Genomic DNA, 55,251 nt, shown 5'->3' on the forward strand with positions numbered 1-55,251 from the left:
CGCACCTTCGCGCGCTTCGGATTGACGACCGGGTTATACGCGGACGGCGCCTTCGGCAGCCCGGCGAGCATCGCAGCTTCCGCGAGCGTGATGTCCTTCAGGTCCTTGCCGAAGTAGACCCGCGCGGCGCTCGCGAAGCCGTACGCGCGCTGGCCGAGATAGATCTGATTCATGTAGACCTCGAGAATCTGATCTTTCGTCAGCGCGCGCTCGATCCGGTACGCGAGCAGCATCTCGTAGATCTTGCGCGTGTAGGTCTTCTCGCTCGACAGGAAGAAGTTGCGCGCGACCTGCATCGTGATCGTGCTCGCGCCCTGGCGCGCGCCGCCGTGCATCAGGTCGGCCACGCCCGCGCGCAGGATGCCGAGGAAATCGACGCCGCCGTGTTCGTAGAAGCGGTAGTCCTCGATCGCGAGCACCGCCTTCTTCATCACGTCGGGAATGTCCTGGAAGCGCACGAGGCTGCGGCGTTCCTCGCCGAACTCGCCGATCAGCACGTGATCGGCGCTGAACACGCGCAACGGCACCTTCGGCTGGTAGTTGGTCAGCGCATCGAGCGACGGCAGTTGCGGCGCCATCACGACGAGTGCATAGCCGACGATCAACGCGCCGACGATCGCGAGCGTCGCGATGAGGCCGACGAACCACAGCGCGACGCGCGAGCCGAACGAGCGGCCGCCGCCGTCCCCGCCTCCCCTGCGCTGCGCGCGCGGGTCGTGGTCACGGTCGTCGTCATCGGGATAATAAGCGCCCGACGGCGAACGGCGCAGCGTGTAGTGGGGTTCGTTCCGGTCGGAAGAAGAAGGCGGTCGTTTGATGATTGGCATGTCGGAATGGCGGGCGTACGTGGCGCCCTCGGACGCATGCGGAAATGCAAGCGAATGAATCAGAGTGGGTGCATCGTGGCAACTGTCACGTCGACAGACCCCGCCGCGCGGCGATCCGTTCCCGCGACGTGACAGCGCATTTTAATGAAATCGACCGAGCGGCTTCGCGATTTTTTGTAAAAATTCCCGCGCCGCCGCGAATTCCGGAACGTATTGGCGTCATGCTCCGCCTATCATGAACACGCAGCCCGGCGCGTGCCGCAGCGTTTCTTTCAATCGCGAAAGGTTCGAATTCCGTACCCGCGCACCACTTGAACTCCGGCACTTAAGCCGTATTTAAGGGGCCGGCGGTGTAATATCCGCCGGCTCACGCGGGTCGGATCCGATTCGCGACGGGCACTGCCGCTGACGCGGCATCTTTCAACCACGGAGGATTTCATGTCGCTTTTCGACTCTGTTTCGCGCACGATCAAAGGCCTGCTGAACGATGCGGCCGACTCGGTACAGGATCCGTCGCGCGACGCACGGCAGATCGTGCGGGAGCTCGACGACAGCATCGGCCGTGCCGAGAATTCGCTGATCGAGATCGAGGCACAGGTCGCGACCCAGCGCAGCAAGCGCGATGCGGCCGACGACAAGGTAAGGAAGTACGAAGACGGCGCGAAGCGCGCGCTGCAGGGCGGCGACGAAGCGCTCGCACGCGAGGCGCTCGCCGCGCAGTCGAATGCGGAAGCCGAGCGCGACGCACTCGCGGCCGAGCTGACGACGCTCGAACCGTCGGTCGACAAGCTGAAGGGGCAAATTGCCGACATGCGTCAGCGCCGCAACGACCTGAACGCACGCTCGAACATCCTGCAGGCCAAGCAGGAAATCGCGCAGGCGAAGGACGTCGCGGCGAGCGCGCTGGGCGGCATCGGCGGCAAGAACCTGTCCGAGGACTTCCAGAAGCTCGAGGACAAGGTCGCGCTGCAGAACGCACGCTCCGACGCACGCCTGAATTCGGCCGACACGTCGAGCGGCAAGGCGCTCGACGACAAGCTCGCCGCATTGAACAAGGGCCCGTCGGTCGAGGACCGCCTCGCCGCGCTGAAGAAGCAGCTCGATACGCCCGCGCAGTAACGGCATCCGCGCCGCGGCCCGCCGGGCGCGCGGCGCGCACCGATTGTCAGGAGACGGGCGCTCGCGCCCGGTTCGACCATGAAGAAATCTCTCGCCGCGCTCGGCTTCTCGCTGATGCTGCTGTCGTCCGCCGCATTCGCCGTTCCGTCGCTGCAGCAAGTCGAGCAGTCGATCGCACAACGTGACTGGCAGCGCGCCGACACGCAGCTGTCGCAAGTCATCGACGCCCATCCGAACAACGCGCATGCGCACTACCTGTACGCACAGGTACTGGACCGCGAAGGCCGCGCGTCCGACGCGCTCGCGCAACTGCAGCAGGCGAAGTCGCTCGATCCGCAACTGCGCTTCACCGATGCGTCGCATTTCGCGCAGACCGAATCGCGCATTCGCGCCGATGCCGCGCGCGCGAGCGGCAACACACCGTCGGCCACGCAGGGCGGCTCGTTGCAGTCGTCGCTCGCACCCGCCGCGCCGGCCGCGAAGCACGGCCCGTCGATGGGCATGTGGATCGGCCTCGCGCTGATCGTCGCGATCGTCGCGCTGGTGCTGCGCTGGACGCTGCGACGCGCACGCTCGGCCGACGACAGCCGCGCCGACGACGAACGCCGCACGCAACTCAAGCGCGCGACCGACGTGCTGAACGACATCCGTCCGCTGAAGCTCGACGCGAAGCTGTCGACAGCGCCCGGCGCCGCCGCGCTCACGGGCGAACTCGAAGGCATCGAGACCGATGCGCGCGCGCTCGTGGAAGCGCTGTCGAACGGCAAGAATCCGGTGCCGCCCTATCGCATCGACGAACTCGAACAGCGTCATGCAAGCGTGAAGGCACGCGTCGAAGGCCGCCCCGACCCGGCCGCGCAACCCGCTGCGCCGACGAACGGCAGCGGCTCCGTCTATGCGCAGGAAGCCGATCGCATGACGGGCATGCAAGGCCAGCCGTATCAGCAGCAACCGTATCCGCAACAGCCCTATCCGCCGCAACAGCAGCCGCCCGTCGTGGTGCAGCAAGGCGGCGGCTTCGGCGGTGGAATGGGCGGATTGCTGACCGGCGTGCTGCTCGGCGAGGCGATGTCCGGCGGCCGCGAGCGCGTGGTCGAACGCGACGTGAACGTCGACGACCCGCGCCGGCGGCAGGAGAACAACGATCCGGGCTTCGACTTCGGCCGTGGCGACAACGCGAACTGGAGCGACGGCAACGGCGGCGGCGGTGTCGATCTCGGCAGCAACGACGACGGCTGGACCGACGACAACACCTGAGTCTCCCGCATGCGGGCGTCGATGCATCGCACGACGCCCGCCTCCCACCGCGCGCTTCCTTTCATTTCGATGCGCGCCGGCCTGCAGATTTGTCAATCATTTCAAGATGGGCTACCGGCAATGGGGCACGTTCGCTATCATGCGGCCATCGGCGTGCCTCCGATCCGATCCGACTCGTCAGACGCTTCGCTGCGCGTCGCGGCACGCCTCCCCTCGCCCAACCAGGAGAAAGCCGCTCATGAGCATAATCAAGGAATTCAAGGAGTTCGCCGTCAAAGGCAACGTGATGGATCTCGCCGTCGGCGTGATCATCGGTGGCGCATTCTCGAAGATCGTCGACTCGGTCGTGAAAGACCTCATCATGCCGGTGATCGGCGTGCTGACGGGCGGTCTGGATTTCTCGAACAAGTTCGTTCTGCTCGGCACCATCCCCCCGTCGTTCAAGGGTAATCCCGATTCGTTCAAGGATCTGCAGGCCGCGGGCGTCGCCGCGTTCGGCTACGGCTCGTTCATCACCGTGGCGATCAACTTCGTGATCCTCGCGTTCATCATTTTCCTGATGGTGAAATTCATCAACAAGCTGCGCAAGCCGGCAGAAGCCGCGCCGGCCGCGACGCCGGAAGACGTGCTGCTGCTGCGCGAGATCCGCGATTCGCTCAAGCAACGCTGAGCATCGCGCCACGCCGCAGCTGCCGGGCCCGCCACGTGCGGGCCTTTTTCATGGGCGCGCGCCGCCGTCCGCCGCGCGAGGCGCCTCTCACTTTTTTGTGACGCGCGAATGCACGCGCGGGAAAAGCAGGTCTATGATGGAGACTAAACGACAGTACGGGCGCCAAGACGCTGGCTGTGTCGATCATCGTGGCAAGCGGGTCGACGGGAGACATTGATCGTCGTACCGCACGAGTGCAGTATTTTCGTGTGCTATAAAGGATCGACATGCGGCGTACATAGCCGGGAGTGGGTCGCATGAAAGTGCCGCATTTCTTGCAATTGTTTTTGAGGCGAGTGTTTATGTCCTTCCCGAAAAAACGTCGACGTGCGCAACAGGATGGCCAGGAGTCGTTCCTCGCGGTATTGCGCCACTCGAAACCGTTCGCTCAGCTCGACACCAAGATTGCCCGTGCCCGTGCGCAGGACGAACCCGTCCTCTATGCGCATGTGCTGCCCGGCCTCGACGTGCTCCTGTGCAGCGTGCGCGGCGCACAGCCGCCCTATCCGGCCATCGCCGAACTGCGCAAGCGCTGCATCGAATCGATCGCCAACGCACTCGAACAGCCGCTCGACGGCCTCGAGAACGGCGGGTACTGGTACGAGGCGAACGGCTTCGGCTTCCTCGTGTTCGCCAGCCGCGCCCGCGCGCGCATCCTGCCCGAATTTGGTGCGGGCACGAAGGCGAGCCTGCGCGGCGGGCTCGGGCGCCAGAACGCCGGCGACACGACACCGCGCTCCCTCGGCTGAACCGACACCGCACGATGGGCCGCCTCCGGGCGGCCCATCGGCCATTCAGGCTTCCGGATTCATCGTCGCCGCGCGATCACTGCGCCGTGCCACGCCCGTTGCCGGGCCGGACGATGTCGATGAACGCGGCGAAATCGGCACCGGCGAGCCCCTGCGCGGCGCCCAGCCGCAGCACCTGCTGCACCGCGGCCGACACGGGCATCACCGCGCCGGTATCGCGCGCGGCGTCGGCGATCGCATCGACATCCTTCTGGAACGTACCGAGCGCGCCGATCGGCGGATGGCCGCCTGACGTCATGCGCGGCACGAAGGTCCGCAGCAGCACCGAATCGGCCCATCCGCCCGCCAGCGCGTCGGCCAGACGCGCGGCGTCGATGCCGCTCGCCTGCGCCAGGCCGACGGCCTCCGCGATCGCCGTCACCGTCGCGGTGACGATCGCCTGGTTGCACAGCTTCGCGGTCTGGCCCGCGCCTGCATCGCCCAGGTGCGTGATGCGCGACGCGTAGGTGTCGATCAGCGGCCGCACCGCGTCGAGGTCGGCCGCACCGCCGCCCGCCATCACCGCGAGCGTGCCGGCCTGCGCGCCGGGCACGCCGCCCGAGACGGGCGCGTCGATCCAGCCGACGCCGAGCGCGGCCGCGCGCGCCGCGTAGTTGCGCGTCGTGGCAGGCGGAATGCTCGAATGATCGACGATGCGCTTCAAGCGGCGGGCGTTCGCATCGCCGGCAAACAGTCCGTGCTCGCCGAACGCGACGTCGCCGACCGCACGGCCGTCGAGTACGCACACGAACACCGTGTCGACGCGCTCGGCCAGTTCGCGTGGCGTGTCGACCACCTGCGCGCCGTCCTTTTCAAGCGCCTCGGCCTTGCCGCGTGTCCGGTTCCATACGCTGACGCGGTGGCCCGCCGCCAGCAAATGCCGAATCATCGGCGCGCCCATCAATCCCGGTCCGCAAAATCCGACTTCCACGATGTTCCTCGTCTCCAATTGGGGTTGCACTTGCCGCCCATCATACCTATCACTCAAGAAGCCGGACACGCGCGGTGCCGCTTCGGGCCCACGGCTTGCACCGGCCGCCCACACCAACATCCCAGGGAGCGCATCATGAGCGACCACGTCTACAAGCTGATCGAACTGACCGGCTCGTCGCGGCAATCGTGCGACGACGCCATCCGCAACGCGATCTCGAAAGCCGGCAAGACACTGCACAACCTGCACTGGTTCCAGGTGACCGAAACGCGCGGTCACATCGAAGGCGACCAGGTCGTCCACTGGCAGGTCACGCTGAAAGTCGGCATGCGCATCGACGACTGACGCGTCACGCGCGGTGCCCGGATCACCGGATGCGTGCAATGCGCATCCGCGTGGCGCCGCGCCCACCCACCTTCCGCCCCGTTCGGACACCTTGTGAAGGCCCGGCCGGCGGGCGTCTGCGGGTATCCATCTCTTGACGCTGGCGTTGGTTCATATTAAAAACGATATACCCCACCGCCCCCTCGATCAGCCCGGACATATAAAACGGAGATATCATGAGTCAGCAACGCGAGGCGATCGACACGTACCTCTTGCGCGTCTTGCACACCTTGTTGATGGAGCGCAGCGTCACGCGCGCGGCCGTCAAACTGAACCAGTCGCAACCGGCGATCAGCGCCGCACTGCGGCGCCTGCGCGACATCACCGGCGACCCGCTGCTGGTGCGCGGCAAGTCCGGCATGGTCCCGACCGAATACGGGCTGCGCCTGCTCGAGCCGGTGCAGAACGCACTGCGCGAAATCGAGCGCATCAAGTTCCAGCAGCACAGCTTCGACCCGGCCACGTCGATCCGCTGCTACCGGATCGGCTGCCCCGACTACCTCAACGTGCTGTTCGTGCCGACCGTGGTCGAGCGCTTCCGCCAGGCCGCGCCGAATGCGACGCTCGAGTTCCACTCGCTCGGCCCCGCGTTCGACTACGAGCTCGCGCTGGAAGACGGCAAGCTCGACATCGTCGTCGGCAACTGGCCCGAGCCGCCCGAGCAACTGCACCTGTCGAACCTGTTCGTCGACGAAATCGTATGCCTGATGAGCAACACGCATCCGTTCGCGAAGCGCGGCGGGCTCACGCTCGACCAGTACCTGAACGCGCCGCATCTCGCGCCGACGCCGTACTCGGTCGGCCAGCGCGGCGCGATCGACGTGCATCTCGCACGCGAACGGCTCAAGCGCCACGTGGTCGTCACGCTGCCGTACTTCAACCTCGCACCGTACGTGCTGGTGAAGTCGGACCTGATCTTCACGACGACGCGCCTGTTCGCCGATCATTACGCGAAGTTCCTGCCGCTGTCGGTCGTGCCGGCGCCGCTCGACTTCCCGCCGATGCAGTACTACCAGCTGTGGCACGAACGCTGCCATTACTCCGACGAAGTGCGCTGGCTGCGCAGCCTCGTCGCCGAAGCGACCCGCACGCTGATCGAGCCGTAATCCCGCCCGGCGCGCACGCCGGGCCTGCCGTTGCAACGGGGCCCGGCGTGATGCGTGTGATGCGCGGCGTGTGGCGTGTGGTGTGTGGCGACCAGCGCCGGAGCCGTAGCCGTAGCCATAGCCGCGCACCCGGTCCGCAGCGCGCCGCGCGACCTTCGCTTCAATCGGCGCGTCAGCGCGACGCCTCCACGAGTGCCTGCGCCAGCGCGTTATGGCGCTCGATGACGGGCGGCAGATCGAGCGTCGCGAGCCGCCCTTCCCGCACCACCACCTTCCCGTTCACCACCGTGTACGCCGTCTGCGACGGCGCGCAGAACACGAGCGCCGCGACCGGATCGTGCAGCGCGCCCGCGAACAGCGGCTGGCGCAGGTCGAACGCGGCAAAGTCCGCGGCCATGCCGGGCTTCAGCGCACCGATGTCGTCACGGTTCAGCACCTTCGCGCCACCGAGCGTCGCGATCTCGAGCGCCTCGCGCGCGGTCATCGCATCGGGCCCGAAGCCGACCCGCTGCAGCAACAGCGCCTGCCGCACTTCCGCCACCATCTGTGCGCCGTCGTTCGACGCGGAACCGTCGACGCCGAGGCCAACCGGCACGCCTGCCAGACGCATCTTCTTCACCGGCGCGATGCCCGACGCGAGCCGCATGTTCGAACACGGACAGTGCGCGACGCCGGTGCCGGTGCGCGCGAACAGGCCGATGCCCGCCTCGTCGAGCTGCACGCAATGCGCATGCCACACGTCGTGGCCGACCCAGCCGAGATCTTCCGCGTATTCGGCGGGTGTCATCCCGAACTTCTCGCGGCTGTACGCGATGTCGTTGACGTTCTCGGCCAAATGCGTGTGCAACGACACACCGTAGTCGCGCGCCAGCACGGCCGCGTCACGCATCAGCTCGCGGCTCACCGAGAACGGCGAACACGGCGCGACCACCACCCGCAGCATCGCGTAGCGACCTTCGTCGTGATAGGTCTCGATCAGGCGCTGCGCGTCGCGCAGGATGTCGGGCTCGCGCTCGACCACCGAATCGGGCGGCAGCCCGCCGTCGCGCTGGCCGACGCTCATCGCGCCGCGGCTCGCGTGAAAGCGCATGCCGATCCGCTGCGCGGCACCGATGCTGTCGTCGAGCCGGCTGCCGTTCGGGTAGATGTACAGATGATCGCTCGACGTCGTGCAGCCCGACTGCAGCAGCTCGGCCATCGCGGTAAGCGTCGACACCTCGATCATCTCCGGTGTCAGGTGCGCCCAGATCCGGTACAGGTTCGTGAGCCAGCCGAACAACTCGGCGTTCTGCGCGGCCGGCACCGCGCGCGTGAGGCTCTGGTACATGTGGTGGTGCGTGTTCACGAGCCCGGGGATCACGAGGTGGCCACGCAGGTCGAGCACTTCGTCGGCGGTATCGGGCAGCTCGGCGCTCGGACCGACCGCGACGATCCGGTTGTCTTCGATATAGAGCCCCGCGTCGCGCAGTTCGCGGCGCGTGTCGTCCATGGTCACGAGCACGTCGGCGTGCTTGACCAGCAGGGTTGTCGGGCGGGATGAGGATGGGTGCGGCGCGCGTGCGCCGGCGTGCTGCTCGAGGTTCATGCGTTCTCCGCGTCGTTCTGCCCCCGGGAGCCGCTCCCGGAGACCATCACAAAGCCGTTCGAACGCTGGTTCGCGGCACGCCCCGGTGCCTGCGTCCGTTCGAACGCGCTGGCCCGGTTACCCGGCGTGAATGCCGTCTTCGGGGTACGCGCGGGCTCGACGCCCGACACGCACGGCGTGCAGCATCGCCCAAGCGCGCGCGGCGCACAATGCGCGATCCGGAATACCGCGCTTCACGGTTTCGATATGGTACGCCGCGCACGGGCCCGCCGAGCGCCGCAAACCCCGGCTGCGGGCCGCGCCCGGCGGGCCGTCGACAGCGGTTCATGCGCGGCGCATTATCTTTGATATCGCGCCCGTATTTGCGCGGAGAACCTTTTTAAAATGCCTGCACGGCGCTCGCTTCAATCTCGCCGACGGGTATGTAGCCACGTGACGTGGAGCCTCGATCCGCCGCACAGTCATGGATCGAGTCGCCGCCGAACCTCGCATTCACACAAGGACAACTGCGAATGGGAAAGCTCACTACCCACGTACTCGATACGGCACACGGCCGCCCCGGCGCCGCCATCAAGGTGGACCTCTACGCGCTGGACGGCGAATCGCGCCGCGCGATCAAGACCGTGCTGACCAATAGCGACGGCCGTTGCGACGAACCCCTGCTCGAAGGCGCGGCACTGGCCGCCGGCGAATACGAACTCGTGTTCCATGCCGGCGACTACTTCGCGTCGCTCGGCGTGAAGGTGCCCGAACCCCGCTTCGTCGACCGCGTCGTACTGCGCTTCGGCATCGCCGACACCGCATCGCACTATCACGTGCCGCTGCTCGTGTCGCCGTGGTCGTACAGCACCTATCGCGGCAGCTGACACACGTATCGGCGCCCGCATCAAAGACAACGATCTGAGTCTGGAGGAGTTTCATGGAAGGCTTCATCACCGACTGGCTGAACCTCGCGCTGCGATGGCTGCACGTCATCGTCGCCATTGCGTGGATCGGCGAGTCATTCTATTTCGTCGCACTCGACAACAGCCTGAAACCGCCCACCGACGCGAACCAGCGCAAGCGCGGCGTGTTCGGCGAACTGTGGCACGTCCACGGCGGCGGTTTCTACAACATGCAGAAGTACACGGTCGCGCCGCCGGAAATGCCGGATGACCTGCACTGGTCGAAGTGGCCGTCGTACACGACGTGGCTGTCGGGCTTCTCGCTGTTCTTCGTGCTGTACCTGCTCGCGCCGAACACCTACCTGATCGACAAGAGCGTGCTCGACATGGGCCCGGTGGTCGCCGTTGCATCCGCACTCGGCTTCCTCGCGGCCGGCTGGATCGTCTACGACTCGCTGTGCCGCCTCCTCGGCACCAACGACCGTGTGCTCGGCATCTGCGTCGGCATCTACGTCGTGGTCGCCGCGTATCTCGCGTGCCACATCTTCTCGGGCCGCGCGGCGTACCTGATCGTCGGCGCGATGCTCGCGACGATCATGTCGGCGAACGTGTTCTTCGTGATCATCCCGGGCCAGCGCAAGATGGTCGACAAGATGCTCAAGGGTGAAGAACCGAACCCGATCTACGGCAAGCGTGGCAAGCAGCGCTCGGTGCACAACACGTACTTCACGCTGCCGGTGGTGTTCGCGATGCTGTCGAACCACTATGCGATGACGTACACGAACAAGTTCAACTGGGTCGTGCTCGTGCTGATCATGCTGGCCGGCGCGCTGATCCGCCAGTTCTTCGTGATGCGTCACCGCGGCAAGCAGCTGTGGTACCTGCCGATCGGCGGCGTCGCGCTGCTGTCGGGCGCCCTGGTGTGGACGATGCCGAAGCCGGTCGCACCGGAAGCGCAAGCGGCGAACGCGCCGAAGATCGTGATCGCCGACATCATGCCGGTCCTGCAGCAGCGCTGCGTCGAGTGCCACTCGGCCAAGCCGACGCTGATGGGCAGCGCGCCCGCCGGCGTGATGTTCGACACGCCGGACGAAGTGTCGAAGAACGCGCAGCGTATCTATGAACAGGCCGTGCGCCTGAAGGCGATGCCGATCGGCAACGTCACGCACATGACCGACGACGAGCGCGTGAAGCTCGCCGCCTGGTTCGAGGGTGGCGCGAACAAGTAAGCCGCCGTGCGCCGGCCATTCGTTGCCGGCGCAATCCTCTCCGTTCGCGGGCCCGGAAACGGGCCCGTTTTTTTTGCCTGCGCGAAACGGGGCGCCCGCTAGCCGCGCAGCGCGTCGCGCTGCAGCGCGACGAGCGCATCGAGCGCGCGCGGGCCGTCGTCGAACGGCACGAAGATGTGATCGTGATACGCGGCGGCCATCACGTTGCAGCTGATGCCGGCGGCGCCGAGGGCGCGCGCGAACGCGGCCGTCAGGCCGACCGCGGCGAGGTCCGAATGCACGGTCAGCGTGATCCACGCCGCACGGAACAGCACGGGCCAGCCGCGACGCGCGGCCGTCTGCTCGTCGACCACGACCGTCATGCCCTCCGCTTCGCGGAACGTCGCGATCGTTTCGGATAACGATAAGTCTGCATCGGCCGGAAGCGCGACGAATGCGAAGGCACCGCGATGCAGTTCGGGCTGCATCGTACGCAGCAGGATCGTGAGGTCGTTTTCAGGTTGGCTCATCGTGGGTATGGGGCCGGAACCGGGCGTCGTGCGGTGGCGATGCGGGCACGATAGCACGCGGCCGCCGTGCGCGATGCATCCACGACGTCACGTCCGCGAGCCGGCTGCAAAACGCGGCGATGCGCGTGCGGCAAGCATAAAAAAACCCGCGCGATTCGCGCGGGTTTCTTCAACGAAGCGGCACGGCTGGAATCCGGCTCAGGTCGTCACTGCATCCAGCGCGTCCTCGGTGAGCCACAGCGATTCCTGCAGATCCTGCTCGTTCAGATTCAGGCCGTCACCGCCGCGATCGACGACGATGAAGTCGCTGACGCCGCCCAGCGCGATCAGCGGGTGATGCCACACGCCCTTCGCGTAGTTGACGCCCTGCCACCCGCTCGTCACGAACGCGCGGATCGCCGACGGATCGAGCTCGCCCGCCGGCGCGACGACGACGAGATACGGCTGGTCGTTCAGCGGCACGAACGCCTGGCTGCCGAGCGGATGGCGCTCGAGCATCTTCACCTCGAACGGCAGCGTGCGCGGCTGGCCGCGGAACAGGTTGACGAGCGTGCGGCCGTCTTCGTCGGTCACGTCGACTTTCGCGAGATCGTGAAAGCGGATCGTCGTGCCGAGGTTGATCGGAATCTGCTTCGCCCCTTCCGTTTCGATCACGTCGCCGAACGGCGCGAACGCTTCCTTGGTCAGCGGTTCGATTGCAAGCGTCTTCATTTGTCGAGCGTCCCCCACAGACGCAGGCGCGATACGCCGCCGTCCGGAATGATGTTCAGGCGCACGTGGGTCACCGGGCCCAGCGAGGCGATTTCCTGTTCGAAATAGTGCTGCTTGTCCATCTGCAGCTTCTGTTCGCCGAGCAGCACCGGCCAGAACATCGACTGCGTGATCAGCGAGCTGTCGGTGCCGCCCGACACATAGGCGGCCTGGATCGAGCAGCGGTCCGGGTAGTTGCCCTTGAAGAACGCGGTATCGACTTCGATCCTGCGGATCACGCCCGGCTGCGCGAGCGCGACGATCGCCCAGTCGTTGCCCGGTTCGCGGCGGCGGCGGGTTTCCCAGCCGTCGCCCATGTTCACGCCGCGGCCCGGCAGCAGCAGGTTCGACGCAACGCCGAAGTGCTGGTTGTTCGCGGCCACCACGTAGCCGCCGTTTTCCATCGCCGCGAGGTCGAACTGTTCGGTCGCGCTCGCACCGGCCCAGTCGAGCTGCGGCTGGCCATACACGCGCAGGCGCGCGATGCCGCCGTCCGGATAGATGTTCACGCGCAGGTGCGTGAACGCACGCGCGTCGCTCGCCGCGACGTAGTGATGGCTGTTGCCCTGCAGCGTCGTCGACGGCACGATCTCGACCCATTGCGTCGCATGCGTCGGCGCCCCGTCGGCCACGAACGCGGCCTCGATCGACGCGGCCGGCGGGAAGTTGCCGGTGAAGTGGCTCGTATCGAGGTCGAAGCCCTTGATCACGCCCGGCCGCGCGAGCTTGACGATGCACCAGTCATAGCCCGTCGTGCGCTTGCGGCGCGTCTCCCAGCCATCCATCCACTTGCCGTGGTCGTCGTACTTGCCGGGGATGAACACCGCCGGCTCGGGATTCAGCATCCGGTCCTTCGGCGCGAAGAAGTCGTCGCTGGCCTCGAGCGCCTGTGCACCGAGACGCGGGTCGGCGAGGTTCACGTAGCGCCGCGTGAAATCGGGAGCGTCGGGATCGAGAAGCGGAACAGCCATGATGTTTCCTTGGTTTCAGTGATGCGATCAGGCCGCTGCGACGCAGCAGGCCGTGTTGCGTTGTCAGGCGTCGATCAGGTCGTCGAGGCGGAAGCGCGCGATCCGGTAGATCTGGTCGAGGCTCGCACGCAGTTCCTCGGTACGCGAATGATTCACGCGCGACTCGAAGTTCGCGATGATGCCGTGCCGGTCATAGCCGCGCACCGCGAGGATGAACGGGAATCCGAACTTCTCGCGATACGTGCGGTTCAGCGTCAGCAGCTTGTCGAACTCTTCCTGCGTGCACTGGTCGAGACCCGCGCCGCTCTGCTCGCGCGTCGACTCGGCCGTCAGCTCGCCGCGCACGGCGGCCTTGCCGGCCAGCTCCGGGTGCGCGTTGATCAGCGCGAGCTGGCGCACTTCGCCGCCCGTTTCGACCGCACCCGACATCGTCTTGTGCAGCGCATCGATGCTCGCGAACGGCCGCTCGCCCGCGGCGACCTCGGCCACCCACGGCGAATGTTCGAAGATTCCCGACAGTGCCGCGACGAATGCGCTCGGCGCCATCGTGTTCAGTTGCTCCAACGTGTAACGCATCGCCTTCATGCTTTCCCTTCGTTTCGATGATTGGGCTGATACGGATGATGTTCACGCCAATGACGCGCGATATCGACACGACGCGTCACCCATACGCGATCGTGCGTCTCGATGTGATCGAGGAAACGCTGCAGCCCGCGGAAACGTCCCGGCCGGCCCAGCAGTCGGCAGTGCATGCCGATCGACAGCATCTTCGGCGCTTCGTCGCCCTCCGCGTACAGCACGTCGAACGCGTCGCGCAGGTAGTCGAAGAAGTGGTCGCCGGTGTTGAAGCCCTGCGGCGTCGCGAAGCGCATGTCGTTCGTGTCGAGCGTGTACGGGACGATCAGCTGCGGCGACGTGCCGCCGCCCGACACGCCGACCTCCATCCAGAACGGCAGGTCGTCGCCATAGTTGTCGGAGTCGTACAGGAAACCGCCGTATTCCGCGACAAGACGATGCGTGTTCGGGCTGTCGCGGCCGGTGTACCAGCCGAGCGGACGCTCACCCGTCACGCGCTCGATCGCTTCCATCCCGAGGCGCATGTGCTCGGCTTCGAGCTCGGGCGTCATGCTCTGATAGTGGATCCAGCGCCATCCGTGGCACGCGATCTCATGGCCGAGCTCGACGAAGGCGCGCGCGAGTTCCGGATGGCGCTCGATCGCCATGCCGACGCCGAACACCGTCAGCGGCAGCCCGCGCTTCTCGAATTCGCGCAGGATGCGCCACACGCCGGCCCGCGAACCGTATTCGTAGATCGACTCCATGCTCATGTGGCGGTCCGGATACGCGGCCGCGCCGACGATTTCGGACAGAAACTGCTCGGAGCCCGGATCGCCGTGCAGCACGCAGTTCTCGCCGCCCTCCTCGTAGTTCAGGACGAATTGCACGGCGACGCGGGCGCGCCCCGGCCAGTTCGCCTGCACGGGATGGCGGCCGTAGCCGATCAGGTCGCGAGGATAGTTGGGATCGAGTGACATGGGTTCGAAGTGCGGCGAAAGCTTGCTGAAATAATGGGTTCGCATCGGCCCGCGCGGGTGCCGGAGGCCGGCCGCGCAGGCCGATGCGATGACGGCCCAGTGTAGCGAAAACGTTCATACGCGCCCATACAGCGGCGCAGATAGTGCATGTCAGACGGCGTGTATGTGCGGTTGCGGCAAAGTCGGGACCGGTTCCGATGCGGCGTTCCCGCTGCGAGCCGGGGCGGCGGCCGGTGCGGCCGCGGGCGCGTGCTCCGGCGGGCTGAAGCGCGCGAATTCGCCGTCGTAGCGCTTCGGCAGCGGCCGCGCATAGTCGCCGCGCTTCGCCGTCGCCAGACGCAGCGACACGAGTGCCTCGGCCCACTTCACGGCTGCGGTGACGCCCTCGACCACCGGCGCGCCGATCTGCTGCTCGATCTCGTGCGCGAATTCGGCCATCCCCGCGCAGCCGAGCACGATCGCGTCGGCGCCGTCCTCGTCGAGCGCGCGCCGGCATTCGTCGACGATGATCCGCCGCGCGGCGGAACCTGGCCGGTCGAGCTCGAGCACCGCGACGTCGGTCGCGCGCACGTTGCGGCAGAACCGCTTCATCCCGTAGCGCTCGGCGAGATGCCACGCCATCCCGCAGGTGCGCGCGAGCGTCGTGACGACCGAGAAACCCGGCGCAAGCACGCTCGCCGCGTGCATCGCCGCCTCGGCGATGCCGATCACCGGCCCGCGCGCGACTTCGCGTGCCGCATACAGGCCCGGATCGCCGAAACAGGCGATCACGTACGCGTCGAAGCCGTCGCGCTCGCCCTGCGCGATCTCGGCGAGCAGCCCGGGCGTCGCGAGCGCCTCGTCGTAATAGCCTTCGATCGACGGCGGCCCCATCGGCGGACTCACCGCGACGATCTCGGTGCCCGCGGCCGCCACTTCACGCGCGCAGCGGCCCATCGCATCGGTCATCCGCTGTGTCGTGTTCGGATTGATCAGCTTGATCTTCATCGTGCCCCCCTCACGCCTTGGCGCTCACGAGCAGCCGGTAGAACACGAAGCCGAGCCCTGCGCCGATGAACCACGAGAAGTTCGCGGCGGCCTGCCAGCCCGGCACCATCACGCAGATGACGGCAATCACCGCGGCCGGCAGCAGCGCGGCGAGCGCGCGGCGGTTCACGCCGCCCGTGTACCAGTAGGTGCCGCTGTCGGACATCGTGTACAGGTCGTCGCGCACGAGCCGACCGCGCTTGACGAGGTAGAAATCGGCGATCAGCACGCCGTACAGCGGGCCGATGAACGCGCCGAGCACGTCGAGCGTGTAGTGGATCACGGCCGGGTTGTTGAACAGGTTCCACGGCGTGATGAAGATCGACGCGACGGCCGCGAGCATCCCGCCCGCGCGCCAGCTGATCAGCCGCGGCGCGACGTTCGAGAAATCGAATGCGGGCGACACGAAGTTCGCGACGATGTTGATGCCGATCGTCGCGATCGTGAAGGTCAGCGCGCCGAGGATCACCGCGGTCGGATGGTCGATGCGGCCGACCGTCTCGACGGGATCCGTGATGAGTTCGCCGAACACCGGCAGCGTCGCGGCCGTCGTGATCACCGTGACGAGCGAGAACGCGAGGAAGTTGACCGGCAGCCCCCAGAAGTTGCCGCGCTTCACTTCGTCGAACGAGCGGCAATAGCGCGAGAAGTCGCCGAAATTGAGCATCGGCCCGGAGAAGTACGACACGACGAGCGACACGGCCGTGATCATCACGGGAATCACTTCCGCGCCGTGATACTTGACGCCGCCGAGGTTGATGCCGATGTTGCGCCAGCCCGCGCGCCACACCATGTAGCCGGCCAGGATGAACATCACGATGTAGACGGCCGGGCCCGCGAAGTCGATGAACTTCTTGATCGTCTCCATCCCGTTCCAGAACACGAACGCCTGCAGCACCCACAGCAGCATGAAGCCGGCCCAGCCGACCGCCGACAGCCCGAGGAAGCCGTAGCGATGGACGTCCGCGTACGGCAGCCACTGCGGAAAGAACTTGAGCACGACGATCACGAGCGCGCTGGACGCGAGATAGGTCTGGATGCCGTACCACGCGATCGCGATCAGCCCACGGATCACGGCCGGCACGTTCGCGCCGAGCACGCCGAAGGTCGCGCGGCACGCGACCGGATACGGCACGCCGATCTGCTGGCTCGGCCGCGCGATCAGGTTGCACAGCCGGTTGACGATCGTGATGCCGACGATCAGCGCGATCAGTACCTGCCAGCTCGTCAGCCCGAGCGCGAACAGGCTGCCCGCGAACACGTAGCCGCCGACGCTGTGCACGTCCGACATCCAGAACGCGAAGATGTTGTACGATCCCCATGTCTGATTCTTAAGGGGTGCCAAATCTTCGTTGTACAAACGCAGACTGTAACCATCCGGCAACGCGGAACTGCCGCCCTCGCCGCCTTGTTCCGCCGGATAGGCGCTGTCGTGCACCACACTGAACTGAGCCATGACTTCTCCTTGACGCGGCCGGACAGCCGCTCCACCGTCATCGATATCGCTCCGGATCGTCGCCCGGAGTCGGACTGGCGGCCGGCGGCGCAAACCGCCGGCCTGCATTGCTCTCGTCGTGTGGCGCGCGGCCGGGTTCGCGTCGCCGCTCAGGCGCCGCCGAACACTTCGCGCAAATCGACCTGCCCTTGCGCGGGCCGGTCCAGCATCTTCAGTTCGACATGCTGCAGGTGGTGCGCCATCAGCGTCACGGCCTGCTTCGAATCCCCCGCCTCCAGCGCGGTCAGGATCTCGTCGTGGTCGTCGCACGAGCACGGGCTGCGCCCGTGCGATTCGTACAGCGCCGACATCAGCGTCGAGCGCGCGACGAGCCCGTCGAGGCACTCGCTGAGCGTCGCATTGCCCACCAGCGCCGCAAGCGCCGTATGGAACTCGCCCGACAGGCGGATCCACGCCGCGAAGTCATGCCGCTCGAACGCGCGGCGTTCCTTGTCGATCAGCGCCGCGACGCCCTTCAGCCGCTTCGCGCCCGGCCCCGTCGCGAGCCGCTCGACGACGGCCAGCTCGATGATCCGGCGCATCTCGAACACCTCGTGCACGTCCTGCAGCGTCGGACTCGCGACGAACGCGCCGCGGTTCGGCTCGAGGTCGACCAGCTTGTCGGCCGCCAGCTGCGCGAGCGCCTGCCGAATCGTCCCGCGCTTCACGCCGAACACGTCGCAAAGCTGCGCTTCCGTCAGCTTCGCGCCGGGCGCGAGCCGATGCTCGAGGATCGCGGTGCGAATCCGCTCGGCGATCGCTTCGGGACCGGCAGCGCCGGACGGATGGAAATCGGGCTCGTTCATGATCTGCATCGTGTGATGGTCCTCATCCTAGGACGGACATAAAGATTGTCAACAATTCTTTTCTTGAAATGCGCACAATCTGGGCTCATTGCGCTGTACCAGATCGGTGCGTGACGCACGAAATCCAGGCACGACAAGCCTCTTTCGCTTTCCCATGGCGGCTCACGGTGTATACCCTGCCGGCCATTTTGTTGACAAAAATGGTGCACACGGTGCGACAAGATCGATCGAAGCCGGCGAAAAATCGGGACCGTTAGTTGCGCGTTTACTTAAAGAAAAAGGCGGTGGAATCCCGCCTTTCGATGCTACCCGCCCGCCCGGCTCAGCCGAGATGCGGATAGTCGGACAACGTCAGCCGGAAGCCGTGCGCATTCGCGACGAGCTGCGCCTGCGCGCCGAACGGCAGCGTCAGCAGGTCGGGCACGTGGCCGAACTGCAGCCCCGTGACGACCGGGATGCCGACCATCGAACGCACCTGGTCGATCATCGCCTGCATGTCGTAGCCGTTGTCGTACTCGAACGGACGCGCGCCCGTGAACTGGCCGAGCACGAGCGCCTGCTGGCGCGCGAGCAGCCCCGACAGATGCAGCTGATAGATCATCCGTTCGATCCGGAACGGCTGTTCGTTGACGTCTTCGACGAACAGGATGCCGCCTTCGATGTCGGGCATGTACGGCGTGCCGACCAGCGACGTGAGGATCGCGAGATTGCCGCCCCACAGCGTGCCCGTCACATTCACGGTCTGCACCTGCGGTGCTTCGGTGATGAGCGTGGTGGTCGGCTGCGACAGCGTCTGCCAGAAGTGCTGCATCGTGAAGTCGCTCGGCGTTTCCGCGCCGAAGTCGGCCGACAGCATCGGGCCGCCGAACGTCTTGATGCGCGCCTTCGCGTACAGCGCGAGCTGGATCGCGGTGAAGTCGCTGTGGCCCACCAGCGCGATCGGCTGATCGCGCAGACGGCGCTCGAGCCCGCGATAGTCGAGCCCATGCAGGATGCGCGCGGCGCCGTAGCCGCCGCGCACCGCGAGCGCGATATCGGGCAGCGCGCGCTCCGGATCCGCCAGGCGGTTCAGATCGCCGGCCCGCTCGCCGTCGGTGCCGCCGAAACGCTGAAAGCGCCGCTGCGTCGCCTCGATGTTCTCGATGCGATGCTGCGCGCCGCTCAGGCGCTCGAGCGCGCGATTGATCGCGTCGGGATCGTGCGGATAACCGGACGGCGCGAGCAGGCGGATGGTATAGGGCGCGGCGGGCTGGAAGGACATGGCGAAAGGTGTCGGGATCGTCAAACCTGCTTAGAGGGTCCGAACCGTCTCCGGTTCACGGAACTGCGCAGCCCGCCCGCTTCGGGCGACGGGCGCGGCGGGCGCGCTATGACGGGCCGGCTTCGGCGTCGCGGGCAAGCCGCGCTTCACGCAGCGCACGACGGCGTTCCGCGAAGAACGACTTCAGCGCGGCGCCGCATTCGTCGGCGAGCACGCCGCCCGTCACTTCGGTATGGTGATTGAGCTGCGGATTCGCGAACGCATCGATCACGCTGCCGCATGCGCCCGTCTTCGGGTCGGCCGCGCCGTAGACGACCCGCGCGATGCGCGCGTGCATGATCGCGCCCGCGCACATCAGGCACGGCTCGAGCGTCACGTACAGCTCGCAGCCGGGCATCCGGTAGTTCTGCAGATGCCGCGCGGCCATGCGCAGCGCGGCCATTTCCGCGTGGGCCGACGGATCGTGCCCGCCGATCGGATGGTTGAAGCCGCGTGCGATCACTTCGTCGCCGCGCACGAGCACCGCGCCGACCGGCACCTCGCCGGCCGCGCGCGCCTCTTCGGCGGCGGCCTGCGCGAGACGCATGAAATGCAGGTCGCGCGCCGATGCGGGCGTGGCTTCGGGAACGGGGGAATCGGGCGCGGCGCCGGATCCGGCTGCTTCGTCGTGCAGCGCGTCGGCGCTCACATCGGCCCCGCTTCGGCGGGCACGTCGTCGAGCCCGCGCTCGCACAGACGTTCCGCGATGCGCCGGCAGTAGTCGCGCGGCATCACCATCGGGCCGCCGCGCAGCGACTCGAGCGCCATGTCGAGCGCGAGAATCCTGGCCTGCAGCCGGCAGCGCGCGGCACGATCGCTGACCGCCTGCAGTTCGTCCTGCAGATTGCGCAGCGCGCGCAGTTGCTCGACGGCCGGCGGCACGAAGCCCGCATTCTTCAGGATACGGTTGGCCACCCGCACCTCCTCGGGTACGAGCAGGTCGTCATCCAGCGCCTGGGGCGCGCCGGTACCCGGCAAATCGTCGAACTCGCCCCGCGCGGCGGCGGCGGCAATACGTTGTTCGACCAGTGCGTCAAGCAATCTCATTAGTCAATCGGAACAAATGCGGCAGCCGAATTCTAGCAGGGTGACGTGCGTATGACAGGCCCTTCGAAGGGTTGCTCGACATTGCGTTTTTTAGGGGCCGAATCGGCGCGCATGCGTGCCGATCGCCTCGACTTGCCGCTGTGCTGCGCCGCAGCAGGCTCCGCGCGGGTGCGGCCCCGTTCGGGCGGCCGATGTCCGGGGGCCGTTTTTTATTTTGATCCGCACGAACCGGGGGCCTCGACTGGCCGAAATCGCCGCAATCGCCGTTTCGCGGCTGTCCCGTCACGCGGCGAACGGCGACATCGTCATCGGCGCCATCCTCATGCCGGCCGACAGCAGCGACACCGCGAGGCTGCGGTGCGTGTCGAACCCGCCGGTCACGCACGCCATCATCGGTGCGAATATCGCGGCCGTCGCGCTGCCGACGGCCAGCCCGAACGTCAGCTGGAACGCGAGCAGCGACGGTGCGCGGCTCGCGAGCGCGAGGCTCGCTGACAACAGCACGGCACCCGTCACGACCACCGCGCGCGTGCCGATCCGGTCGGACAGACAGCCCCAGCCGATGCTCGCGAACGCCATCGCGATGAAGCCGAGCGTCATCGCGGTGGAAATGCCGGTCATCGACCAGCCGGTGTCGCGTGCAATGGCCCGCGGGAACACGGGCAGCGAAAACATCGCGCCGATCGCGATACAGCCCGTGAGGCCGCCCGCGGCGGCGCTCGCCCAGCGGTAGCGGGAATCACGCATCTGGCATCTCCTTTCTCCCGGTCGGACGCCCGCCGGCCGCCGCCCCGCTTTTCCGGAATCGGAAAGTCGAAAGCAGAAATAGTTGGTTTGGGCGCGCGAGCCGGCTCACTACACTCGAGTCCTCTTGTTATATCAAGTTGACCGATGACCCCACCCAACGTCGTGCCGCTGTCGGCGGCGCCGCTCTACGTGCAGATCAAGGACACGCTGCGCGCGCGCATCCTCGACGGCACCTATGCGCCGCACAACCGGATGCCGTCCGAGCACGAACTCTGCGCGATGTTCGACGTGAGCCGCATCACGGTGCGCCAGGCGCTCGGCGATCTGCAGAAGGAAGGCCTGCTGTTCAAGCTGCACGGCAAGGGCACGTTCGTGTCGAAGCCGAAGGCGTTCCAGAACGTGACGTCGCTGCAGGGCTTCGCCGAGGCGATGTCGTCGATGGGCTACGAGATCGTCAACCAGTTGCGCACGTTCCGGACCGTGAAGGCCGACCGCCATCTCGCGACGAAGCTGAACGTCCCGGAAGGCGCGCCGCTCGTCGAGATCCATCGCGTGCGGCTGCTGAACCGGGAGCCCGTGTCGCTCGAACAGACGTGGGTGCCCGAAGCGCTCGGCAAGCGGCTCGCGGGCGCCGATCTCGCGACCCGCGACATCTTCCTGATCCTCGAGAACGACTGCGGCGTGTCGCTCGGCCACGCCGACGTGTCGATCGACGCGATTCTCGCCGACGACGAAATCGTCGATGCGCTGCGCGTCGAGGACAGCAGCCCCGTGCTGCGGATCGAGCGGCTCACCCATGACGCATTGGGCGCGCCGATCGACTACGAATACCTGTACTTCCGCGGCGACGCCTTCCAGTACCGGCTGCGCATCGACCGGCAGAAGACGCCCCAACCTGCAAGGAACCCGCAATGAATACCCATGTACACGAATACGACGTCGTCGTGGTCGGCGGCGGCACGGCCGGCCCGATGGCGGCGATCAAGGCGAAGGAGCGCGACCCGTCGCTGCGCGTGCTGCTGCTGGAGAAGGCTCACGTGAAGCGCAGCGGCGCGATCTCGATGGGGATGGACGGCCTGAACAACGCGGTGATCCCCGGCCATGCGACGCCCGAGCAGTACACGCGCGAGATCACGATCGCCAACGACGGGATCGTCGACCAGGAGGCCGTGTACGCATATGCGACGCACAGCTTCGCGACGATCGAGCAGCTCGACCGCTGGGGCGTGAAGTTCGAAAAGGACGGCACCGGCGACTACGCGGTGAAGAAGGTCCACCACATGGGTTCGTACGTGCTGCCGATGCCGGAAGGCCACGACATCAAGAAGGTGCTGTACCGGCAGCTGAAGCGCGCACGCATCGCGATCACGAACCGGATCGTCGCGACGCGCGTGCTCACCGACGCGCACGGCCGTGCGAGCGGCGTGCTCGGCTTCGACTGCCGCACGGCCGACTTTCACGTGATCCGCGCGAAGGCCGTGATCCTGTGCTGCGGCGCGGCCGGCCGTCTCGGGCTGCCGGCGTCCGGCTACCTGATGGGCACGTACGAGAACCCGACCAATGCCGGCGACGGCTACGCGATGGCGTATCACGCCGGTGCCGCGCTCGCGAACCTCGAGTGCTTCCAGATCAATCCGCTGATCAAGGACTACAACGGCCCGGCGTGCGCGTACGTGACGGGTCCGCTCGGCGGTTTCACCGCGAACGGCAAGGGCGAGCGCTTCATCGAGTGCGATTACTGGAGCGGCCAGATGATGTGGGAGTTCTACCAGGAACTGCAAAGCGGCAACGGCCCGGTGTTCCTGAAGCTCGACCATCTCGCCGAGGAAACGATCCAGACCATCGAGCAGATCCTGCACACGAACGAGCGGCCGAGCCGCGGCCGCTTCCACGCGGGACGCGGCACCGACTACCGGCAACAGATGGTCGAGATGCATATCTCGGAGATCGGCTTCTGCAGCGGCCACAGTGCGTCCGGCGTGTACGTGAACGCGCGTGCGGAGACGACCGTGCCGGGGCTCTATGCGGCCGGCGACATGGCGGCCGTCCCGCACAACTACATGCTCGGCGCGTTCACGTACGGCTGGTTCGCCGGGCAGAACGCAGCCGACTACGTGGCCGGCCGCGAGCATGCGCCGGTGGACGACGAGCAGGTTGCGACCGAACGTGCGCGGGTGCTCGCGCCGCTCGCGCGCGAGCGCGGCCTCGCGCCTGCCCAGGTCGAATACAAGCTGCGCCGCATGGTGAACGACTATCTGCAACCGCCGAAGGTGACGCGCAAGATGGAAATCGGTCTTCGACGTTTTGACGGAATTATTGAGGATATCGAAGAAATCAAGGCCAGCCATCCACATGAACTGATGCGTGCGGCCGAAGTGCGTGCGATCCGCGACTGCGCCGAAATGGCCGCGCGCGCGTCGCTGTTCCGCACCGAGAGCCGCTGGGGGCTGTACCACCATCGCGTCGACTTCCCGCAGCGCAACGACGCCGACTGGTTCTGCCACACGTGGCTGCGCAAGGGCGCCGACGGTGCGATGCACAGCGAGAAGCGGCCGGTCGAACCGTACGTCGTGCCGCTCGCCGACGACGAACGCACCGCCTACGCGCATCTCCGCATCCGCGAACCGGCCGCGCTCGCGGCCGCACTTTGACTTCGAGGAGCCCTACCGTGCCCCATACCCCGCACGACATCTTCCTGCGCAGCAGCGCACCCGTGACGATCGACGAGGACCGCTGCATCGCCGACAAGGGCTGCACCGTGTGCGTCGACGTGTGCCCGCTCGACCTGCTTGCGATCGACGTGACCAAGGGCAAGGCCTACATGCAGTTCGACGAATGCTGGTACTGCATGCCATGCGAACGCGATTGCCCGACCGGCGCGGTCAAGGTCGACATTCCGTACCTGCTGCGCTGATCCCGCGCGCCGCCGGCGCGGCGCCTTTCCACTACCGGACTCACGACACATGAAACCAACGCTACGGATGCTCCACCTGTTCGCCATCTCGCTCGCGCTGTCGGCCACCGGCCTCGCGCGCGCCGAAACGATCCGCGTCGCGATCGGCACGCAGGATACGACGATCAACTGCGCGACCGGCGGCCTGCTGATCCGCGAACTGCACCTGCTCGACAAATACCTGCCGCACACCGGCAAGTACCAGAACGTGACGTACGACGTGCGGTGGAAGGACTTCACGTCGGGCGCGCCGCTGACCAACGAGATGGTCGCCGGCAAGCTGGACTTCGGCGCGATGGCGGACTTCCCCGGCGCGCTGAACGGCGCGGCGTTCCGCAAGGCAGGCCGCAAGAGCGTGTTCATCACCGTGCTCGACGGCAGCATCGAAGGCAGCGGCAACGGCATCGTCGTGCCGACGAACTCGCCGGTGCGCTCGCTCGCCGATCTCAAGGGCAAGACGATCTCGGTGCCGTTCGCGTCGACCTCGCACGGGATGCTGCTGCGCGCGATCAAGGCCCAGGGCTGGAATCCCGACACCGACGTGAACATCGTCACGCAGGCGCCGGAAGTGGCCGGCAGCGCGCTGAAGGCCGGCAAGATCGACGCGCATGCGGACTTCGTGCCGTTCGCCGACCTGTTCCCGTATCGCGGGATCGCGCGCAAGATCTACGACGGCGCGCAAACCCATGCGCCGACCTTCCACGGCGCGCTCGTCGACGCCGACTACGCGCAACGCTATCCGGAGGTGGTCGTCGCATACCTGCGCGCCGCGCTCGAAGCGAACCGGCTGATCGCGCAAGACCCCGAGAAATACAGCCTGCTGATCGAGAAGGTCACCGGTATCGAGGCGCCGGTCGACTACCTGTATCACGGCCCGCTCGGCATCCAGACCCGCGACCTCACGTGGAAACCCGAATACCGGCAGGCCCTCGCCACCGCGATCGATACGCTGAAGCTGCTGAAGAAGACCGACACCGCGCCCGATCCTGCAACCTTCATCGACGACCGCTATATCCGTGCGGCGTTCAAGGCATCGGGGCTCGACTACGACGCCGCGCTGAAGCACTACGGCAAGCAGCCGCTCGTCGCGAACGACGCGGCGACCGGCAAGCCGATCCGTGACTTCAACGACGTCGCGCAGGTGTGGCTCGCCGGCGACCAACCCGTGCGCCACTATGCGAGCCCTGCGGCCGCCTTCGCCGCGCTCGGCAAGCTCGGCCCGGATGCGAAAGTACGCGCCGTGTTCGTGCACGACCATGCGAGCGGACTGAAGCTGTTCGCCGATCAGGCGTGGTACGTGAAGGACGCGCACGGCGTGCTGAGCGCGTTCCTGCTGAAAACGAGCGCCGCTGCGTACGCGAAGCAGGTATCGGGTGCCGTGGTCGATTACGCGGCCGCGAAGACCGGCACCACGCAGGCACTCGCGTCACGCTGAACGCCCCCCCTTTCCCCTCACAGCTACCGGATACTCGCATGGCCGCCACCTTCGAGCTTGCCAAACGCCGTCTCTCCGCGTCGCCGCGCGCCGGCGACACCCGCACCGCACACGCCGCCGCGCGCGGCCGGCCCGCATCGCTGCGCCGCCGCGCATTGCGGATCGCATCGCTCGCCGCGTGCATCGCGCTGTGGCAGGCAGCCGTCCAGTGGCGACTGTCGCTCGGCATCGTCACGTTCGCGAACGTGCCGGCGCCCGCCGACGTCGGCCCCGCGTTGTGGTCGCTGCTGCATTCGCCGAAACTGCCGATGCACCTGTTCGCGAGCATCACGCGCGTGCTCGCCGGGTTCGTTGCCGCGGCATTCGCCGGCGTCGGCCTCGGGCTCGCGATCGGCCGCTATCGCGCGCTCGAGGACACGCTGCTGCCGCCGCTCGAAGTGTTGCGGCCGATTCCGGCCGTCGCGTGGATTCCCCTCGCCATCCTGATGTTTCCGTCGTCCGAACTAAGCATGATGTTCATCACGTTCATCGGCGCGCTGTTCCCGATCCTGCTGAACACCGTGCACGGTGCCGAGGCCGTCGATCCGCGGCTCGTCGCGACCGCGCGCAGCCTCGGCACGCGCGGCGTCGCGCTCTATGCGGAAGTGATCCTGCCGGGCGCCGCGCCCGCGATCTTCACCGGCCTGTCGATCGGGATGGGCACCGCATGGTTCTGCCTCGTCACCGCCGAGATGATCGCGGGCCAGTACGGCATCGGTTATTTCACGTGGGAATCCTACACGTTGCAGAACTACCCGGACATCGTCGTTGGGATGGCGATGATCGGCCTGCTGGGCATGGGCAGCAGCCTGCTCGTCAAGCGGATCGGCACGGCGCTCACGCCGTGGTATGCGCCGCGCGGAGGCCGGCAATGAGCGCGGCCGGTGTCGTCACGGCCGCCGCGCCGGGCCGCGTCGGCGTGCGCGCGCTGACGATCGAGCTCGGCCCGCCGCATGCGCGTTTCGCGGCGCTCGATGCGCTCGACGTCGACATCGCGCCCGGCGAATTCGTCTGCGTGCTCGGGCCGTCCGGATGCGGAAAATCGACGCTGCTCGGCGCGCTGGCCGGACACGTCGCCGCGACGCGCGGCGAGATCGTCGTCGACGGCGAACCGGTCGATCGCCCGCATCCCGATCGCGGGCTCGTGTTCCAGCAGCACACGCTGTTTCCGTGGAAACGCGTGATCGACAACGTCGCGTTCGGCCTCAAGATGAAGGGCGTGCCGGCGCACGAACGCCGTCTTGAAGCGGCCGCGCTCCTCGAACTCGTCGGGCTCGGCGGATATGGCGCGCACTACCCCGCGCAGCTGTCCGGCGGCATGCAGCAGCGCGTCGAGATCGCGCGCGTGCTGATCAACCGGCCGCGCATCCTGCTGATGGACGAACCGTTCGGCGCGCTCGACGCGCAGACGCGCCGCATGATGCAGACGCTGCTGCTCGACATCTGGTCGCGCATCGGTACCACCGTGCTGTTCGTCACGCACGACATCGAGGAAGCGCTGTTTCTCGGCGACCGCATCCTGATGCTGTCGCCGCGGCCCGCGCGCATCGTCGCCGACATTCGCGTGCCGCTCGCGCGGCCGCGCACCGACGACAGCACCACCGATCCCGCATTCGTCGACATCAAGCGGCGCTGCCTCGCGCTGTTGCGTGACGCCGCGTGACGACGTGCCCTTCTACTGCCCGACTTTTCGCTCATGACCGCTTCCTCCACTGCTTTTCCGTTGCCCGGCTCGCACGATAGCGATCCCGATCTCGCCGCGCTCGTCGCGCGCGTTGCCGCACCCGACGCATCGGTGCGGCGCATCGCGCTGCTCGAACTCGCCGATCTCGAGGATCCCGATCTCGTGCCGACCTTCGTTGCCGCACTGCGCGACGATCCGTGCGCCGACGTGCGCGGCGAAGCCGCGCGGGTGCTGGCCGCGTGGGAACAGCCCGACGTCGTCGACGCGCTGTGCCACGCGTTGCTCGATGCCGACGGCGACGTGCGCGCGACCGCCGCGCAAAGCCTGTCCGAACTGAAGGATGTCGCGTCCGGCGCCGTGCTGTGCAGTTGGGCCGAACGCGCCGAGCCGTTCGTGCTCGGCGCCGTGCTGCGCGGCTTGCGCGAACTGCGCGACCCCGCCGCGTTCGCACCGGCATTGCGCGCGCTCGACGCGCCGGCGCCGGCCGTGCGCGCCGAGGCCGTCGCCGTGCTCGGCTGGCTGAAAGACCATCGCGCGCTGGCGCCGCTCGCTCGCACCGCCACGGCCGACGCGCATGCGGACGTGCGGCGCATCGCCGTCGGTGCGGTCGGGTTTGCCACATCGAGCGACCCGGCGGTCGTGACCGCATTGCTGACAGCACTGCGCGACGCCGAATGGCAGGTCCGCGAGGAAGCGGCCGCGACGCTCGGCAAGCTGCGCGTCGCGATCGCATGTGCTCCGCTCGTCACCGCGCTCGACGATGACTACTGGCAAGTGCGTTTGCGCGCGGTGCGCGCGCTCGGCCAGTTGCGCGATGCCGCCGCGGCACCGGCCGTCGTCCCGTTGCTCGCGCATACGATCAGCAATCTGCGCAAGGAGGCCGCGCTGTCGCTCGGCGAACTGCGCGACCCTGCGACGCTATCCGCGCTGCATGACGCGCTGGACGATCGCGATCCCGAGGTGCGCAAGGCCGTGCGGATCGCGATCGCGCAGATCGAAGGCGACGCGCGATGAAGGTACCGACCGAGATCCTGCTCGACCATGCGGCGCATGCGTTGATGCTGCGCTGGCCGGACGGCGGCATGCAGCGCATCGGCTACGCGCGGTTGCGCAGCGATTGCCCGTGCGCGACATGTCGGAAAATCCGGCTCGATGGCGGGCGGATCGATGCGGAGGCGGACCTGACGCTGGATGGCGTCGAAGCGGCCGGTTACGGCATTCGTTTGCTGTTTGGCGATGGACATGCGCGCGGCATCTATCCGTGGCCGTACCTGGCGGGGCTCGGCAGAACGTGAACCGCTACCGGCATTGCATATGCCTTGCACGAACTCGTCCCACGTTCGTGCGAGCTGAGTTTCGCTGATCCGCTTCGATCGTCACACAACGCGCACGGCGTAAAAAAACGCCCGGCAGGTTCCCCTGCCGGGCGCTCACATCATCCGATGCGGTGATCCGCTACCGACGCACGCCTCGGCGCTGCATCATTCCCACTCGATCGTCGCCGGCGGCTTGCCCGAGATGTCGTACACCACCCGGTTGATCCCGCGCACCTCGTTGATGATCCGGTTCGACGCACGGCCGAGCAGCGCGTACGGCAGATGCGCCCAGTGTGCGGTCATGAAGTCGGTGGTCTGCACCGCGCGCAGCGACGTCACGTAGTCGTACGTACGGCCATCGCCCATCACGCCGACCGATTTCACCGGCAGGAACACCGCGAACGCCTGACTCGTCAGGTCGTACCAGGTCTTGCCGACGTCGGCCTCGCCGCACAGGCCCGCTGCCGCATCCTGCGCAGTGGCGGTCGTGCCACGCAGTTCCTCGATGAAAATCGCATCCGCGCGACGCAGCAGATCCGCGTATTCGCGCTTCACTTCGCCGAGAATCCGCACGCCGAGGCCCGGGCCCGGGAACGGATGGCGATACACCATCTCCGGCGGCAGGCCGAGCGCGACACCCAGTTCGCGCACTTCGTCCTTGAACAGGTCGCGCAGCGGCTCGAGCAGCTTCAGGCCGAGCGTTTCCGGCAGGCCGCCGACGTTGTGGTGACTCTTGATCGTCGTCGCCTTCTTCGTCTTCGTGCCGCCCGATTCGACGACGTCCGGATAGATCGTCCCCTGGGCGAGCCACTTCGCCTTCGACAGCTTCTGCGCTTCGGCCTGGAACACCTCGACGAACTCGCGGCCGATGATCTTGCGCTTCGCTTCCGGATCGGTCACGCCGGACAGGTGGCCGAGGAACTGCTCGGATGCGTCGACGTGCACGACCTTCGCATGCAGACGGCCTTCGAACATGTCGAGCACCATCTTGCCCTCGTTCAGGCGCAGCAGGCCGTGGTCGACGAACACGCAGGTCAGCTGGTCGCCGATCGCGCGATGGATCAGCGCAGCGGCAACGCTCGAATCGACACCGCCGGACAGCCCGAGAATCACTTCCTCGTCACCGACCTGCTCGCGGATCTTCGCGACGGCTTCCTCGATGTGGTCGCGCATGACCCAGTCCGGCTTCGCGCCGGCGATCTGCAGCACGAAACGCTCGATGATCTGGCGGCCCTTCACCGTGTGCGTGACTTCCGGGTGGAACTGCACGGCGTAGTAGCCGCGCGCCTCGTCGGCCATGCCGGCGATCGGGCAGCTCGGCGTCGACGCCATCAGCGCGAAGCCCGGCGGCAGCTCGGCAACCTTGTCGCCATGGCTCATCCACACCTTCAGCATGCCGTGGCCTTCGGCCGTCTTGAAATCCTCGATGCCGTCGAGCAGGCGCGTATGGCCGTGCGCGCGCATTTCCGCGTAGCCGAATTCGCGGTGGTCGCTCCACTCGACCTTGCCGCCGAGCTGCACGGCCATCGTCTGCATGCCGTAGCAGATGCCGAGCACCGGCACGCCGAGATCCCACACGGCTTGCGGCGCGCGCAGCTGGTGGTCTTCGTACGTGCTCGCGTGGCTGCCCGACAGGATCACCGCCTTCGGCGCGAATTCGCGGACGAAGTCGTCGGACACGTCGTTCGGATGAATTTCGCAGTAGACGTGCGCTTCGCGCACGCGCCGCGCGATCAATTGGGTGACTTGCGAACCGAAGTCGAGAATCAGGATTTTGTCGTGCATGGCTGCGGACGGGATGAAGAGAATAAGAAAAGCAGCGCATCAAGCGCTGCGTCAAAAGCGTGGACGGCGGCGTCGGGCAGCAGGCGGCTCGCGCGACGCATCGCCGGTCAATCCTGCAACGGCGGGCGGGCGTCGAATGCGACGCTGCCTGACGCGCGGTCGGGTGCGGCCGGCGGGGTGGCCGCGGCCGGCGCCGAAGGCGCCGCCGGACGGCCGACGACCGGTTCGACACGCTGCCGCGCGGCGGCCGGCGCCGGTTCGGCCGGGCGCTTCGCGTCCCGGGCGTCGAGCGCCTGCGCCCTGTCCGCCCTTTCCAGCTTTTCGCGCCGCCGCACGGTCGATGCCAGCCGCACGCCACCGAGGCCCAGCAGGATCAGCGCGACACCGGCCACCGCCGACAGCACGCGGCCGGCGGCCGCAAGCGCGGGACCGCTGCCGGTGCCGATCGACCATACGACCGTCAGCACGCCGATCAGCCAGTTCACATGGCCGACCGCACGTGCGACGGGCGCCGTGAGGTCACCGTTGAGCGCTGCATGAAACGCGAGCCACGCGAGCCCGAGCAGCGCGATGCCGAACGCCTGGCCGAGCATCGCCGGCTGGATATTGGCCAGCTGCAGCGCGTTGAACAGCGCCTGCCAGGGCGTCAGCACGAACAGCACGCCGAACGCCAGCAGCAGCACGGCATCGACGATCAACACGGCTCGCAGCAGCGGTTTCATCGGCGATCAGTCCACGTGGTAGTTGGGCGCTTCCTTCGTGATCTGCACGTCGTGCACGTGCGACTCGCGCATGCCCGCCGCGGTGATCTGGACGAATTCGGCCTTGTCGTGCAGCTCGTCGATCGTCTTGCAGCCGCAGTAGCCCATGCTGGCACGCACGCCGCCGACCAGCTGGAACAGGATCGCGTTGACCGAGCCCTTGTATGCGACGCGGCCTTCGATGCCTTCCGGCACGAGCTTGTCGATGTTCGCGGAGTTGTCCTGGAAGTAGCGGTCTGCCGCGCCGTCCTTCATCGCACCGACCGAACCCATGCCGCGATACGACTTGTACTGGCGGCCCTGGTACAGGAACACGTCGCCCGGCGCCTCTTCGGTGCCCGCGAACATGCTGCCCATCATCACCGCGTTCGCGCCGGCCGCGAGCGCCTTCGACACGTCCCCCGAGAAACGCACGCCGCCATCGGCGATGCACGGCACGCCGGTGCCCTTCAGCGCTTCCGCGACGTTCGCGATCGCGCTGATCTGCGGCACGCCGACGCCCGCGACGATCCGCGTCGTGCAGATCGAGCCCGGGCCGATACCGACCTTGACCGCATCCGCGCCGTATTCGACGAGTGCCTTCGCGGCGGCTGCCGTCGCGATGTTGCCGCCGATCACCTCGACGTGCGGGAAGTTCTGCTTGACCCAGCGCACGCGCTCGAGCACGCCCTTGCTGTGACCGTGCGCGGTATCGACGACGATCACGTCGACGCCGGCCTGCACCAGCAGTTCGACGCGCTCTTCGTTGTCGGGGCCGACGCCGACCGCCGCGCCTGCGCGCAGCTTGCCGTGCTCGTCCTTGCACGCATCCGGGTGTTCGGTCTGCTTCGTGATGTCCTTGACGGTCATCAGGCCGCGCAGTTCGAACGCGTCGTTGACGACCAGCACGCGCTCGAGGCGGTGGCTGTGCATCAGCGCCTTCGCTTCGGCGAGCGGCGTGCCTTCCCTGACCGTGACGAGACGGTCGCGCGGCGTCATGATCGACTTGACCGGTTCGTCGAGGCGCGATTCGAAACGCAGGTCGCGGTTCGTGACGATGCCGACGAGCTGCGGGCCTTCGACGACCGGGAAGCCCGAAATGCCATGCTGGCGCGACAGCGCGATCACGTCGCGCACCTTCATCTGCGGCGGCACCGTGATCGGGTCACGGACGACGCCCGATTCGAAACGCTTGACCTTCGCGACCTCGCGAGCCTGCTCGGCCGGCGTGAGGTTCTTGTGGACGATACCCACACCACCCTGCTGCGCCATCGCGATCGCCAGGCGACCTTCGGTAACGGTGTCCATCGCGGCGGACACGAGCGGCATGTTCAGGGAGATGTTGCGGGTCAGCTTGGTCTTCAGGCTGGTGTCGCGCGGGAGAACGTCGGAAAAGGCGGGAACGAGGAGCACGTCATCGAAAGTGAGTGCTTTTTGGATCAGACGCATGGCAAATCCTATGGGCGCAAAAGCGAATTATACGCGAAGCGCTGCGAATTTTCACAACACGAACAACGGGTTAGCCGCCTCCAGGCGTTCGGGGGCGGAATCGTTCGGATCGCCGTTCGGTTCGTTTTCGATCGCCTTTCGTTTCACCCCGGCATCGCCCCATTCGCGCAAGCGGCCGGAATCGGGCCGATCGCGTGTCGTTGCAGGACAACGCCGGCCCCGACGACGGCACCTCCGGCAGCCCCGTTCGACGCACCGAAACGGGCTCGAAGCGGCACTAGGCCAGCCCGCCCGCGGCGCACGCGATCATCGCCGCGCCGGCGCCGATCGCAACGCCCCCGACGATCCGGGCGACGCGTCCACCGGCCGGCGCCAGCCGCTCGGCGGCGATCGCCACCGTCACGACGGCCATCACGCGCAGATCCATCACGCCGGCCGCCAGTGCAATGGCCATCAGGTTCCCGCAACACGCGCCGCAGCGTAGCGCAGCGCGCACGCCGTGCCGCCATGCAGCGCCCGTTTCAGCCGCCACCGGCCGCGCGCCTGCGCCAGCCGCCGCGTGCCGGCAACAGGCAAGCTGACGCAGCTTCCAGCCGGAAAACTGCAGCACGCCCGCACCGATCACGAGCGCACCGGCCGCAAACGGCATCGCACCGGCGAGCGCAGGCAGCCGCGCGGCTTCCACCGCCAACGCGCGACCGACAGGAAACGCCACCGCACCCAGCGCCATCCATACGGAGAAATAGCCGGCGCCGGCGACCGCGACCGCGACGAACGCCGCCGCGCGCGCCGCGCCCACCATGCCAAGCGCCTGCCGATAGCGCCAGAGCACCGGTGCCAGCACCGGCAGCATCATCGTCACCGTCATCGCGCCCCACATGCCGGCAAACGCGGCGAACGCGCGCCCCGCGCCCCATCCGCACGGCCCGAGCCAGCCGGCCGACAACGTCCAGCCGCCCGCCATCGGCATCCCGCCCGTCGCGTCCATCGATGCGTGCTGCGCGAGCGTCGCCCACACGGCGGCGACGAACACCGCGACGAGCGCGGCACCGAACGCCCTCCCGCCGCCGCCCGCAGCGCCGGGCGCGGCCCGTTCCGTCGTCGTGCTCATCGCCCGCTCCCGCTGCTCGCCGGCCCGCACTCAACCGCGCGCGTACTCGTCATGACGGCGCCACCACACGCCCGTCTCGTTGCGGCCGAGCGGCGCGCGATCGAGCCACTGGTACATTCCCCACAACCCGTCCAGCCCGCGCGCGTAGGTCGAATACGTGTGATAAACGACACCGTCCTCGCGCACGAACGCGCTCATCCCCGGCCGGTCGAGCGAATACGTGGCGGCGTCGGTGCCGCACGTCGCCGCGAACTGCGCGACCGCCGCCGGCGGCGGATCCATGTCCATCGCGTGGCCGGCCCGCGCATAGTTGTATTCGACGTCCCCGGTGCGCTGCTGCGCTTCGGTGAACGACACGTTGAAGTCGAAGTTGAAGTCGCCGCCCGCCGACGACGCCCACGGGAAGTGCCAGCCCATCCGCTGCCGGTACGCGAGCAGCTTCGCGAGCGGCGCACGGGACACCGCTGCGAGCGTCACGTCGTGATTCGCGAGATGAATCGCAAAACCGTCGAAGCCGTCGGCCAGCGCCGAGCATGACGGGCAGCCGGCCGTGTAGTCGGGACCGAACATGAAGTGATAGACGAGCAGTTGCGAGCGGCCGCCGAACAGATCGCCGAGCGTCGCCGGCCCGGCCTCGGTATCGAACCGGTAGGCGTGGTCGACGCGCACCCACGGCAGCGCCTGGCGCCGCCGCGCGAGTTCGTCGCTGTGCCGCGTCAGCGTCTTTTCTGCGTCGAGCAGCGCGCGGCGCGCCGCCAGCCATTCGTCGCGCGTTCCGGTGAGATGGTTCGTCATTGCGGGTTCCTCCTTTCGACAGGGATCCGGGCACGGCGCATCTGCCGTGTGCGTGGTGCTAGATTAGGGCCGGGCATCGGACCGCAGGGAGTGACAACTGTGTCGGGATTCGGATGGATTCACTGATCACGGCTGCCGCGCGTGCACTCGCGGCGGGTGATCCGCTCGGCGCGCTGAACCGCGTCGCGCTGCGCGACGACGCGCCGGCGCTCGCGTTGCGCGGCATCGCGATGGCGCAGCTCGGCGATTTCGAGCGCGCGCGGACGCTCGTGCGCGGCGCGGCCCGCGCATTCGGCACGAAGGAAGCCGTCGCGCGGGCGCGTTGCGTCGTCGCGGAAGCCGAGATCGCGCTCGCGTCGCGCGACCTCGGCTGGCCATCGCGCGCACTCGACGCCGCCTGCGCGACGCTCGACGCGCACGGCGACCGCGCGAACGCCGCGCATGCGCGCTATCTCGGCGTGCGCCGGCTGCTGCTGATCGGACATATCGACGACGCCGAACGGCAGCTCGCGACCCTCGACCCCGAACGGCTGCCGGCCGCGTCGCGCGCGGCGCACGAACTGATCGCGGCAGGTATCGCGATGCGCCGCATCCGCCCGCACGCGGCGCGCATGGCCCTCGCCCGTGCGCGCGCGGCCGCGCAGGACGCCGGCATCGCCGCGCTGACGGCCGAAGTCGAGACGGCCGCGCGCGTGCTCGATACGCCGGCCGCGCGCCTCATCGCGCACGGCGCGTCGCGGCTCGTGTTGCTCGACGAGGTCGAGGCGCTGCTCGAGTCGAACGCGCTGGTCGTCGATGCGTGCCGTCATGCGGTGCGCGACGCGCGTACCACCGTGTCGCTTGCCCGCCGCCCGGTGCTGTTCGTGCTGGCCCGCATGCTCGGCGAAGCGTGGCCTGCCGACGTATCGAGAAACGCGCTGGTCGGCGCGGCGTTTCGCGCGAAGCACGCGGACGAATCGCATCGCGCCCGCCTGCGCGTCGAGATCGGCCGCCTGCGCGCGATGCTGCGGCCGCTCGCGAACGTCACCGCGACGCCGGGCGGCTTCGCACTCGAGCCGCTCGGCCTGCGCGAGACCGTCGTGCTCGCGCGTCCGGTCGACGACCGCCACGCGGCCGTGCTCGCGCTGCTGGCCGACGGCGAGGCGTGGTCGAGCTCCGCATTGGCGCTCGCGCTTGGCGCGAGCCAGCGCACCGTGCAACGCGCGCTCGACGCGCTCGTCGAAGCGGACAAGGTGCAGGCGCTCGGCCGCGGCCGCGCGCGCCGCTGGATGACGCCCCCGCTGCCCGGATTCGCGACGACCTTGTTACTCCCCGCGCCGCTACCGGGCGACTAGGATGACTACACCAACGACGAGGTGACAGACATGAAACGCTCCAGCGCAGCCATCCTCCGCGAATACGGCCCGTTTCCAGGCGGCAACGGCGTGCACGGCGTCACATTCGACGGGCAGCACGTGTGGTTCGCGTCCGGCGACAAGCTGAACGCGCTCGATCCGGAACGCGGCACGACCGTGCGCACCCTCGACGTCGCCGCGCACGCGGGCACCGCGTTCGACGGCCGTCACCTGTTCCAGATCATCGAGGACCGCATCGAGAAGATCGACCCGGAATCGGGCCGCGTGCTCGCGACCATCCCCGCGCCCGGCGGCGGCGCCGATTCCGGGCTCGCGTGGGCCGAAGGCACGCTGTGGGTCGGCCAGTACCGCGAGCGCAAGATTCATCAGGTGGATCCGCAATCGGGCGCCGTGCTGCGCACGATCGAATCGAACCGATTCGTCACCGGCGTGACGTGGGTTGACGGCGAGCTGTGGCACGGCACCTGGGAAGCCGACGAGAGCGAGCTGCGGCGGATCGACCCGCGCACCGGTCAGGTGCTCGAACAGGTCGACATGCCGCCCGGCGTCGGCGTGTCGGGGCTGGAATCCGACGGTCGCGACGTCTTCTACTGCGGCGGCGGCAGCAGCGGCAAGCTGCGCACCGTGCGCCGCCCGGCGAGGGCACGCGCGGCAGGCGACAGCGCGGCGGCGACCGAGCCGGTCGATTGCTGAGCGCTCGGCGCCGCTTGCCGATCGCCGGAATGCGGCCCGTCCCGCCGGGCCGTGACGCCCGAACAAACAGGACCGGATCGGCCCGATCCCCTCAACCGATCCCGAGCCTCACCCCGTCCGAGTGCAGGAATGAACAAGACGCGCTCGCGCCGCCATCGCTAAGATGCGCGCTCGTCAGGCACTTGTTCGGAGCAGTCGATGCAGCGCGGTGTGGTGTATGGCGTCCTCGCGGGCGCGTTGTGGGGCATGGTATTTCTCGTGCCGCGGCTGTTGACCGACTTCTCGCCGCTGCTGCTGAGCGCGGGCCGCTACGCGATGTACGGCCTCGTGTCGCTGGCGGCCGCACTGCCGGCCGCCCGCTCGCTGCTTGCGCGGCTGACCCGCGAGGACGTCGTCGCGCTCGCAAGGCTCGCGCTGATCGGCAACGTCGCCTACTACATGCTGCTCTCCGGCGCCGTGCACCTGATCGGCATCGCGCCCAGTTCGCTGATCGTCGGCGTGCTGCCCGTGACCGTCACCCTCGCGGGCCTCGGCGATCACGGCGCGGTACCGCTGCGGCGCCTCGCCGCCCCGCTCGCGCTGGTGATCGGCGGCATCGTCTGCATCAACGTCGACCTCTTCACGTCGGAAGCCGCGCATGCGACGACGCTCGGCCAGAAGCTCGCCGGCATCGCATGCGCAAGCGGCGCGCTCGCGAGCTGGACCTGGTACGCCGTCGCGAACGCGCGCTACCTGCAGCGCCACCACCATTTCGGCGGCAACGAGTGGTCGGTGCTGTGGGGCGTCGTCACGGGCCTGATCGGCGGCCTCTGCTGGCTCGCGATCCTCGCGCTGCCGGCCGGCACGGCGCAGGCGGCCGTCCCGGCAGCGCGCTGGCACCTGTTCTGGCTGCTGAACCTCGTGCTCGCGATCGGCGCATCGTGGCTCGGCAACGGACTGTGGAACGCGGCATCGAAGCGGCTGCCGCTCACGCTGTCGGGCCAGCTGATCGTGTTCGAAACCGTGTTCGCGATGCTCTATGCATTCGTCTACGACCACCGGATGCCGCGTGCGCTGGAAATAGCGGCACTCGCGCTGCTGCTGGCGGGCGTCTACGGGTCGGTGCGCCGGCACAGCGGCACGCCCGACAGCACCACCGTGAACGCGAACGTCACGGCGCACTGAGTTCGGGCGCGCGTGGTCGGACGAATCGGAACGAAAGAGCGGGCGTGGCGCAGGCGCGACGCGTCAGCGCGCGTCCTTGTGCATCCACTTGCGGCCCTCGATGGAGCCCGCGCGGCGGGTCTTGTCGACGCGCCGCTGGCGCGCGAGCTTCGGATCGACGATCAACGGGCGGTAGATCTCGACGCGGTCGTGATCGGCGAGCGGCGCGTCGAGCGGTGCGAGCTTGCCGAACACGCCGGTTTTCGCCTGCGCGAGATCGATCTCCGGGTGCAACGCGAGCACGCCGCTCGCGTCGATCGCCGCGCGCACGGTCGCGCCTTCGGGCAGCGACACCGGGATTAGCGTCTGACGATCCGGCAGCGCGTAGCAGACTTCGATCGACAGCATCGCGTCACCCCTTCCCGTAGCGCTGGTCGGCGCGTTTGACGAACGAATCGACGAACGTGTTCGCGATATGGCTGAACACGGGCCCGATGATCTTCTCGAGCAGGATGCTCGAGAACTCGTAGTGCAGCGCGAATTCGATCTTGCACGCATCGGCGCGCAGCGGGATGAAGCGCCATGAGCCCGTGAACTTCTTGAACGGGCCGTCCGCGAACTCCATGTCGATCCGCGTCGGGCGCTGCTGCGTGTTGCGCGTCGCGAAATGCTGCTTGATGCCCTTGAAGTTGATGTCGATGCGTGCTTCCATCCCGCTGTCGTCCTGACGGCGAATTTCGATGCCGCCGCACCAGGGCAGGAAATTGGGGTAATCGGCCACGTCGGTGACGAGGTCGAACATCTGTTCCGCCGAATGACGGATCAATACGGTTTTCTGGACATCTGCCATAAATCGCGCGGCATCGCTCAAGGTGGAAACGCCAAGCCGGGCGATTCCCGCCCCGCTTTGCTAAAATCGTGATTTTAAACGAGTTGGCCCGATCCTTTCATGAGCATCATCGACAACAGGAAAGCGCACTTCGATTATCACATCGAGGAACGCTACGAGGCGGGGCTCGTGCTCGAGGGCTGGGAAGTCAAGGCGCTGCGCGCCGGGCGCGGCCAGATCAAGGAAGGCTATGTGGTGGTCAAGAACGCCGAGATCTTCCTGATCGGTACCCATATCAGCCCGCTGCCCGAAGCCTCGACGCACATCCACCCCGATCCGGTCCGCACGCGCAAGCTGCTGCTGCACCGTGAGGAAATCAAGAAGCTGATCGGCAAGGTCGAGCAGCGCGGCTACACGCTCGTGCCGCTGAACTTCCACTACAAGGGCGGTCGCGTGAAATGCGACATCGCGCTCGCGAAGGGCAAGAAGCTGCACGACAAGCGCGAAACCGAAAAGAAGCGCGACTGGGAACGCGAAAAGGCCCGCATCATGCGCGCCGGCACCTGACACGCACACCCCGCATCGCAAACGACACGGCCCGCTCGAAGCGGGCCGTGTCGCGTTGTGCGGTGCGCAGGCGCGCGGCATCTGCGCGCGCGCTCAGCCCTTCCCGCCTGCGGCCGGCGTCGCGTTCCTGACGATCGACATCGCCGACGCGATCGCCGTGCCGAGATCCGACAGGTTCGACGGCACGATCAGCGTGTTGCCCTGTTTCGCGAGGTTCGAGAATGCGCCGACATACTGCTCGGCGACCTTGAGGTTCACGGCATCCATCCCGCCTTGCGACTGGATCGCGTTCGCGATCTTCTGGATGGCCTGCGCGTTCGCCTCGGCCACCGCGAGAATCGCGGCCGCCTCGCCCTGCGCCTGGTTGATCGCGGCCTGCCGCTCGCCTTCGGACTTCTGGATCGCCGCCTCGCGCGCGCCCGACGCAAGGTTGATCTGCTCCTGCTTGCGGCCTTCGGACGCGGCGATCAGCGCGCGCTTTTCCCGCTCGGCGGTAATCTGCGCCTGCATCGCGTGCAGGATCTCCTTGGGCGGCGTCAGGTCCTTGATCTCGTAGCGCAGCACCTTCACGCCCCAGTTCGAGGCAGCCTGGTCGAGCGCCGACACGATGTTGTGGTTGATGAAGTCGCGCTCCTCGAAGGTCTTGTCGAGTTCGAGCTTGCCGACCACCGAGCGCAGTGTCGTCTGCGCGAGCTGCGTGATCGCGAGCACGAAGTTGCTCGACCCGTACGATGCCTTCATCGGATCGGTGACCTGGAAGTACAGCACGCCGTCGACCTGCAGCTGGGTGTTGTCGCGCGTGATGCAGACCTGGCTCGGCACGTCGAGCGGAATTTCCTTCAGCATGTGCCGGTAGGCGATCCGGTCGACGAACGGCAGCACGATATTGAGACCGGGCGACAGCGTCGCGTGATAGCGCCCGAAACGTTCGAGCACCCACGCATGCTGCTGCGGCACGATCTTCACCGTCTTCGACACGATCACGATGGCGATGACGAGCAGCACGACCCAGATGATCAGCGAATCCATGAAGTGTTCCCTCCTTGTTGTATCAGTGGACGATCAGACCGCGGGTTTCGCGACGACGACGAGCCTGTTGCCGCGCACGGCACTCACCTGATAGACGTGCGCATCGTCGCGCTCGCCGGTCGCGAGCTCGACGTCCCAGTCGGCGCCGCGATACTGCACGCGCGCGCGGCCGTCATGCCACGCGTCGACCGTGACGGTCGCGCCGATATCGAGATTGACGTCGGGATTCGTCGACGTATCGCGCTTCTGCTTGCGCCCGAGCCCCGAGCGACGCAGCACGATCATCGCGATGAGCGCGACCGCGGCGGCCGCACCGAACTGCACGTGCGGCGCGAAACCGGCGAGCTGCAGCAGCGCGCCCGCGAGAAAGCCGAGCGCGATCATCAACAGATAGAACGTGCCGGTCAGCAATTCGGCCACGACCAGCACGCCGACGCCGACCCACCAGAACAGATGCCCCGACATCATTGTGGTCTCCAGAAAAACCGCCCCGATGCTCACTATATTCGCTGCGCCCGCTCCCGGCGTGGGCAATTGGCACGCTCGAGGCCATCCGATGCGTGCCGACAAACAAAAACACCCCGGTGCTTACCGGGGTGTTTATAGCACGAACCTTGCATTTTGCCTTCAGCGAAAGAGCGGCGGACCGCCCTTTCGTCGAAGTGGCGTGACCGACCGTTACTTCCGGTTGGCGAGCGCCTGCCACGTATCGATGATCGTGTCCGGGTTCAGCGAGATCGACACGATGCCTTCGTCGGTCAGCCATTGCGCGAAGTCCGGGTGATCGGACGGGCCCTGGCCGCAGATGCCGACGTACTTGCCCATCTTGCGGCAGGTATCGATCGCACGCTTGAGCAGGAACTTGACGGCCGGGTCGCGTTCGTCGAAGTCGACAGCCAGCAGTTCCATGCCCGAGTCGCGGTCGAGGCCGAGCGTAAGCTGCGTGAGGTCGTTCGAACCGATCGAGAAACCGTCGAAGTGCTCGAGGAACTCTTCGGCGAGGATCGCGTTGGTCGGGACTTCACACATCATCACGAGGCGCAGACCGTTCTCGCCGCGCTTCAGGCCGAACTTCTCGAGCAGGCCGACGACACGCTCCGCCTGCTTCACGGTACGCACGAACGGCACCATGATCTCGACGTTGGTCAGGCCCATCTCGTCGCGCACGCGCTTCAGTGCACGGCATTCCATCTCGAACGCCTGCGCGAAGTCTTCGGCGATGTAACGCGACGCGCCGCGGAAGCCCAGCATCGGGTTTTCCTCGTCCGGCTCATAGCGCGAACCGCCGATCAGCTTCTTGTACTCGTTCGACTTGAAGTCGGACAGACGCACGATCACGGGCTTCGGATAGAACGCCGCGGCGATCGTCGCGACACCTTCCGTCAGCTTGTCGACGTAGAACTGGCGCGGCGACGCGTGGCCGCGCGCGACGCTCTCGACCGCCTTCTTCAGGTCCTGGTCGATGTTCGGATACTCGAGGATCGCCTTCGGGTGCACGCCGATGTTGTTGTTGATGATGAACTCGAGACGCGCGAGGCCAACACCACCGTTCGGCAGTTGCGAGAAGTCGAACGCGAGCTGCGGGTTGCCGACGTTCATCATGATCTTGACCGGGATTTCCGGCAGTTCGCCGCGCTGCACTTCCGTGACTTCCGTCTCGAGCAGCCCGTCGTAGATCTTGCCTTCGTCGCCTTCCGCGCACGACACGGTGACGAGCGCGCCGTCCTTCAGGATGTCGGTTGCGTCGCCGCAGCCGACCACTGCCGGCACGCCGAGCTCACGCGCGATGATCGCCGCGTGGCAGGTGCGGCCGCCACGGTTCGTGACGATCGCCGCCGCGCGCTTCATCACCGGCTCCCAGTTCGGGTCGGTCATGTCGGCCACCAGCACGTCGCCCGGCTGCACGCGTTCCATTTCCGACGGATCCTGGATCACGCGCACGGGGCCCGCGCCGATCTTCTGGCCGATCGCGCGGCCCGTCGCCAGCACCTGCGACTGGCCCTTCAGCTTGAAGCGCTGCTCGGCCTTGCCGGTCGCCTGGCTCTTCACCGTTTCCGGGCGTGCCTGCAGGATGAAGATCTTGCCGTCGCGGCCGTCCTTGCCCCACTCGATGTCCATCGGACGCTGGTAGTGCTTCTCGATGATGACCGCGTACTTCGCGAGCTCGATCACGTCTTCGTCGGTGATCGAGTAGCGGTTGCGCTGCTCGTGCGGCACGTCGACCGTCTTCACGCGGCCCGGCTCGCCCGGCTGCGTGAATTCCATCTTGATCAGCTTCGAGCCGATCGAGCGGCGGATGATCGGGTACTTGTCCTGTGCGAGCGTCGTCTTGAACACGTAGAACTCGTCCGGGTTCACGGCACCCTGCACGACGGTTTCGCCCAGGCCGTAGCTCGACGTGATGAACACGGCGTCCTTGAAGCCCGATTCGGTGTCGATCGTGAACATCACGCCGGCCGCGCCGACGTCCGAGCGGACCATGCGCTGCACACCGGCCGACAGCGCCACTTCAGCGTGCGTGAAACCCTTGTGCACGCGATACGAGATCGCGCGGTCGTTGTACAGCGACGCGAACACGTGCTTCATGCGGTCGAGGACGTCGTCGATGCCGACGACGTTCAGATACGACTCCTGCTGACCGGCGAACGAAGCGTCGGGCAGGTCTTCCGCAGTCGCGGACGAACGCACGGCAAACGACAGCTCGCCCGGCGAGCCGCTCTTCAAGATTTCGAACTGTGCGCGGATTTCCTGCTCGAGACGTGCCTGCATCGGCGCGTCGACGATCCACTTGCGGATTTCGGCACCGGCTTCGGCGAGCGCCTTCACGTCGTCGATGTCGAGCGACTCGAGACGCTTGGCGATGCGATCGGTCAGATCGTTGTGCTTGAGGAAATCGCGGAAGGCGAGCGCGGTCGTGGCGAAACCGGTGGGTACGCGAACGCCTGCTTCGGAAAGCTGGCTGATCATCTCGCCGAGCGACGCATTCTTGCCGCCCACGATCTCCACATCGGTCATCCGCAACTGCTCGAACGGGATTACATACGCCTGGTCCTTTGCGACGTTTGCTGCGTTAGTCATACAAGCCCCTAAGTGTGAAAAAAATGCTCGATTGCGCAAGTGGGCTCGGACGCGGGCGCTTGCAAAAAGGCGCGGCGCGTCTTGCGCAACCTGTTGGAGAAACAATCGCAGCGGCGGAAAATCGTCCGACCCGATTTGCAAAAATCCCGGCAGAAGGGCGATATATTCAGACGAATCGCCGAACTTGCCGGGAGTTTTGGAATCGGGCGGCCATGCCTAGGGTGCCGTTCGCACCCTGCCCCCACAATTGCTTATCCAACAGGTTGCCGCTATTCTACCGTGCCGGCTGCCGGATGTGGCGCGACCTTGTCACTGCGTGTGGAGGCGAACCTCCAGCCGCCTGCGCAACCGCCCTTCACGTTCGACACCCAGATTCATGCTGCCTACCGTTTTCATCGTCTCCGACGGCACCGGGATCACTGCCGAAACCTTCGCGCACTCGATCCTCTCCCAGTTCGACCAGAAATTCCGTCTCGTGCGCTTGCCGTTCGTCGACTCGCTCGACAAGGCCTTCGCGACCGTCGAGAAGATCAACGAGGCCGCGGTGCACGACGGTCGCCGCGCGATCGTGTTCACGACGCTCGTCGACAGCGAATCGAACGACATCGTCAAGCGCTCGAACGCGCTCGTGCTGGACATGTTCCAGCGCTTCGTCGAACCGCTCGAACAGGAACTGGAGCTGAAGTCGAGCCATGCGATGGGTCGCGGTCACCAGAACGCCGATACCGAGGAATACAAGACCCGGATCGAGGCGATCAACTTCTCGCTCGCGCACGACGACGGCCAGTCGAACCGCAACCTGTCGGAAGCCGACGTGATCCTGGTCGGCGTGTCGCGCAGCGGCAAGACGCCGACGAGCCTGTATCTCGCGATGCAGTACGGCGTGAAGGCGGCAAACTATCCGCTGATTCCGGAAGATTTCGAGCGCGGCAAGCTGCCGTCGGCGCTGTCGTCGTACAGCGAGAAGCTGTTCGGGCTGTCGATCGATCCGCAGCGCCTGTCGGAGATCCGCAACGAGCGCCGCCCCGGCAGCAAGTACGCGGCGCCCGAGAACTGCCGCTACGAAATCAACGAAGCCGAGGCGATGATGCGCCGCGAAGGGATCAAGTGGCTGTCGTCGACACACAAGTCGATCGAGGAAATCGCGACGACGATCCTGCAGGAAATCCGTCTGGACCGGCAGTCGTACTGACGACCGGCGCACGGGTGGCCGACAGGCCGCCGTCGCCGACAACAAAAAGGCCGCAGTCGCGGCCTTTTGCATGGTGCGGGATGCCGCGCGGGCAATGCCACGCGTCACGCCGTCATGTCACGTGCGCCGCTGCTGCCGCACCTGCTCGAACAAACACACCGCCGCCGCCGCCGCGACGTTCAGCGACTCCATGCCGCCCGGTTGCGGAATCGTCACGCGGTGCGTGGCCGCGTCGCGCCAGAACGCCGACACGCCCGCCCCCTCGTTGCCGAACACCCATGCGACGGGGCCCGCCAGGTCGCAATCGTAGACCGCCTGCGCGCCGTGCGAATCGGTCAGCGCGACCGGCACGTCGAGGCGTTCGGCGAGCGCGCCGGCTTCGACATCCTCGTGGATCGACAGCAGGAAATGCGCGCCCATCCCCGAACGCAGCACCTTCGACGACCATGCATAGGCGGTGCCCGGCGCGCAGAACACGCGGCGCACGCCAGCCGCCGCCGCGCTGCGCAGGATCGACCCGACGTTGCCGGCGTCCTGCACACCGTCGAGCACGACCGACGTATGCGTGACGCGCTCCGGCAGCGGCTGCGCGGGCCGGTCGACGAGCAGCAGGAAGCCAACGCCGCTGACCACGTTCGACAACTGGCCGAACAGCGTGTCGGGCAGCGTGACGACCCGCTGCGCATCGATGCGCGCGATGATGGCCTGCGCTTCGGCATGGGCGAGCGCGCCTTCGGTCGCGACGCACAGCTCGGGCGTGGCCCCCGTATCGAGATACGCGCCGGCGAGATGGAAACCTTCGAGCAGCGCCTGGCCGCCGCGGCGCTGCTGGGACGTCGACCCCGCGAGTGCCTTCAGGCGCTTGTACAGCGGGTTGTCGCGGGAAGTAATGCTTTTCATCGAATCAGGTCGAGTGCCGCGCGCACGGGCGCGAACGAGCGCCGATGCGCTTCGCACGGGCCGTGCTCGCGCAGCGCGGCAAGATGTTTCGCGGTGCCGTAGCCCGCGTGCACGTTGAAGCCGTAGACGGGGAAACGCGCGTGCAGGTCGACGAGCATGCGGTCGCGCGTGACCTTCGCGAGAATCGACGCGGCCGAGATGCTCGGCACGAGCGCGTCGCCGCTGACGATCGCCTCGGCCCGCACCGTCAGCGTCGGACAGCGGTTGCCGTCGATCTGGGCAAGCGTCGGCAGCACCGACAGGCCTTCGACGGCCCGCTTCATCGCGAGCATCGTCGCGTGCAGGATGTTGAGCGTGTCGATTTCGTCGACGCTGGCCGAGGCGACGCAATACGCGCGCGAACGCGCGACGATCAGGTCGTACAGCGCGTCGCGCTTTTTCGCGGACAGTGCCTTCGAATCGTCGAGCCCGTCGATCGGCTGCGCGGGATCGAGGATCACCGCGGCGGCGACCACCGGCCCCGCGAGCGGGCCGCGGCCGGCTTCGTCGACGCCGCAGACGATCTCGTCAGGCCGGCTGAAGTCGAACCCGCCCTGCACGTCGATCGACGCGCGGCGGCGTGGTGCACGCGCTGCCGTCATGCGCGCCCCATGCGTTGCTCGAGCACGCGCACGACCGCTTCGGCGGCCTTCGCGGCCGTGTTCTGCCGCAGCGACAGATGCATTTCGGTAAAGACTTCCGTCAGCGTGCGGCGGTTCGCGTCGTCGCGCAGCTGCGTCAGCGTCGCATCGGCGAGCGCCTCGGGTGTCGCGAAATGCTGCAGCAGCTCGGGCACGACGAAACGCCCCGCCAGGATGTTCGGCAGGCCGACGTACGGCAGATAGCCCTGCCGGCGCATGATCTGCCCGGTCAGCCAGGGCACTTTGTACGAGATCACCATCGGCTTCTTCAGCAGCGCGGCTTCCAGCGTGACGGTGCCGCTCTTCACGAGGATCGCGTCGGCGGCCGTCATCGCGACCTGCGAGCGGCCGTCGGTGATCGTCAGCGCGAGCTGCGGATGCGCATCGACGAGCGGCTGCAGCAGTTCGCGCAGCGCAGGCGTCGCCGCCGGCATCACGAACCGCACGCCGGGCTCGCGCTGCTGCATCAGCGCCATCGCCGCGAAGAACGTCGGGCCGATCAGCCCGATCTCCGAGCGCCGGCTGCCCGGCAGCACCGCGATCACCGGGCCGTCCACCGGCAGGCCGAGCGCGATGCGCGCGCCGTGCGTGTCGGGCTCGAGCGGGATCTCGTCGGCCAGCGGATGACCGACGTACGTCGATGCGACGCCCGCCTTGTCGAGAAGCGCCGGCTCGAACGGGAACAGGCACAGCATGTGGTCGACCGACTTCGCGATCTTCTTGATCCGGCCGCCGCGCCACGCCCAGATCGACGGGCACACGAAATGGATCGCCGGGATGCCCGCGTCGCGCGCGGCCTGCTCCACGTTGAAGTTGAAATCGGGTGCGTCGACGCCGATGAATGCGTCGGGCCGCTCCGCGAGCAGCTGGCGCTTCAGCTCGCCGCGAATTCGCAGGATCTCGGGGATCTGGCCGAGCGCCTCGACATAGCCGCGCACGGTCAGCTTGTCCATCTGCCAGTGTGAGTCGAAGCCGTGTGCGAGCATCCGCTGGCCGCCGATCCCGTAGTACCGGGTCGACGCGGGCAGCCGCTCTTGAAGCCCGCCGAGCAGCGACGCCGCGAGCAGATCGCCCGACGGCTCGCCGGCCACCATGGCGAGCCGGAGCTGATTGGTCGGGAGCGACATCGCTTAGCGGATGATGCCGCGTTGCGACGCGTCGATGAACGCGACGAGCACGCTGACCGCCGCATCGCCTTCGCCGCCCGTCGCCGCGAGCTCGCGCAACTGCACCTTCGCTTCCTCGAGCGACAGGCCGTTCTTGTACAGCAGGCGGTACGCGCTGCGCAGCGCCGAGATGGCGTCCGGCGAGAAGCCGCGCCGGCGCAGGCCTTCGACGTTGATGCCGTGCGGCTCGGCCTTGTTGCCGGCTGCGATCACGAACGGCGGCACGTCCTGCACGAGTGCCGATGCACCACCCAGCATCGAATGCGCGCCGATGCGCACGAACTGATGCACGCCCGACATCCCGCCGACGATCGCGAAGTCGCCGATCTCGACGTGACCGGCCATCTGCGCGTTGCTCGACAGGATCACGTTGTTGCCGACGCGGCAGTCATGACCGATGTGCACATAGGCCATGATCCAGTTGTCGTCGCCGAGCGTCGTCACGCCGGCGTCCTGCACCGTGCCGGTGTGGATCGTCGTGAATTCGCGGATCGTGTTGCGGTTGCCGATCACGAGCTTCGTCGGCTCGTCCTTGTACTTCATGTCCTGCGGACGGCCGCCGACCGACGCGTAATGGCCGATGCGGTTGTCCTCGCCGAGCGTCGTGTGACCTTCGATCACGCTGTGCGAGCCGATCGTCGTCCGCGCGCCGATCGTGACGTGCGGCCCGACGATCGCGTACGGCCCGATCTCGACGGACTCGTCGATCTGCGCGCCCGGTTCGACAATCGCGGTAGGATGAATCCTGGTCATGCGCCGTTGCCTCTCGATGTGATGTGTCGCGTTGCTCGCGTTACGTTACCCATGCGTGCCGCGTCGCTCAGGGCGCCGCGTCGGCCGTCTTGACCGTGCACATCAGTTCGGCTTCCGCCGCCACCTTGCCGTCAACTTCCGCCACCGCCTTGAACTTCCAGATGCCGCGGATGTAGCGTTCGAACGTCACGTTCAGGATCAGCTGGTCGCCCGGTTCGACCACGCGCTTGAAGCGTGCGCCGTCGATGCCGACGAAGTAGTACAGCGTGTTTTCCGGATCCTTCGGCTGCTCTTCCGCGAACGTCAGCAGCGCGGCCGCCTGAGCGAGCGCCTCGAGGATCAGCACGCCCGGCATCACCGGCCGCTTCGGGAAGTGCCCCTGAAAGAACGGCTCGTTGATCGACACGTTCTTCAGCGCCTTGATTCCCTTGTGCGGCTCGAGTTCGAGCACGCGATCGACCAGCAGAATCGGGTAGCGATGCGGCAGCAGCGTGAGGATCTTGTGGATGTCGAGATTGATTTTTTCAGTGCTCATGATGGTTCGTCTCACGCAGAGGCTGCGCGGTGGTGATGCAAAGGCTGAAGCGGGCCGCCGCGCGGCCCAGTCTGGCAAACCGGGCCGGTTGCGCTGGCCGTGCCCGGTTCGTGGTCTCGCATGGTGCGCTCAGGCGTCCGTGCCGCCCTGGGCGGCCAGCGCGGTTTCGAGCGCCTTGATGCGCTCGCGCAGCTTGTCGAGATTGCGCACGAGCGCGGCGCTCTTGTTCCATTCGCCGTGGTCGACGGCCGGGAATGCGCTCGTGTAGATGCCGGCCTTCGGCAGCGACTTCGACACGCCCGACTTCGCGGTGATGATGACATAGTCGCCGAGCGTCACGTGGCCGGCGATGCCCGCCGCGCCGCCGATCATGCAATGGCGGCCGATCGTCGTGCTGCCCGCGATGCCCGCGTTGCCGGCAATCACCGTATAGGCGCCGATCCGGCAGTTGTGGCCGATCTGGACCAGGTTGTCGATCTTCACGCATTCCTCGATGACGGTGTCCGCCATCGCGCCGCGATCGATCGTCGTGTTCGCGCCGATCTCGACGTCCGGGCCGATCGACACGCCGCCGACCTGCGGGATCTTGACCCAGCTGCCGGTGCGCGCGTCGCCGTCGCCGACGAAATCCGGCGCGAAGCCGAACCCGTCTGAACCGATCACGGCACCCGAATGGATGATCGCGCGCGGACCGATCTTGCAGCCGTGGTACACCGATGCGTTCGGATAAAGGTGCGAACCCGCGCCGATCGTCGTGCCGCGGCCGACGAACACGTTTGCGCCGAGCTGCACGTCGTCCTCGATCACCGCACCGGCCTCGACCGTCACGTGCGGGCCGATCACCGCGCTCGCGGCGACCTGCGCGGCCGGATCGATCGTCGCGCTCGGATGCACGCCGGCCGCGCGCGGCGGCGTGGCGAGATCGATGAACATCTGCGCGACGCGCGCGAAGTACGCGTACGGATTCGGCGTCACGATGAAGCTGCGGGGGCCGGCCGTCCGGCCGGTAGCGGCCGTGCCCAGCTTTTCGAGATCCTTCGGCGCGATCAGTACCGCGCCGGCGCGGGTCGTCTCGACCTGCGCCAGGTACTTCGGATTCGCGAGAAACGCGAGTTGCTGAGGGCCTGCCTGATCGAGCGGCGCAAGGCCGCTCACCGTGCATTGGGCGTCGCCGGCGATCTCGCCGCCGAACCGCTTTACGAGTGCCTCAAGCGTCAATGCCATTCGTCGTCTGCTCCGTTCAGTTCGTCGAGCCGGACGCGAGCGCCTTGAGCACCTTGTCGGTGATGTCGATGCGCGGGCTGACGTACACGGCTTCCTGGACGATCAGGTCGTAATTCTGCTGCTCGGCGATCTGCTTGATGACCCGGTTCGCACGCTCCAGCACCGCCGCGAGCTCCTCGTTGCGGCGCTGGTTCAGGTCTTCGCGAAACTCGCGCTGCTTGCGCTGGAAGTCGGTGTCGAGCTGCGCGAGATCGCGCTGCTTCTGCGCGCGATCGGCCGCCGACAGCGACGCACCGTTCTTGTCCAGCGAGTCGGACATCGACTTCAGGCGCGCCGCGAGGTCCTGCAGATCCTTGTCACGCTTCGCGAACTCGGCTTCGAGCTTCGTCTGCGCCGCCTTGGCGGGCGCCGACTCGCGCAGGATCCGATCCGAATTGACCGCCGCGATGCGGGCGACGTCCTGTGCGTGTGCCGTCGCCGCGCCCAAGGCCAGCGCAACGGTCAGCGCACACATCACTCGTTTCGAAAACTTACCGGTTAGCAAAATTACCCTCTCGTTGCTGTTGTCATGCGTTCGATCAGAACGCCGTCCCGATCTGGAACTGGAATTTCTGGTACTGGTCGCCTTCATGCTTCTGCAGCGGGAAGCCGAGGCTCAGCTTCAGCGGGCCGATCGGCGAGATCCACGCCAGACCGACACCATAGCCGTAACGCAGGCCGTTCGCGCCGGTACTCGTGCCGCCCGGCGCGTTGCCCCACACGTTACCGCCGTCGAGGAACGTGAACACGCGCAGCGTGCGGTCGTAGCCGGTGCCCGGCAGCGGGAACGTCAGCTCGATGTTGCCGACCAGCATCTTCGAACCGCCGATCGGGTCGTTCGTCTTCGTGTCGCGCGGGCCCAGCGAGCTCGGCTCGTAGCCGCGCACGGAGCCGATACCGCCCGCGTAGTAGTTCTTGAAGATCGGGTACGGGTTGCCGATACCGTTACCGTAGCCGCCTTGCAGGTTCATGCCGAGAATGAAGCCGCGCGAGAACGAATAGTAGTACTGCGCCTGCAGGTCGGCCTTGTAGTACTGGATCTTGCCGACCGGCACGCCGTATTCGACGTTCGCCTGCGTGAAGTAGCCGCGGCTCGGGATCAGCGCGCTGTCACGCGCGTCGCGCGACCATGCGACGGTCAGCGGCACCGTGTTCGACACGCGGCCGAACTCGTTCACGTAATCCTGGTAGCTCTGCGGCGTGTTCGAGTCGACGTCGAGACGGTTCTGTTCGAAGCCCGCGCCGAAGTAGACGGTGTCGACTTCCGAGAACGGGATGCCGAACTTCAGGTTGCCGCCCGCGCTGATGATCCGGAAGCTCGAGCTCGTCGAATAGTAGAGCGGCTGATACGTACGGTAGAAGACGTCCGTGATCCGCTTGATGCCGTCGACCGTGAAGTACGGGTCGACCTGCGTGACGGTCAGCGTGCGGTAGCTCTTCGCGGTGTTGACGTTCACCGACAGGCTCGTGCCCGAGCCGAACACGTTGTCCTGCGACACGCCGGCCGACAGCACCACCTTGTCCGTCGACGAGAAGCCCGCGCCCAGCGTGATCGCGCCGGTCGGCTTTTCATCGACCTTCACGTTCACGTCGACCTGGTCGTTCGTGCCTTCGACCGGCACCGTCGTCACGTCGACGTTGGTGAAGTAGCCGAGACGGTTCACGCGGTCCTTCGACAGCGCGAGGCGGTTCGAATCGAACCACGAGCTTTCGAGCTGGCGCATTTCGCGACGCACGACTTCGTCGCGCGTACGCGTGTTGCCGACCACGTTGATGCGGCGCACGTACACGCGGCGGCTCGGATCGACGACGAGGTTCAGGTTCACCTTGTGGTTGGCCTGGTCGATGTCCGGCTGTGCGTTGACGGTCGCGAACGCGTAGCCGTATTCGCCGAGCTTGTCGACGATCGCCTTCGTGGTCTGCTGCAGCTTTTCGGCCGAGAAGCGATCGCCCGGCTTGATCTTGATCAGCTTGGTCAGTTCGGCTTCGCGATCGAGCAGGTTGCCCGACAGCTTGATGCCCGACACCTTGTACGGCTCGCCTTCGTGCAGCGTGACCGTCAGGTACATGTCCTTCTTGTCGGGCGAGATCGACACCTGGGTCGACTCGATGTTGAACTCGAGGTAGCCGCGGTTCAGGTAGTACGAGCGCACGGCCTCGAGGTCGCCCGTCAGCTTTTCCTTCGAGTACAGGTCGTTCTTCGTGTACCAGGAGAACCAGTTCGGCGTCGACAGCTGCATCTCGTCGCGCAGCGTGCTGGTGCTGAACGCCTTGTTGCCGATGAAGTTGATCTGGCGGATCTTCGCGCTCGGGCCTTCGGCGACCGCGAACAGGATCGACACGCGGTTCGCGTCGACCGGCGTGACCGTCGTCTTGACTTCGGCCGCGTAGAAGCCGCGCGTCAGGTACTGACGCTTGAGCTCCTGCTCCGCCTTGTCGACGAGCGCCTTGTCGTAGTAGCGGCCGTCGGCCAGACCCACCGCGCGCAGCGCCTTCGTCAGGTTGTCCTTGTCGAATTCCTTCGTGCCGGTGAAGTCGATCGACGCGATGGCCGGACGCTCCTGCACCTGCACGATCACGACGTTGCCCTGGGTGGCGATACGCACGTCGTTGAAGAAGCCCGTCGCGTACAGCGCGCGGATTGCTTCGGATGCCTTGTCGTCGGTGAAGGTATCGCCCTGCTTGATCGGCAGGTAGGCGAACACCGACCCCGCTTCGACGCGCTGCAACCCCTCGATCTTGATGTCTTGCACCACGAACGGTGCCGCTGCATGCGCCGCGAGGCCGTGCGCGGCGAGCGCGGCCGCTGCAACTGTCTTAGGTACAAAGCGATGAGGTTTGAACAACGTGCATCCCCAATATTTAGCTGCATCAAATCAGGCGGCGACCGACCGGCCGCCGCCTGACGCTTCAGAAATGGATTAACCGAGCCAGGTCGTTGAACAGCGCGATCGCCGACAACGCGACGATGCAGATCAACCCGGCTCTTTGCAGAATCAGCTGCCAGCGCTCCGAAACGGCTTTCCCGGTCGCGGCTTCAACCAGATAATATAACAGATGCCCCCCGTCCAAAACGGGAATCGGCAGCAAGTTCAGCACGCCGAGGCTAATGCTGACAAGGGCGAGGAACGACAGGAAGGCCGACGGGCCGAGCCGCGCGCTCTTGCCCGCATAGTCGGCGATCGTCACCGGGCCGGACAGGTTCTTCAGCGACGCATTGCCCGTGATCATCCGCCCGAACATCTTCAGCGAGTAAACGGCGATGTCCCACGTGCGGTGCGCGCCGAGCTGCAGGCTCTCGAGCGGCCCGTAGCGCACGTCGACCGACGGCGTGTGCATCGACAGCGCCGCGCCGATGCGGCCGATCTGCTGCCCCGTTTCGTCGTCGCGCTGCGCCTGCGGCACGATCGATACCGACTGCACGGCGCCGCCGCGCTCGACCTGCAGGGCAACCGCCTGGCCCGCATGGTGCTTCACCGCATCGATGAAGCGCGATGCGCCGCCGATGGGCTTGCCGTCGAGCGTGAGCAGCTTGTCGCCGGCCTTCAGGCCCGCCTGCTCGGCCGCACTGCCGGGCTGCACCGACGCCACCGACAGCGTGCCGCCGCCGGTCTCGAAGCCCAGGTGCATCATGAAATCGTCGTCGAGCTGGCTTTCCGGAACATTGCGCAGGTCGACGCGGAAGTCGAACGTCGACGCGCCGCCATCGCGCGCACCGAGCACGACCTCGCGATGATCGAACGCGGCGGACAGCAGCTTCCAGCGCAGGTCCGACCACGAGCGCACCGGCACGGCGGCGCCGCCCTGCTCGTCGCCTGCGCCAACGTCACGGATCGACACGATCGTCTCGCTGCCGTCGAAACCCGCACGGGCCGCCACCGTGCCGGCGGCCGGCGGCGCGAGCACCGCGGCCGGCTCGGTGACGCCGGTCGCGAATACGACGGAAAACAGCACGATTGCCAACAGGAAGTTCGCGATCGGGCCGGCGGCGACGATCGCGATGCGCTTGAACACCGATTGCCGGTTGAACGCCTGGTCGAGCTCCTCGGGCTTGACGCCCGACCCCGCCTCGCGCTCGTCGAGCATCTTCACGTACCCGCCGAGCGGCAGTGCGGAGAGCGTCCACTCGGTGCCCGTCCTGCGGCTGACCCACCGCGCGACGGGCTGGCCGAAACCGATCGAGAAACGCAGGACCTTCACGCCGCACCAGCGCGCGACGCGATAGTGTCCGTACTCATGCACGACGACCAGCACCCCGATCGCCACCGCAAACGCGACCAGTTCGACCAGCACGTTCATGAGCACCTCATTCAGACAGTACGCTCCACGCGTGGCGCAGGCGCTTTCGCAATGATCGAGGCGGCGAGGCGGCGTGCCTCGGCGTCCGCCGCCAGGACGTCATCGAGCCCGTTCGGGTTGCGGTTCGGCAGTGCGTTGAGCACCGCGTCGACCGTCGCCGCGATCGCCATGAAGCCGATCCGCCGCTCGAGAAACGCTTCGACCGCGATTTCGTTCGCCGCGTTCAATGCGGCACTCGCGATGCCGCCCTCTTCAAGCGCCTTCAGCGCGAGCGCGAGGCACGGGAAGCGCGTGTAATCGGGCTTCTCGAACGACAACTGCGCGATCTGCGCGAGGTCGAGCTGCTCGACGCCGGCGTCGACGCGCTCCGGGAACGCCAGCGCGTGCGCGATCGGCGTGCGCATGTCGGGGTTGCCGAGCTGCGCGAGCACCGAGCCGTCGCGGTACGACACGAGCGAATGGATCACGCTCTGCGGGTGGATCAGCACGTCGATCCGGTCGCCCGGCAGACCGAAGATCCAGTGCGCCTCGATCACCTCGAGGCCCTTGTTCATCATCGTCGCGGAATCGACCGAAATCTTGCGGCCCATCACCCAGTTCGGGTGCTTGCAGGCCTCGTCCGGCGTCACGTCGACGAGCGTGGCCGGCTCGCGCGTGCGGAACGGGCCGCCCGACGCGGTCAGGATGATCTTCGAGATGCCGCCGTGCTCGTTCGCGTCGCGCGGCATGCACTGGAAGATCGCGTTGTGTTCGCTGTCGACCGGCAGCAGGATCGCGCCATGGTCGCGCACGGCGTCCATGAAGATCGCACCCGACATCACGAGCGATTCCTTGTTCGCGAGCAGGATGCGCTTGCCGGCGTGCGCGGCCGCGAGGCTCGGCGCAAGACCGGCCGCGCCGACGATCGCCGCGACGACCGTGTCGCACGCGTCGCTCTTCGACACGTCGACGAGCGCCTGCGGCCCGTACAGCACCGTGGTCTTGCTGCCTGCCGCACGCAGCCTTGCGTCGACGTGCGCAGCCGTCGCCGCATCGCCGACCACCGCGACTTCGGGTACGAAGCGCAGGCACTGCTCGACGAGCTTGTCGCCGTTGCGATGCGCGGTCAACGCGTAGACCGAGAAACGCTCGGGATGGCGGGCGACCACGTCGAGCGTGCTGTCTCCGATCGAGCCCGTGGAACCGAGCAGTGTCAGACGTTTTTGCATAACAGAATGAGTGATTTAACCAAGCAGCAGCATTGCGAGCGGCAGCACCGGCAGCAGCGCGTCGACGCGATCGAGCACGCCGCCGTGACCGGGCAGCAGTCCGCTCGAATCCTTCACGCCCGCCTGACGCTTGAGCAGCGACTCGAACAGGTCGCCGATCACGCTGTAGACGACCAGCAACGTCAGCGCGGCCCACGCGCCGGGCATCCCGTAGCGCGCGTCGAATGCGGAAAACAGGGTCGGCTCGAA

At 67.0% G+C, this 55,251-nt stretch carries 56 protein-coding genes and 1 pseudogene (1 of these 57 only partly in view); 21 read left to right on the forward strand and 36 right to left on the reverse strand.

The features are described from left to right. Nucleotides 1-827, reverse strand: an 827-nt coding sequence (locus tag ACTJKF_RS26545) for a transglycosylase domain-containing protein (protein ID WP_440627517.1), incomplete at its 3' end; no start/stop codon positions are given. Between the two features lie 438 nt (nt 828-1,265). On the opposite strand from ACTJKF_RS26545, the gene ACTJKF_RS26550 reads away from it, so the two are divergent. The 4 genes from ACTJKF_RS26550 to ACTJKF_RS26565 all read left to right on the forward strand — a co-directional run bounded on the left by ACTJKF_RS26550 (nt 1,266) and on the right by ACTJKF_RS26565 (nt 4,661). After that, complete coding sequence (locus ACTJKF_RS26550) at nt 1,266-1,946, forward strand: PspA/IM30 family protein (RefSeq protein WP_440627519.1); 681 nt, start codon at nt 1,266-1,268, stop codon at nt 1,944-1,946. A 78-nt stretch (nt 1,947-2,024) separates the two neighbouring features. Further along, on the forward strand, nt 2,025-3,203 hold the full coding sequence (locus ACTJKF_RS26555) for a tetratricopeptide repeat protein (protein ID WP_440627521.1): 1,179 nt from the start codon (nt 2,025-2,027) through the stop codon (nt 3,201-3,203). 238 nt (nt 3,204-3,441) lie between these two features. Further along, nucleotides 3,442-3,873 carry a large conductance mechanosensitive channel protein MscL gene (mscL, locus tag ACTJKF_RS26560; RefSeq protein WP_440627523.1) on the forward strand — a complete coding sequence of 144 codons (432 nt, stop codon included), beginning with the start codon at nt 3,442-3,444 and terminating at the stop codon, nt 3,871-3,873. 341 nt (nt 3,874-4,214) lie between these two features. After that, on the forward strand, nt 4,215-4,661 hold the full coding sequence (locus tag ACTJKF_RS26565) for a hypothetical protein (RefSeq protein WP_027784713.1): 447 nt from the start codon (nt 4,215-4,217) through the stop codon (nt 4,659-4,661). Nucleotides 4,662-4,737: 76 nt separating this feature from the next. Here ACTJKF_RS26565 and ACTJKF_RS26570 read toward each other — a convergent pair whose 3' ends face one another. After that, nucleotides 4,738-5,631 carry an NAD(P)-dependent oxidoreductase gene (locus ACTJKF_RS26570; protein ID WP_440627525.1) on the reverse strand — a complete coding sequence of 298 codons (894 nt, stop codon included), beginning with the start codon at nt 5,629-5,631 and terminating at the stop codon, nt 4,738-4,740. 135 nt (nt 5,632-5,766) lie between these two features. Here ACTJKF_RS26570 and ACTJKF_RS26575 point away from each other — a divergent pair, with 135 nt between their 5' ends. Together ACTJKF_RS26575 and ACTJKF_RS26580 are read left to right on the forward strand one after the other, a co-directional pair. Beyond that, nucleotides 5,767-5,976, forward strand: a complete 210-nt coding sequence (locus tag ACTJKF_RS26575) for a dodecin (RefSeq protein WP_059595146.1) — start codon at nt 5,767-5,769, stop codon at nt 5,974-5,976. A gap of 215 nt (nt 5,977-6,191) precedes the next feature. Next, nucleotides 6,192-7,121: a LysR substrate-binding domain-containing protein gene (locus tag ACTJKF_RS26580; protein WP_440627528.1), complete on the forward strand. Its 930-nt coding sequence runs from the start codon at nt 6,192-6,194 to the stop codon at nt 7,119-7,121. 172 nt (nt 7,122-7,293) lie between these two features. Here ACTJKF_RS26580 and ACTJKF_RS26585 read toward each other — a convergent pair whose 3' ends face one another. Next, complete coding sequence (locus ACTJKF_RS26585; protein WP_440627529.1) at nt 7,294-8,706, reverse strand: 8-oxoguanine deaminase; 1,413 nt, start codon at nt 8,704-8,706, stop codon at nt 7,294-7,296. 512 nt (nt 8,707-9,218) lie between these two features. On the opposite strand from ACTJKF_RS26585, the gene uraH reads away from it, so the two are divergent. Continuing rightward, nucleotides 9,219-9,572, forward strand: a complete 354-nt coding sequence (gene uraH, locus ACTJKF_RS26590; protein WP_011657188.1) for a hydroxyisourate hydrolase — start codon at nt 9,219-9,221, stop codon at nt 9,570-9,572. A gap of 53 nt (nt 9,573-9,625) precedes the next feature. Then, nucleotides 9,626-10,819 carry a urate hydroxylase PuuD gene (locus ACTJKF_RS26595; RefSeq protein WP_440627531.1) on the forward strand — a complete coding sequence of 398 codons (1,194 nt, stop codon included), beginning with the start codon at nt 9,626-9,628 and terminating at the stop codon, nt 10,817-10,819. A gap of 98 nt (nt 10,820-10,917) precedes the next feature. Here the strand turns inward: ACTJKF_RS26595 and ACTJKF_RS26600 are convergent, their stop codons facing one another. From ACTJKF_RS26600 to ACTJKF_RS26655, 12 genes and pseudogenes are all read right to left on the reverse strand, one after another. Next, nucleotides 10,918-11,328 (reverse strand): ACT domain-containing protein, encoded by a 411-nt coding sequence (locus ACTJKF_RS26600; protein ID WP_440627533.1) that lies wholly within the window; start codon nt 11,326-11,328, stop codon nt 10,918-10,920. Nucleotides 11,329-11,526: 198 nt separating this feature from the next. Then, nucleotides 11,527-12,039 carry an ureidoglycolate lyase gene (locus ACTJKF_RS26605; protein WP_440627535.1) on the reverse strand — a complete coding sequence of 171 codons (513 nt, stop codon included), beginning with the start codon at nt 12,037-12,039 and terminating at the stop codon, nt 11,527-11,529. Continuing rightward, nucleotides 12,036-13,049, reverse strand: a complete 1,014-nt coding sequence (alc, locus tag ACTJKF_RS26610) for an allantoicase (protein WP_440627537.1) — start codon at nt 13,047-13,049, stop codon at nt 12,036-12,038. Before alc ends, ACTJKF_RS26605 begins: the two co-directional genes overlap by 4 nt. A 63-nt stretch (nt 13,050-13,112) precedes the next feature. After that, on the reverse strand, nt 13,113-13,634 hold the full coding sequence (gene uraD / locus ACTJKF_RS26615; protein ID WP_011352410.1) for a 2-oxo-4-hydroxy-4-carboxy-5-ureidoimidazoline decarboxylase: 522 nt from the start codon (nt 13,632-13,634) through the stop codon (nt 13,113-13,115). Beyond that, nucleotides 13,631-14,584: an allantoinase PuuE gene (gene puuE, locus ACTJKF_RS26620; RefSeq protein WP_440627539.1), complete on the reverse strand. Its 954-nt coding sequence runs from the start codon at nt 14,582-14,584 to the stop codon at nt 13,631-13,633. Before puuE ends, uraD begins: the two co-directional genes overlap by 4 nt. A 150-nt stretch (nt 14,585-14,734) precedes the next feature. Further along, nucleotides 14,735-15,571, reverse strand: coding sequence for an aspartate/glutamate racemase family protein (locus tag ACTJKF_RS26625; RefSeq protein WP_440627541.1), 837 nt, complete (start codon nt 15,569-15,571; stop codon nt 14,735-14,737). Nucleotides 15,572-15,581: 10 nt separating this feature from the next. Further along, nucleotides 15,582-17,066 (reverse strand): NCS1 family nucleobase:cation symporter-1, encoded by a 1,485-nt coding sequence (locus ACTJKF_RS26630; RefSeq protein WP_440627543.1) that lies wholly within the window; start codon nt 17,064-17,066, stop codon nt 15,582-15,584. 149 nt (nt 17,067-17,215) lie between these two features. Beyond that, a complete protein-coding gene (locus ACTJKF_RS26635; RefSeq protein ID WP_440627545.1) occupies nt 17,216-17,920 on the reverse strand; it encodes a GntR family transcriptional regulator in 705 nt (234 codons plus the stop codon). Between the two features lie 313 nt (nt 17,921-18,233). Then, on the reverse strand, nt 18,234-19,172 hold the full coding sequence (ldcA, locus tag ACTJKF_RS26640; RefSeq protein ID WP_440627547.1) for a muramoyltetrapeptide carboxypeptidase: 939 nt from the start codon (nt 19,170-19,172) through the stop codon (nt 18,234-18,236). 106 nt (nt 19,173-19,278) lie between these two features. Continuing rightward, nucleotides 19,279-19,860: a tRNA adenosine(34) deaminase TadA gene (gene tadA / locus ACTJKF_RS26645; RefSeq protein WP_440627549.1), complete on the reverse strand. Its 582-nt coding sequence runs from the start codon at nt 19,858-19,860 to the stop codon at nt 19,279-19,281. Then, complete coding sequence (locus ACTJKF_RS26650; RefSeq protein ID WP_440627551.1) at nt 19,857-20,258, reverse strand: DnaJ family domain-containing protein; 402 nt, start codon at nt 20,256-20,258, stop codon at nt 19,857-19,859. The genes tadA and ACTJKF_RS26650 overlap by 4 nt, the downstream gene beginning before the upstream one ends. Before the next feature lie 285 nt (nt 20,259-20,543). Next, nucleotides 20,544-21,005 (reverse strand): annotated as a pseudogene (locus ACTJKF_RS26655) (MFS transporter); the annotation flags it as partial. A gap of 144 nt (nt 21,006-21,149) precedes the next feature. On the opposite strand from ACTJKF_RS26655, the gene ACTJKF_RS26660 reads away from it, so the two are divergent. The 8 genes from ACTJKF_RS26660 to ACTJKF_RS26695 are packed head-to-tail and all read left to right on the forward strand — an operon-like array spanning nt 21,150 to nt 28,411. Further along, nucleotides 21,150-21,920 carry a GntR family transcriptional regulator gene (locus tag ACTJKF_RS26660; protein ID WP_440627552.1) on the forward strand — a complete coding sequence of 257 codons (771 nt, stop codon included), beginning with the start codon at nt 21,150-21,152 and terminating at the stop codon, nt 21,918-21,920. Next, a complete protein-coding gene (locus ACTJKF_RS26665) occupies nt 21,917-23,656 on the forward strand; it encodes a fumarate reductase/succinate dehydrogenase flavoprotein subunit (protein ID WP_440627554.1) in 1,740 nt (579 codons plus the stop codon). Before ACTJKF_RS26660 ends, ACTJKF_RS26665 begins: the two co-directional genes overlap by 4 nt. Nucleotides 23,657-23,673: 17 nt before the next feature. Next, entirely contained in the window at nt 23,674-23,919 is a 246-nt protein-coding gene (locus ACTJKF_RS26670) for a 4Fe-4S dicluster domain-containing protein (protein ID WP_006755644.1), read from the forward strand. A gap of 49 nt (nt 23,920-23,968) precedes the next feature. Then, nucleotides 23,969-25,393, forward strand: coding sequence for an ABC transporter substrate-binding protein (locus ACTJKF_RS26675; protein WP_440627557.1), 1,425 nt, complete (start codon nt 23,969-23,971; stop codon nt 25,391-25,393). A gap of 38 nt (nt 25,394-25,431) precedes the next feature. Further along, nucleotides 25,432-26,307 (forward strand): ABC transporter permease, encoded by an 876-nt coding sequence (locus ACTJKF_RS26680; RefSeq protein WP_440627558.1) that lies wholly within the window; start codon nt 25,432-25,434, stop codon nt 26,305-26,307. Further along, nucleotides 26,304-27,095, forward strand: coding sequence for an ABC transporter ATP-binding protein (locus ACTJKF_RS26685; RefSeq protein ID WP_440627560.1), 792 nt, complete (start codon nt 26,304-26,306; stop codon nt 27,093-27,095). The genes ACTJKF_RS26680 and ACTJKF_RS26685 overlap by 4 nt, the downstream gene beginning before the upstream one ends. A 33-nt stretch (nt 27,096-27,128) precedes the next feature. After that, nucleotides 27,129-28,130 carry a HEAT repeat domain-containing protein gene (locus tag ACTJKF_RS26690; protein ID WP_440627561.1) on the forward strand — a complete coding sequence of 334 codons (1,002 nt, stop codon included), beginning with the start codon at nt 27,129-27,131 and terminating at the stop codon, nt 28,128-28,130. After that, nucleotides 28,127-28,411 carry a gamma-butyrobetaine hydroxylase-like domain-containing protein gene (locus tag ACTJKF_RS26695; protein ID WP_440627563.1) on the forward strand — a complete coding sequence of 95 codons (285 nt, stop codon included), beginning with the start codon at nt 28,127-28,129 and terminating at the stop codon, nt 28,409-28,411. Before ACTJKF_RS26690 ends, ACTJKF_RS26695 begins: the two co-directional genes overlap by 4 nt. A 186-nt stretch (nt 28,412-28,597) precedes the next feature. Here ACTJKF_RS26695 and guaA read toward each other — a convergent pair whose 3' ends face one another. From guaA to ACTJKF_RS26720, 5 genes are all read right to left on the reverse strand, one after another. After that, nucleotides 28,598-30,217 (reverse strand): glutamine-hydrolyzing GMP synthase, encoded by a 1,620-nt coding sequence (gene guaA / locus ACTJKF_RS26700; protein WP_440627564.1) that lies wholly within the window; start codon nt 30,215-30,217, stop codon nt 28,598-28,600. Between the two features lie 107 nt (nt 30,218-30,324). Further along, nucleotides 30,325-30,939, reverse strand: a complete 615-nt coding sequence (locus tag ACTJKF_RS26705; protein WP_440627565.1) for a hypothetical protein — start codon at nt 30,937-30,939, stop codon at nt 30,325-30,327. Nucleotides 30,940-30,945: 6 nt separating this feature from the next. Next, nucleotides 30,946-32,406 carry an IMP dehydrogenase gene (gene guaB / locus ACTJKF_RS26710; RefSeq protein WP_440627567.1) on the reverse strand — a complete coding sequence of 487 codons (1,461 nt, stop codon included), beginning with the start codon at nt 32,404-32,406 and terminating at the stop codon, nt 30,946-30,948. A 277-nt stretch (nt 32,407-32,683) separates the two neighbouring features. After that, nucleotides 32,684-33,517 (reverse strand): DUF2182 domain-containing protein, encoded by an 834-nt coding sequence (locus ACTJKF_RS26715; RefSeq protein ID WP_440627569.1) that lies wholly within the window; start codon nt 33,515-33,517, stop codon nt 32,684-32,686. Nucleotides 33,518-33,547: 30 nt separating this feature from the next. Continuing rightward, nucleotides 33,548-34,312: a DUF899 domain-containing protein gene (locus ACTJKF_RS26720; RefSeq protein WP_440627571.1), complete on the reverse strand. Its 765-nt coding sequence runs from the start codon at nt 34,310-34,312 to the stop codon at nt 33,548-33,550. Between the two features lie 113 nt (nt 34,313-34,425). Here ACTJKF_RS26720 and ACTJKF_RS26725 point away from each other — a divergent pair, with 113 nt between their 5' ends. From ACTJKF_RS26725 to ACTJKF_RS26735, 3 genes are all read left to right on the forward strand, one after another. Continuing rightward, nucleotides 34,426-35,646 (forward strand): helix-turn-helix domain-containing protein, encoded by a 1,221-nt coding sequence (locus ACTJKF_RS26725; protein ID WP_440627573.1) that lies wholly within the window; start codon nt 34,426-34,428, stop codon nt 35,644-35,646. Nucleotides 35,647-35,676: 30 nt separating this feature from the next. After that, the gene (locus ACTJKF_RS26730) at nt 35,677-36,360 is read left to right on the forward strand and encodes a Vgb family protein (RefSeq protein ID WP_440627575.1); all 684 of its coding nucleotides are present in this window, start codon (nt 35,677-35,679) and stop codon (nt 36,358-36,360) included. A 198-nt stretch (nt 36,361-36,558) separates the two neighbouring features. After that, complete coding sequence (locus ACTJKF_RS26735) at nt 36,559-37,524, forward strand: DMT family transporter (protein WP_440627577.1); 966 nt, start codon at nt 36,559-36,561, stop codon at nt 37,522-37,524. 63 nt (nt 37,525-37,587) lie between these two features. Here ACTJKF_RS26735 and ACTJKF_RS26740 read toward each other — a convergent pair whose 3' ends face one another. Continuing rightward, complete coding sequence (locus ACTJKF_RS26740) at nt 37,588-37,911, reverse strand: RnfH family protein (RefSeq protein ID WP_440627579.1); 324 nt, start codon at nt 37,909-37,911, stop codon at nt 37,588-37,590. A gap of 4 nt (nt 37,912-37,915) precedes the next feature. Next, complete coding sequence (locus ACTJKF_RS26745; RefSeq protein WP_440627581.1) at nt 37,916-38,353, reverse strand: type II toxin-antitoxin system RatA family toxin; 438 nt, start codon at nt 38,351-38,353, stop codon at nt 37,916-37,918. A gap of 99 nt (nt 38,354-38,452) precedes the next feature. On the opposite strand from ACTJKF_RS26745, the gene smpB reads away from it, so the two are divergent. Next, nucleotides 38,453-38,899 carry an SsrA-binding protein SmpB gene (smpB, locus tag ACTJKF_RS26750; protein WP_006752168.1) on the forward strand — a complete coding sequence of 149 codons (447 nt, stop codon included), beginning with the start codon at nt 38,453-38,455 and terminating at the stop codon, nt 38,897-38,899. A gap of 93 nt (nt 38,900-38,992) precedes the next feature. Here smpB and ACTJKF_RS26755 read toward each other — a convergent pair whose 3' ends face one another. The 3 genes from ACTJKF_RS26755 to ppsA all read right to left on the reverse strand — a co-directional run bounded on the left by ACTJKF_RS26755 (nt 38,993) and on the right by ppsA (nt 43,006). Beyond that, nucleotides 38,993-39,928: an SPFH domain-containing protein gene (locus tag ACTJKF_RS26755; RefSeq protein ID WP_440627583.1), complete on the reverse strand. Its 936-nt coding sequence runs from the start codon at nt 39,926-39,928 to the stop codon at nt 38,993-38,995. 33 nt (nt 39,929-39,961) lie between these two features. Continuing rightward, a complete protein-coding gene (locus tag ACTJKF_RS26760; protein ID WP_440627585.1) occupies nt 39,962-40,396 on the reverse strand; it encodes an NfeD family protein in 435 nt (144 codons plus the stop codon). Between the two features lie 210 nt (nt 40,397-40,606). Then, on the reverse strand, nt 40,607-43,006 hold the full coding sequence (gene ppsA / locus ACTJKF_RS26765; RefSeq protein WP_440627587.1) for a phosphoenolpyruvate synthase: 2,400 nt from the start codon (nt 43,004-43,006) through the stop codon (nt 40,607-40,609). A 376-nt stretch (nt 43,007-43,382) separates the two neighbouring features. Here ppsA and ppsR point away from each other — a divergent pair, with 376 nt between their 5' ends. Beyond that, nucleotides 43,383-44,198 (forward strand): posphoenolpyruvate synthetase regulatory kinase/phosphorylase PpsR, encoded by an 816-nt coding sequence (gene ppsR, locus ACTJKF_RS26770; protein WP_440627588.1) that lies wholly within the window; start codon nt 43,383-43,385, stop codon nt 44,196-44,198. A 117-nt stretch (nt 44,199-44,315) separates the two neighbouring features. On the opposite strand, the gene ACTJKF_RS26775 is transcribed toward ppsR, so the two are convergent. The 11 genes from ACTJKF_RS26775 to ACTJKF_RS26825 form a co-directional block, all read right to left on the reverse strand. After that, nucleotides 44,316-45,098, reverse strand: a complete 783-nt coding sequence (locus ACTJKF_RS26775) for a TrmH family RNA methyltransferase (protein WP_440627590.1) — start codon at nt 45,096-45,098, stop codon at nt 44,316-44,318. Next, a complete protein-coding gene (gene rnhB, locus ACTJKF_RS26780; RefSeq protein ID WP_440627592.1) occupies nt 45,095-45,739 on the reverse strand; it encodes a ribonuclease HII in 645 nt (214 codons plus the stop codon). The genes ACTJKF_RS26775 and rnhB overlap by 4 nt, the downstream gene beginning before the upstream one ends. Beyond that, entirely contained in the window at nt 45,736-46,905 is a 1,170-nt protein-coding gene (lpxB, locus tag ACTJKF_RS26785; protein ID WP_440627594.1) for a lipid-A-disaccharide synthase, read from the reverse strand. The genes rnhB and lpxB overlap by 4 nt, the downstream gene beginning before the upstream one ends. Nucleotides 46,906-46,908: 3 nt before the next feature. Beyond that, entirely contained in the window at nt 46,909-47,697 is a 789-nt protein-coding gene (gene lpxA, locus ACTJKF_RS26790) for an acyl-ACP--UDP-N-acetylglucosamine O-acyltransferase (protein ID WP_440627596.1), read from the reverse strand. A gap of 67 nt (nt 47,698-47,764) precedes the next feature. Further along, nucleotides 47,765-48,232 (reverse strand): 3-hydroxyacyl-ACP dehydratase FabZ, encoded by a 468-nt coding sequence (gene fabZ / locus ACTJKF_RS26795; protein WP_006495559.1) that lies wholly within the window; start codon nt 48,230-48,232, stop codon nt 47,765-47,767. Nucleotides 48,233-48,361: 129 nt separating this feature from the next. After that, nucleotides 48,362-49,456 (reverse strand): UDP-3-O-(3-hydroxymyristoyl)glucosamine N-acyltransferase, encoded by a 1,095-nt coding sequence (gene lpxD, locus ACTJKF_RS26800; protein ID WP_440627598.1) that lies wholly within the window; start codon nt 49,454-49,456, stop codon nt 48,362-48,364. Between the two features lie 16 nt (nt 49,457-49,472). Further along, nucleotides 49,473-49,970: an OmpH family outer membrane protein gene (locus tag ACTJKF_RS26805; protein ID WP_205611421.1), complete on the reverse strand. Its 498-nt coding sequence runs from the start codon at nt 49,968-49,970 to the stop codon at nt 49,473-49,475. Nucleotides 49,971-50,034: 64 nt separating this feature from the next. Beyond that, the gene (bamA, locus tag ACTJKF_RS26810; RefSeq protein WP_440627600.1) at nt 50,035-52,341 is read right to left on the reverse strand and encodes an outer membrane protein assembly factor BamA; all 2,307 of its coding nucleotides are present in this window, start codon (nt 52,339-52,341) and stop codon (nt 50,035-50,037) included. A 64-nt stretch (nt 52,342-52,405) separates the two neighbouring features. Continuing rightward, nucleotides 52,406-53,794 (reverse strand): RIP metalloprotease RseP, encoded by a 1,389-nt coding sequence (gene rseP / locus ACTJKF_RS26815; protein ID WP_440627602.1) that lies wholly within the window; start codon nt 53,792-53,794, stop codon nt 52,406-52,408. A gap of 11 nt (nt 53,795-53,805) precedes the next feature. Then, the gene (locus tag ACTJKF_RS26820) at nt 53,806-55,002 is read right to left on the reverse strand and encodes a 1-deoxy-D-xylulose-5-phosphate reductoisomerase (protein ID WP_440627603.1); all 1,197 of its coding nucleotides are present in this window, start codon (nt 55,000-55,002) and stop codon (nt 53,806-53,808) included. A gap of 15 nt (nt 55,003-55,017) precedes the next feature. After that, nucleotides 55,018-55,251 carry the 3' end of a phosphatidate cytidylyltransferase gene (locus ACTJKF_RS26825; protein ID WP_440627605.1) on the reverse strand. 588 nt of this gene lie beyond the right edge of the window, so the window shows 234 of its 822 coding nt (coding positions 589-822); its start codon lies beyond the right edge, outside the window; it ends in the stop codon at nt 55,018-55,020.

This window comes from Burkholderia sp. 22313, from assembly GCF_052045245.1.
GTDB lineage: Bacteria > Pseudomonadota > Gammaproteobacteria > Burkholderiales > Burkholderiaceae > Burkholderia.

Coding starts and splice junctions, on each gene's coding strand:
- uraD (WP_011352410.1), bottom strand. CDS start 13,634: ATGAAGGCGATGCGTTACACGTTGGAGCAACTGAACACGATGGCGCCG.
- ACTJKF_RS26745 (WP_440627581.1), bottom strand. CDS start 38,353: ATGGCAGATGTCCAGAAAACCGTATTGATCCGTCATTCGGCGGAACAG.
- ACTJKF_RS26705 (WP_440627565.1), bottom strand. CDS start 30,939: ATGAAACCGCTGCTGCGAGCCGTGTTGATCGTCGATGCCGTGCTGCTG.
- ACTJKF_RS26575 (WP_059595146.1), top strand. CDS start 5,767: ATGAGCGACCACGTCTACAAGCTGATCGAACTGACCGGCTCGTCGCGG.
- ACTJKF_RS26725 (WP_440627573.1), top strand. CDS start 34,426: ATGGATTCACTGATCACGGCTGCCGCGCGTGCACTCGCGGCGGGTGAT.
- ACTJKF_RS26555 (WP_440627521.1), top strand. CDS start 2,025: ATGAAGAAATCTCTCGCCGCGCTCGGCTTCTCGCTGATGCTGCTGTCG.
- guaB (WP_440627567.1), bottom strand. CDS start 32,406: ATGCGTCTGATCCAAAAAGCACTCACTTTCGATGACGTGCTCCTCGTT.
- puuE (WP_440627539.1), bottom strand. CDS start 14,584: ATGTCACTCGATCCCAACTATCCTCGCGACCTGATCGGCTACGGCCGC.
- ACTJKF_RS26580 (WP_440627528.1), top strand. CDS start 6,192: ATGAGTCAGCAACGCGAGGCGATCGACACGTACCTCTTGCGCGTCTTG.
- ACTJKF_RS26760 (WP_440627585.1), bottom strand. CDS start 40,396: ATGATGTCGGGGCATCTGTTCTGGTGGGTCGGCGTCGGCGTGCTGGTC.
- ACTJKF_RS26735 (WP_440627577.1), top strand. CDS start 36,559: ATGCAGCGCGGTGTGGTGTATGGCGTCCTCGCGGGCGCGTTGTGGGGC.
- ACTJKF_RS26630 (WP_440627543.1), bottom strand. CDS start 17,066: ATGGCTCAGTTCAGTGTGGTGCACGACAGCGCCTATCCGGCGGAACAA.
- rseP (WP_440627602.1), bottom strand. CDS start 53,794: ATGAACGTGCTGGTCGAACTGGTCGCGTTTGCGGTGGCGATCGGGGTG.
- mscL (WP_440627523.1), top strand. CDS start 3,442: ATGAGCATAATCAAGGAATTCAAGGAGTTCGCCGTCAAAGGCAACGTG.
- uraH (WP_011657188.1), top strand. CDS start 9,219: ATGGGAAAGCTCACTACCCACGTACTCGATACGGCACACGGCCGCCCC.
- ppsR (WP_440627588.1), top strand. CDS start 43,383: ATGCTGCCTACCGTTTTCATCGTCTCCGACGGCACCGGGATCACTGCC.
- lpxD (WP_440627598.1), bottom strand. CDS start 49,456: ATGGCATTGACGCTTGAGGCACTCGTAAAGCGGTTCGGCGGCGAGATC.
- ACTJKF_RS26660 (WP_440627552.1), top strand. CDS start 21,150: ATGACCCCACCCAACGTCGTGCCGCTGTCGGCGGCGCCGCTCTACGTG.
- ACTJKF_RS26690 (WP_440627561.1), top strand. CDS start 27,129: ATGACCGCTTCCTCCACTGCTTTTCCGTTGCCCGGCTCGCACGATAGC.
- ACTJKF_RS26585 (WP_440627529.1), bottom strand. CDS start 8,706: ATGAACCTCGAGCAGCACGCCGGCGCACGCGCGCCGCACCCATCCTCA.
- ACTJKF_RS26695 (WP_440627563.1), top strand. CDS start 28,127: ATGAAGGTACCGACCGAGATCCTGCTCGACCATGCGGCGCATGCGTTG.
- ACTJKF_RS26720 (WP_440627571.1), bottom strand. CDS start 34,312: ATGACGAACCATCTCACCGGAACGCGCGACGAATGGCTGGCGGCGCGC.
- ACTJKF_RS26600 (WP_440627533.1), bottom strand. CDS start 11,328: ATGAGCCAACCTGAAAACGACCTCACGATCCTGCTGCGTACGATGCAG.
- ACTJKF_RS26755 (WP_440627583.1), bottom strand. CDS start 39,928: ATGGATTCGCTGATCATCTGGGTCGTGCTGCTCGTCATCGCCATCGTG.
- ACTJKF_RS26685 (WP_440627560.1), top strand. CDS start 26,304: ATGAGCGCGGCCGGTGTCGTCACGGCCGCCGCGCCGGGCCGCGTCGGC.
- ACTJKF_RS26665 (WP_440627554.1), top strand. CDS start 21,917: ATGAATACCCATGTACACGAATACGACGTCGTCGTGGTCGGCGGCGGC.
- fabZ (WP_006495559.1), bottom strand. CDS start 48,232: ATGAGCACTGAAAAAATCAATCTCGACATCCACAAGATCCTCACGCTG.
- ACTJKF_RS26740 (WP_440627579.1), bottom strand. CDS start 37,911: ATGCTGTCGATCGAAGTCTGCTACGCGCTGCCGGATCGTCAGACGCTA.
- ACTJKF_RS26635 (WP_440627545.1), bottom strand. CDS start 17,920: ATGCAGATCATGAACGAGCCCGATTTCCATCCGTCCGGCGCTGCCGGT.
- ACTJKF_RS26680 (WP_440627558.1), top strand. CDS start 25,432: ATGGCCGCCACCTTCGAGCTTGCCAAACGCCGTCTCTCCGCGTCGCCG.
- ACTJKF_RS26565 (WP_027784713.1), top strand. CDS start 4,215: ATGTCCTTCCCGAAAAAACGTCGACGTGCGCAACAGGATGGCCAGGAG.
- rnhB (WP_440627592.1), bottom strand. CDS start 45,739: ATGACGGCAGCGCGTGCACCACGCCGCCGCGCGTCGATCGACGTGCAG.
- ACTJKF_RS26820 (WP_440627603.1), bottom strand. CDS start 55,002: ATGCAAAAACGTCTGACACTGCTCGGTTCCACGGGCTCGATCGGAGAC.
- alc (WP_440627537.1), bottom strand. CDS start 13,049: ATGGCTGTTCCGCTTCTCGATCCCGACGCTCCCGATTTCACGCGGCGC.
- ACTJKF_RS26625 (WP_440627541.1), bottom strand. CDS start 15,571: ATGAAGATCAAGCTGATCAATCCGAACACGACACAGCGGATGACCGAT.
- ACTJKF_RS26805 (WP_205611421.1), bottom strand. CDS start 49,970: ATGTGTGCGCTGACCGTTGCGCTGGCCTTGGGCGCGGCGACGGCACAC.
- ppsA (WP_440627587.1), bottom strand. CDS start 43,006: ATGACTAACGCAGCAAACGTCGCAAAGGACCAGGCGTATGTAATCCCG.
- ldcA (WP_440627547.1), bottom strand. CDS start 19,172: ATGTCCTTCCAGCCCGCCGCGCCCTATACCATCCGCCTGCTCGCGCCG.
- guaA (WP_440627564.1), bottom strand. CDS start 30,217: ATGCACGACAAAATCCTGATTCTCGACTTCGGTTCGCAAGTCACCCAA.
- ACTJKF_RS26605 (WP_440627535.1), bottom strand. CDS start 12,039: ATGAAGACGCTTGCAATCGAACCGCTGACCAAGGAAGCGTTCGCGCCG.
- ACTJKF_RS26650 (WP_440627551.1), bottom strand. CDS start 20,258: ATGAGATTGCTTGACGCACTGGTCGAACAACGTATTGCCGCCGCCGCC.
- lpxA (WP_440627596.1), bottom strand. CDS start 47,697: ATGACCAGGATTCATCCTACCGCGATTGTCGAACCGGGCGCGCAGATC.
- ACTJKF_RS26675 (WP_440627557.1), top strand. CDS start 23,969: ATGAAACCAACGCTACGGATGCTCCACCTGTTCGCCATCTCGCTCGCG.
- ACTJKF_RS26550 (WP_440627519.1), top strand. CDS start 1,266: ATGTCGCTTTTCGACTCTGTTTCGCGCACGATCAAAGGCCTGCTGAAC.
- smpB (WP_006752168.1), top strand. CDS start 38,453: ATGAGCATCATCGACAACAGGAAAGCGCACTTCGATTATCACATCGAG.
- lpxB (WP_440627594.1), bottom strand. CDS start 46,905: ATGTCGCTCCCGACCAATCAGCTCCGGCTCGCCATGGTGGCCGGCGAG.
- ACTJKF_RS26715 (WP_440627569.1), bottom strand. CDS start 33,517: ATGAGCACGACGACGGAACGGGCCGCGCCCGGCGCTGCGGGCGGCGGC.
- ACTJKF_RS26595 (WP_440627531.1), top strand. CDS start 9,626: ATGGAAGGCTTCATCACCGACTGGCTGAACCTCGCGCTGCGATGGCTG.
- ACTJKF_RS26775 (WP_440627590.1), bottom strand. CDS start 45,098: ATGAAAAGCATTACTTCCCGCGACAACCCGCTGTACAAGCGCCTGAAG.
- ACTJKF_RS26730 (WP_440627575.1), top strand. CDS start 35,677: ATGAAACGCTCCAGCGCAGCCATCCTCCGCGAATACGGCCCGTTTCCA.